Annotated in this window: 48 protein-coding genes and 1 pseudogene (2 of these 49 only partly in view); 31 read left to right on the top strand and 18 right to left on the bottom strand. The window is 42.2% G+C overall.

Translation table 11 applies throughout. The annotated features are described in order from the left end of the window. Positions 1 to 625, bottom strand: the 5' end (the start) of a protein-coding gene (locus C0J08_RS06385) for an O-acetylhomoserine aminocarboxypropyltransferase/cysteine synthase family protein (protein WP_212655269.1). Its footprint begins 653 nt before the window's first position; the window shows 625 of its 1278 coding nt (coding positions 1-625); it begins with the start codon at positions 623 to 625; its stop codon lies off the left edge, out of view. A gap of 106 nt (positions 626 to 731) precedes the next feature. Beyond that, positions 732 to 1145 carry an alternative ribosome rescue aminoacyl-tRNA hydrolase ArfB gene (gene arfB, locus C0J08_RS06380; RefSeq protein WP_212655268.1) on the bottom strand — a complete coding sequence of 138 codons (414 nt, stop codon included), beginning with the start codon at positions 1143 to 1145 and terminating at the stop codon, positions 732 to 734. A 141-nt stretch (positions 1146 to 1286) separates the two neighbouring features. Here arfB and hisA point away from each other — a divergent pair, with 141 nt between their 5' ends. Both hisA and C0J08_RS06370 read left to right on the top strand, forming a co-directional pair. Then, entirely contained in the window at positions 1287 to 2048 is a 762-nt protein-coding gene (gene hisA / locus C0J08_RS06375) for a phosphoribosylformimino-5-aminoimidazole carboxamide ribotide isomerase (RefSeq protein ID WP_212655267.1), read from the top strand. Positions 2049 to 2272: 224 nt separating this feature from the next. After that, positions 2273 to 3058, top strand: a complete 786-nt coding sequence (locus C0J08_RS06370; protein WP_212655266.1) for a hypothetical protein — start codon at positions 2273 to 2275, stop codon at positions 3056 to 3058. A 78-nt stretch (positions 3059 to 3136) separates the two neighbouring features. On the opposite strand, the gene C0J08_RS06365 is transcribed toward C0J08_RS06370, so the two are convergent. After that, positions 3137 to 3604, bottom strand: a complete 468-nt coding sequence (locus C0J08_RS06365; RefSeq protein WP_212655265.1) for a hypothetical protein — start codon at positions 3602 to 3604, stop codon at positions 3137 to 3139. 155 nt (positions 3605 to 3759) lie between these two features. On the opposite strand from C0J08_RS06365, the gene C0J08_RS06360 reads away from it, so the two are divergent. After that, positions 3760 to 5109: a sigma-54 interaction domain-containing protein gene (locus C0J08_RS06360; RefSeq protein WP_212655264.1), complete on the top strand. Its 1350-nt coding sequence runs from the start codon at positions 3760 to 3762 to the stop codon at positions 5107 to 5109. 48 nt (positions 5110 to 5157) lie between these two features. Here C0J08_RS06360 and C0J08_RS06355 read toward each other — a convergent pair whose 3' ends face one another. Further along, positions 5158 to 5430 carry a hypothetical protein gene (locus tag C0J08_RS06355; protein ID WP_212655263.1) on the bottom strand — a complete coding sequence of 91 codons (273 nt, stop codon included), beginning with the start codon at positions 5428 to 5430 and terminating at the stop codon, positions 5158 to 5160. A gap of 823 nt (positions 5431 to 6253) precedes the next feature. Between C0J08_RS06355 and rsgA the strand changes: the two genes are divergently transcribed. From rsgA to C0J08_RS06340, 3 genes are all read left to right on the top strand, one after another. Further along, positions 6254 to 7231, top strand: a complete 978-nt coding sequence (gene rsgA, locus C0J08_RS06350; RefSeq protein ID WP_212655262.1) for a GTPase RsgA — start codon at positions 6254 to 6256, stop codon at positions 7229 to 7231. A gap of 178 nt (positions 7232 to 7409) precedes the next feature. Further along, positions 7410 to 7952, top strand: coding sequence for a menaquinone-dependent protoporphyrinogen IX dehydrogenase (gene hemG, locus C0J08_RS06345; protein WP_212655261.1), 543 nt, complete (start codon positions 7410 to 7412; stop codon positions 7950 to 7952). 55 nt (positions 7953 to 8007) lie between these two features. Further along, positions 8008 to 9876, top strand: a complete 1869-nt coding sequence (locus C0J08_RS06340; protein WP_212655260.1) for a cation:proton antiporter domain-containing protein — start codon at positions 8008 to 8010, stop codon at positions 9874 to 9876. A gap of 37 nt (positions 9877 to 9913) precedes the next feature. Here the strand turns inward: C0J08_RS06340 and C0J08_RS06335 are convergent, their stop codons facing one another. Further along, the gene (locus tag C0J08_RS06335; protein WP_212655259.1) at positions 9914 to 10282 is read right to left on the bottom strand and encodes a Fis family transcriptional regulator; all 369 of its coding nucleotides are present in this window, start codon (positions 10280 to 10282) and stop codon (positions 9914 to 9916) included. Between the two features lie 258 nt (positions 10283 to 10540). On the opposite strand from C0J08_RS06335, the gene argC reads away from it, so the two are divergent. Beyond that, entirely contained in the window at positions 10541 to 11479 is a 939-nt protein-coding gene (gene argC, locus C0J08_RS06330; protein ID WP_212655258.1) for an N-acetyl-gamma-glutamyl-phosphate reductase, read from the top strand. A 536-nt stretch (positions 11480 to 12015) separates the two neighbouring features. Next, entirely contained in the window at positions 12016 to 13452 is a 1437-nt protein-coding gene (locus tag C0J08_RS06325; protein WP_212655257.1) for an SLC13 family permease, read from the top strand. A gap of 1 nt (position 13453) precedes the next feature. On the opposite strand, the pseudogene C0J08_RS06320 reads toward C0J08_RS06325, so the two are convergent. Continuing rightward, positions 13454 to 14269 (bottom strand): annotated as a pseudogene (locus C0J08_RS06320) (TauD/TfdA dioxygenase family protein). 147 nt (positions 14270 to 14416) lie between these two features. Between C0J08_RS06320 and C0J08_RS06315 the strand changes: the two are divergent. Next, positions 14417 to 16030, top strand: coding sequence for an NAD(P)/FAD-dependent oxidoreductase (locus C0J08_RS06315; RefSeq protein ID WP_212655256.1), 1614 nt, complete (start codon positions 14417 to 14419; stop codon positions 16028 to 16030). An 89-nt stretch (positions 16031 to 16119) separates the two neighbouring features. Here C0J08_RS06315 and C0J08_RS06310 read toward each other — a convergent pair whose 3' ends face one another. After that, positions 16120 to 16518 (bottom strand): carboxymuconolactone decarboxylase family protein, encoded by a 399-nt coding sequence (locus C0J08_RS06310; protein ID WP_212655255.1) that lies wholly within the window; start codon positions 16516 to 16518, stop codon positions 16120 to 16122. Positions 16519 to 16653: 135 nt separating this feature from the next. Between C0J08_RS06310 and C0J08_RS06305 the strand changes: the two genes are divergently transcribed. Then, the gene (locus C0J08_RS06305) at positions 16654 to 17535 is read left to right on the top strand and encodes a LysR family transcriptional regulator (RefSeq protein ID WP_212655254.1); all 882 of its coding nucleotides are present in this window, start codon (positions 16654 to 16656) and stop codon (positions 17533 to 17535) included. 10 nt (positions 17536 to 17545) lie between these two features. Here C0J08_RS06305 and C0J08_RS06300 read toward each other — a convergent pair whose 3' ends face one another. Further along, complete coding sequence (locus tag C0J08_RS06300) at positions 17546 to 17893, bottom strand: winged helix-turn-helix transcriptional regulator (protein WP_212655253.1); 348 nt, start codon at positions 17891 to 17893, stop codon at positions 17546 to 17548. Positions 17894 to 17994: 101 nt separating this feature from the next. Here C0J08_RS06300 and C0J08_RS06295 point away from each other — a divergent pair, with 101 nt between their 5' ends. Beyond that, positions 17995 to 18744: an SDR family oxidoreductase gene (locus C0J08_RS06295; protein ID WP_212655252.1), complete on the top strand. Its 750-nt coding sequence runs from the start codon at positions 17995 to 17997 to the stop codon at positions 18742 to 18744. A 32-nt stretch (positions 18745 to 18776) separates the two neighbouring features. On the opposite strand, the gene C0J08_RS06290 is transcribed toward C0J08_RS06295, so the two are convergent. Then, a complete protein-coding gene (locus C0J08_RS06290) occupies positions 18777 to 20165 on the bottom strand; it encodes an MATE family efflux transporter (protein ID WP_212655251.1) in 1389 nt (462 codons plus the stop codon). Positions 20166 to 20444: 279 nt separating this feature from the next. On the opposite strand from C0J08_RS06290, the gene C0J08_RS06285 reads away from it, so the two are divergent. Then, on the top strand, positions 20445 to 21242 hold the full coding sequence (locus tag C0J08_RS06285; protein ID WP_212655250.1) for a transglutaminase domain-containing protein: 798 nt from the start codon (positions 20445 to 20447) through the stop codon (positions 21240 to 21242). Between the two features lie 22 nt (positions 21243 to 21264). On the opposite strand, the gene C0J08_RS06280 is transcribed toward C0J08_RS06285, so the two are convergent. Further along, complete coding sequence (locus C0J08_RS06280) at positions 21265 to 21945, bottom strand: hypothetical protein (RefSeq protein WP_212655249.1); 681 nt, start codon at positions 21943 to 21945, stop codon at positions 21265 to 21267. Between the two features lie 185 nt (positions 21946 to 22130). Here C0J08_RS06280 and C0J08_RS06275 point away from each other — a divergent pair, with 185 nt between their 5' ends. The 7 genes from C0J08_RS06275 to C0J08_RS06245 all read left to right on the top strand — a co-directional run bounded on the left by C0J08_RS06275 (position 22131) and on the right by C0J08_RS06245 (position 29850). Continuing rightward, the gene (locus C0J08_RS06275; protein ID WP_212655248.1) at positions 22131 to 23018 is read left to right on the top strand and encodes a LysR family transcriptional regulator; all 888 of its coding nucleotides are present in this window, start codon (positions 22131 to 22133) and stop codon (positions 23016 to 23018) included. Positions 23019 to 23130: 112 nt separating this feature from the next. Continuing rightward, the gene (locus C0J08_RS06270) at positions 23131 to 24366 is read left to right on the top strand and encodes a CaiB/BaiF CoA transferase family protein (RefSeq protein ID WP_212655247.1); all 1236 of its coding nucleotides are present in this window, start codon (positions 23131 to 23133) and stop codon (positions 24364 to 24366) included. A gap of 9 nt (positions 24367 to 24375) precedes the next feature. Next, positions 24376 to 25353: a hydroxymethylglutaryl-CoA lyase gene (locus C0J08_RS06265; protein WP_212655246.1), complete on the top strand. Its 978-nt coding sequence runs from the start codon at positions 24376 to 24378 to the stop codon at positions 25351 to 25353. A gap of 41 nt (positions 25354 to 25394) precedes the next feature. Continuing rightward, on the top strand, positions 25395 to 26384 hold the full coding sequence (locus C0J08_RS06260) for a TRAP transporter substrate-binding protein (RefSeq protein WP_212655245.1): 990 nt from the start codon (positions 25395 to 25397) through the stop codon (positions 26382 to 26384). 69 nt (positions 26385 to 26453) lie between these two features. Continuing rightward, positions 26454 to 27017: a TRAP transporter small permease gene (locus C0J08_RS06255; protein ID WP_212655244.1), complete on the top strand. Its 564-nt coding sequence runs from the start codon at positions 26454 to 26456 to the stop codon at positions 27015 to 27017. Next, positions 27017 to 28288, top strand: a complete 1272-nt coding sequence (locus C0J08_RS06250; protein ID WP_212655243.1) for a TRAP transporter large permease — start codon at positions 27017 to 27019, stop codon at positions 28286 to 28288. Before C0J08_RS06255 ends, C0J08_RS06250 begins: the two co-directional genes overlap by 1 nt. A 185-nt stretch (positions 28289 to 28473) precedes the next feature. After that, on the top strand, positions 28474 to 29850 hold the full coding sequence (locus C0J08_RS06245; RefSeq protein ID WP_212655242.1) for a YdgA family protein: 1377 nt from the start codon (positions 28474 to 28476) through the stop codon (positions 29848 to 29850). Positions 29851 to 29940: 90 nt separating this feature from the next. On the opposite strand, the gene C0J08_RS06240 is transcribed toward C0J08_RS06245, so the two are convergent. Further along, the gene (locus C0J08_RS06240) at positions 29941 to 30564 is read right to left on the bottom strand and encodes an SPOR domain-containing protein (RefSeq protein WP_212655241.1); all 624 of its coding nucleotides are present in this window, start codon (positions 30562 to 30564) and stop codon (positions 29941 to 29943) included. 56 nt (positions 30565 to 30620) lie between these two features. Further along, positions 30621 to 31055: a YqaA family protein gene (locus C0J08_RS06235; protein WP_212655240.1), complete on the bottom strand. Its 435-nt coding sequence runs from the start codon at positions 31053 to 31055 to the stop codon at positions 30621 to 30623. A 251-nt stretch (positions 31056 to 31306) separates the two neighbouring features. Between C0J08_RS06235 and C0J08_RS06230 the strand changes: the two genes are divergently transcribed. From C0J08_RS06230 to glgX, 4 genes are all read left to right on the top strand, one after another. Continuing rightward, positions 31307 to 32923, top strand: a complete 1617-nt coding sequence (locus C0J08_RS06230; RefSeq protein WP_212655239.1) for a methyl-accepting chemotaxis protein — start codon at positions 31307 to 31309, stop codon at positions 32921 to 32923. Between the two features lie 333 nt (positions 32924 to 33256). Next, entirely contained in the window at positions 33257 to 36385 is a 3129-nt protein-coding gene (locus C0J08_RS06225; protein WP_212655238.1) for a phosphorylase b kinase regulatory subunit alpha/beta, read from the top strand. Positions 36386 to 36409: 24 nt separating this feature from the next. Beyond that, a complete protein-coding gene (glgB, locus tag C0J08_RS06220) occupies positions 36410 to 38605 on the top strand; it encodes a 1,4-alpha-glucan branching protein GlgB (RefSeq protein ID WP_212655237.1) in 2196 nt (731 codons plus the stop codon). Positions 38606 to 38658: 53 nt separating this feature from the next. Then, positions 38659 to 40698, top strand: coding sequence for a glycogen debranching protein GlgX (glgX, locus tag C0J08_RS06215; RefSeq protein WP_212655236.1), 2040 nt, complete (start codon positions 38659 to 38661; stop codon positions 40696 to 40698). Here glgX and C0J08_RS06210 read toward each other — a convergent pair. Together C0J08_RS06210 and C0J08_RS06205 are read right to left on the bottom strand one after the other, a co-directional pair. After that, a complete protein-coding gene (locus tag C0J08_RS06210; protein WP_212655235.1) occupies positions 40695 to 42473 on the bottom strand; it encodes an ABC transporter transmembrane domain-containing protein in 1779 nt (592 codons plus the stop codon). The genes glgX and C0J08_RS06210 overlap by 4 nt on opposite strands. 106 nt (positions 42474 to 42579) lie before the next feature. Then, positions 42580 to 44139, bottom strand: coding sequence for a methyl-accepting chemotaxis protein (locus C0J08_RS06205; protein ID WP_212655234.1), 1560 nt, complete (start codon positions 44137 to 44139; stop codon positions 42580 to 42582). Between the two features lie 621 nt (positions 44140 to 44760). Here C0J08_RS06205 and C0J08_RS06200 point away from each other — a divergent pair. From C0J08_RS06200 to C0J08_RS06180, 5 genes are all read left to right on the top strand, one after another. Further along, positions 44761 to 46014 (top strand): response regulator, encoded by a 1254-nt coding sequence (locus C0J08_RS06200; protein ID WP_212655233.1) that lies wholly within the window; start codon positions 44761 to 44763, stop codon positions 46012 to 46014. A gap of 342 nt (positions 46015 to 46356) precedes the next feature. Beyond that, a complete protein-coding gene (locus C0J08_RS06195) occupies positions 46357 to 47610 on the top strand; it encodes a response regulator (RefSeq protein WP_212655232.1) in 1254 nt (417 codons plus the stop codon). Between the two features lie 320 nt (positions 47611 to 47930). Beyond that, entirely contained in the window at positions 47931 to 49196 is a 1266-nt protein-coding gene (locus tag C0J08_RS06190; protein ID WP_212655231.1) for a response regulator, read from the top strand. A gap of 93 nt (positions 49197 to 49289) precedes the next feature. Then, complete coding sequence (locus C0J08_RS06185; RefSeq protein WP_212655230.1) at positions 49290 to 50297, top strand: serine/threonine protein kinase; 1008 nt, start codon at positions 49290 to 49292, stop codon at positions 50295 to 50297. Next, complete coding sequence (locus C0J08_RS06180; protein ID WP_212655229.1) at positions 50294 to 52261, top strand: RecQ family ATP-dependent DNA helicase; 1968 nt, start codon at positions 50294 to 50296, stop codon at positions 52259 to 52261. The genes C0J08_RS06185 and C0J08_RS06180 overlap by 4 nt, the downstream gene beginning before the upstream one ends. Here C0J08_RS06180 and C0J08_RS06175 read toward each other — a convergent pair. The 4 genes from C0J08_RS06175 to C0J08_RS06160 all read right to left on the bottom strand — a co-directional run bounded on the left by C0J08_RS06175 (position 52236) and on the right by C0J08_RS06160 (position 53930). After that, positions 52236 to 52637 (bottom strand): VOC family protein, encoded by a 402-nt coding sequence (locus C0J08_RS06175; RefSeq protein WP_212655228.1) that lies wholly within the window; start codon positions 52635 to 52637, stop codon positions 52236 to 52238. The genes C0J08_RS06180 and C0J08_RS06175 overlap by 26 nt on opposite strands. 111 nt (positions 52638 to 52748) lie before the next feature. Further along, a complete protein-coding gene (locus tag C0J08_RS06170) occupies positions 52749 to 53051 on the bottom strand; it encodes a GIY-YIG nuclease family protein (protein ID WP_349304784.1) in 303 nt (100 codons plus the stop codon). Positions 53052 to 53073: 22 nt separating this feature from the next. Beyond that, a complete protein-coding gene (locus C0J08_RS06165) occupies positions 53074 to 53727 on the bottom strand; it encodes a LysE family translocator (RefSeq protein WP_249344533.1) in 654 nt (217 codons plus the stop codon). Then, complete coding sequence (locus C0J08_RS06160; protein ID WP_212655227.1) at positions 53724 to 53930, bottom strand: hypothetical protein; 207 nt, start codon at positions 53928 to 53930, stop codon at positions 53724 to 53726. The genes C0J08_RS06165 and C0J08_RS06160 overlap by 4 nt, the downstream gene beginning before the upstream one ends. Before the next feature lie 236 nt (positions 53931 to 54166). On the opposite strand from C0J08_RS06160, the gene C0J08_RS06155 reads away from it, so the two are divergent. The 3 genes from C0J08_RS06155 to C0J08_RS06145 form a co-directional block, all read left to right on the top strand. Beyond that, complete coding sequence (locus tag C0J08_RS06155; RefSeq protein ID WP_212655226.1) at positions 54167 to 55612, top strand: aminotransferase-like domain-containing protein; 1446 nt, start codon at positions 54167 to 54169, stop codon at positions 55610 to 55612. A 152-nt stretch (positions 55613 to 55764) separates the two neighbouring features. Further along, positions 55765 to 57144, top strand: coding sequence for a TolC family protein (locus C0J08_RS06150; protein WP_212655225.1), 1380 nt, complete (start codon positions 55765 to 55767; stop codon positions 57142 to 57144). After that, positions 57141 to 57671, top strand: the 5' portion of a protein-coding gene (locus C0J08_RS06145) for an efflux RND transporter periplasmic adaptor subunit (RefSeq protein WP_212655224.1). It continues 636 nt past the right edge of the window; 531 of the gene's 1167 nt are visible here — the first part of the coding sequence; its start codon is at positions 57141 to 57143; its stop codon lies off the right edge, out of view. Before C0J08_RS06150 ends, C0J08_RS06145 begins: the two co-directional genes overlap by 4 nt.

Below are 57671 nucleotides of genomic sequence, written 5' to 3'. Positions count from 1 at the left end.
GTCCGCCAATGTATTTTGTTAAGGAGTGCACCACAATGTGCGCGCCCAATTCAAAAGGACGGCAAAGGAATGGCGTGGCCACTGTGTTATCTACAATAAGTGGAACGCCGTGCTTATTGGCAATCGCCGCTAGCGCTTCGATGTCTACAATGTTGCCTGCTGGGTTACCAATGGACTCACAAAAAATAGCGCGAGTGTTGTCATCAATGGCCGCTTCAAATCCTGCTAGATCATCGGCAGACACCATGCGTGTTTCGATACCTTGTCTTGGGAAGCTGTGAGCGAATAAGTTGTATGTGCCGCCGTAAAGCTGGCTGGTGCTGACAATGTTTGAACCTACATCACAGATGCATTGCACAGCATAAGTAATGGCTGCCATACCAGATGCCACACCAAGAGCAGCGATCCCGCCTTCCATTGCAGCAACACGTTGTTCTAAAACATCCGTAGTTGGGTTCATGATACGAGTGTAAATATTGCCCTGAACTTTCAGGTCAAATAAGTCAGCACCGTGCTGAGTATCATCAAAGGTATAAGAAGTCGTTTGATAAATCGGTACAGCCGCCGCTTTTGTCGTGGCTTCTGACGTATAACCGTGGTGCAATGCTAGTGATTCTAGTTTCATGTTAAGCAAACCTATTTTTTATTATTCCAAAGAAAGTAACCCCATCATATTACAGGGCTATGGCACTTTAGAAAAACAAGTATTGCTCATTTTATGTAGTATTTTTTTAATCCCAGTTGCTACGACGCAAACTTTTGATTTGGCCTTTTTGCTTTTTCTTATCAACGCGTTTCTTCTGCGATGAACGAGATGGCTTGGTCGGTCTGCGTGCTTTTTGAACACGCACCGCCTCAAGAATAAGCGCTTTTAATCTTGCCAATGCGTCTTCTCGGTTTAGCTCTTGAGTACGATGTTGTTGGGCTTTCAGCACGATATCGCCATCCTTAGTCAGACGAGAATCGCTTAACGCGAGCAAGCGCTCTTTATAAAACTCAGGCAAGGAAGACTCAGCGACGTTAAATCTAAGATGAATGGCTGAAGACACTTTATTCACATTTTGCCCGCCTGCGCCTTGCGCTCGAATAGCGGTCAATTCAATTTCGTGGTCTGGGATCGCCACGGCGAGGGTTATTTGCAGCATGATGGTTGCTTGTTGTTTCGCTCTATTTTTAATGATCAGCGATTATAACAGGCTTAAGAAGTGTTTGCTTAGGTGCATCGTTTCTAGGTAAATTATCAGTTACAATCCCTGTTTTATTTTCAGACTATATAGGAGTTTTTTGTGACCCAATTCCGTCCTTGTATCGACCTACACCAAGGCAAAGTTAAGCAAATTGTTGGTGGAAGTCTAAACGACAAAGGTGCCACAGAGAACTTTATCAGCGAATACAATGCAGAACATTACGCCAATATGTATCGCGAACACGGCCTTATTGGTGGTCATGTCATTGCCTTAGGCAAGGGTAATCAAGAAGAAGCCTTAAGCGCCCTACGCGCTTATCCAAATGGCTTGCAGTTTGGTGGTGGTGTGAACAACAGCAACGCGGAAAGCTACTTAAATGCTGGCGCTTCCCATGTCATTGTGACCTCCTATTTGTTTGAGAATGGTGAGTTTTCTTGGGATCGCTTAGATAAAATTAAGCGTGAGACTGGGACTGACCGCTTGGTATTGGATTTAAGTTGCCGCCGTACAAACGATGGCTGGTATATTGCGACCGATCGTTGGCAAACCATTACCTCCACTCAAGTCAACCAAGAAAACCTTATTGAATTGGCCAACCACTGCGATGAATTTCTTATCCATGCAGCCGATGTTGAAGGCTTGCAAGCGGGCATTGATGAAGACTTAGTTACTTTACTCGGCCAAGGTTGCCCCGTTGCGGTGACCTACGCGGGTGGCGCACGATCTTTAGCTGATTTAAAACGAGTTCATGAGTTGTCTAATGGTATAGTGGATCTAACCATTGGTAGTGCACTGGATATTTTCGGCGGTCAAGGCGTTACCTTAGACGAGTGCATTTTGTGGAACCAATCTCAAAACTAACCCAGTTAAAGAGACAAGTATTTTACTTGTCTCTTATTCTTCGTCATTTATTTCACAGCTTTACACAGTATTTTTCAGCAAACCCCTTTGCAACTTTCTCTTAATAAAATACTCTTTCTCGACATACAATCCGCCATACCTCATACTTGGTAACTTATATTTCATCAAGAGACTCTTTGCACAAAACAGCGAGCATAGAACTCAACTAATCTTAGGATTTTTCAATGCCAACATTACGCACTGGCCTTTTACTTGCAACGCTTTTACTTAGCGCTTGTTCGATGCCATTTTTACCAAAACAAGAGCACAACATCGCTCAAGATACTACAGAACAAAAACTCACTGAAAATACTGACGATACAACGGCTGCAAAAGCAGAACCTGCCGTTAAAGAGAATAGCTCCGTAACAAAAACAGAACTCAACAACGAAAATGATAATAACCGCGCTAAACTTATTGAACAATTTGCAGCACAAAAGCAGCTTGCTAAAGCGAACTATATCGAATTAAAAAATCGTGTGGGAAAAGCTACTGAGCTGCCTCGCTCATTAACAACGGATTCATTAAATTCACAACAAATTAATGACAAAATCCAGCAACTTCGTACTTATATCAGTAAAACAAACACCGAACTGGCAACCCTAAATGCTCGTGTTGAAGACCGTCAAAAAGTTGCCATACATGGGGATTTGATACGTGTGTTCCTATCTGAAACCACAGTAAAAGACAAAGAGAGCAGTTTTAAAGCCCAACCCTTGGTGGGTCAATGGGTTCGAGGTGAAAGTCGGGTTATTCGCTTAAAAGACAATTTTTTATTTGAAAATCCGAAGTCTGCCGACTTAAAAATTAGTTTTTCAGAAAGCTATCAACTTATCGTTAATAACCAAGTTATTGCGACCATCAACCCAAATAGAGAAAAAAACAGCGCCCGCTTTCATGTCGCAACAGAAGATACCAAAGGCAAGATTGACGGCCAATTAGATTATCGAATCATTGGTGATAAAGAGTAATTAAGCAGCTCAGAAACACATTGAAGTATTTCTTGATGCGTTTCTGAGCTTTATTTGCCAACTGTATTTATCAATGTTTCACAAGAGTTTTGCCGTAAGACGCTTTTGCTTAACGCCATCCAACACAACCTGAATGCAAGCCAGATAATCTACTATCATATTGATATATTTTTCATTTTCTAAAAGTCTCACCGATCTGCTCATGCGCTTTACAACTTGCCAGTTGACACTCATTATTCGACTAGGCGCGTATTTATCCGGTGATTTTAGTGCCGCTAAATACGCTGTTGCGATATAACCCGGCTCTGGATTCATAGTTCCAGTATCTTCAGGAATAGAACCAACACTCAGCAATAAACGCTCAGATAAGCGACGATACAAAGATGACAACTTTTTAAAAACATGCTTGTCTAGCGTATTTGCTACTCGACCACTCAATACTGAGTTGGCAAAAAAACCATCAAAACACATAGAAATCATGTCACACAAAATGCGTGTATCCGAGTTTGGGTAGGTTTTTTTTATTGATCTATGGTCTTCAAGCATAATGGTTTCCTTTCAAAAAAGGGTGAGCTTTGTGCAAATAAGGATAATTAAGCCAGTGTTTAATGCAAAGTTACAGCAAAAGGCTAGGTAAGCCTTATCTTCCTATGATTTCATTACAGCTATAAATTTTTACGTTTGAAACAGGGAAAATAATAATGTCTTCACCAAAGCTTTTTATGCATGTTCAAGATCCATTATTAGCTTCAAATCTACTTTCTTTAAACGGCGTTCGACAATTCGAATTAAACATCAGCCATCAAGACGAAAATTGGCTAGATCAATTGTCCGTCAGCCAATGCGATGTTGCTCTTATCGAAGTCAATTCACTACATGATGTTGCCTTAAAAGAGCTGATAAACAGCGACCTTCTGTACCAAACCGAGTTCGTATTTTTCAGCAAAGGAGAACCAGACCCAATACTCGATTCTCTAATGCGTAAAGGTGCGGGGTTTCATTACCGCGAACCTTACAATTTAAAATTGATCGAATCCTCGCTAGAAGAGCTGTTTTGTGAGCTAAATCGCTCTCAAGAAAACAGCCATACTCAAACCAGCTATTTAGACCAATTTGGTTTATTAGTCGGCTCCTCTACCGCCATGCACTCTCTTTACCGCACGATACGCAAAGTTGCAGCCACTAAGGCCAATGCTTTTATCATGGGCGAAAGTGGCACAGGTAAAGAACTTATCGCCAATACTCTGCATGTATTTAGCCAACGCGCCGAAGGTCCTTTTGTGGCAATAAACTGTGGCGCACTCAGCCCAGAACTTATCGACAGCGAATTATTCGGCCATGTAAAAGGCGCATTTACTGGAGCCCATAAAGATCACCAAGGCGTTTTTGAACAAGCCGAAGGTGGTACGCTCTTTTTAGATGAAGTCACCGAGATGCCCTATGAACAGCAAGTAAAACTGCTACGTGTACTTGAAAGCGGTGAATACAAACCGGTTGGCTCTCAACAAGTCAAAATGGCTAATGTGCGCATTGTTGCAGCAACAAACCGCACATTAAGTGATGCCATCCGTGACGAAGTCTTTCGTGAAGACCTCTATTTCCGCTTAGCTCAATTCCCTATCATGGTCCCTACTTTACGTGACCGTGAAGGCGATGCCTGCGGCCTTGCTCAACACTTCCTGGCTTATCGAAATACCCAAGATGGTCTACACAAATATTTTTCCGAGCAGAGTCTAGAAAAAATTAATCACTACAGCTGGCCTGGCAATGTTCGTGAATTAAAGCACGCCGTTGAACGAGCTTATATTTTGGCTGATGCCATCATTCATCCTGAACATCTTGTTACCAATGATCTTAGCGATCAAACCGTAAACGACGAAACCGCAGGGATTCCCATCGGTATGCGTCTAGATGATTTAGAAAAAATTGCTATCTTAAAAACGCTGAAAAACAATCAAGGTAATAAGACAGATACAGCCAATCAACTGGGTATTAGCGTCAAAACCTTATACAACAAACTCGATAAATACGACCATACCGATTTCTCATAAAAAAGAGTTAGAAAAAAGGCCGATCACTCGGCCTTTTTTCTATTCATTTTAGCAATCCGTATCTTTGGCATTCATGCCTTCTTTAGCTTCTTCACAGGTATCTTCAATGGCGTTACCTGTGTCAGTGACAGTATCTTCGATTGACTCACCAGCGCTGTTTAGCGCATCACCCGCGTCATCCATAGTTTGCTCAACAGCATCACCAGCATTGGACATTGCGTCTTCTACTTTGTTGTCATCAGAGCTCTGATCACATGCCGCCAATGTACCAGCTGTTACAAGAACCAAAGCCGTATTTAGTAGAGTACGTTTAATATTCATAATGGTAACCTCCATTTAGTTTATAAAAGTTTGGGAGCCATCATTGTGGTCTATACCAGCAGCCCAAATAATCAATTCAACAACCCTAAGAAGAAAATTAACCTTTCTGTTGTTGATTTCACTTAGTGTATTGCGAAGCACGTGCCAACTTTTAAAAATAATCATAACCAATTGATTTTTAATGGTTTTATAAGAAATAGGTGCGTAAAGAGCACTGCTAAGGCATGAACTAACAAGTAGTTTTTACAAAATTACTCGGTAATAGTTTCCGTCGAGTAATTGTAAAGACGCAAACAATATGACCTAACAAAACACAGGGTGAAGAAACCGAAAAATAACGAATAGCGTATTAATTAATCGCCAACCAGGAGACAGACCCATCTCTTCCCCATCAATTTTCTAATCAAGATTAGTTAGGCCGTTTTGCTGTATAGGGTAAAATACCGATGCGTAGATAAAAACCTATTTATTAAGTAGGAAAAACCTTCATTGTATTACTAAAATAATGCCTAAAAACGAACATTAAAAGCAGTATAACGGCATTCAAATCTAGGCTCTTTGTTATCGTTTAATAACAAATATCTTGTTGCTTTTTCCATATAAAAACACCAAGCATAAACCTTTTTTATAACAGTGATATTTCTGTTTGTAGCTTGCTCACACTGTGCTAATCTCGCAAATTAACACGGCATTTTTTATGCTTAATACAAAGTGTTTGTTAACTTTCTGGCTACAACATAATCATTCTTTTTATGTTTAGTGATACTAATCGAAGCATATAGCTTCTTATTTACGATAGCGTATTTCGCTTGGGGTAATGTTAATGGATTCCACGCTTACTTTATTGGATCTAGGCTGGCAGGCTTACTTTCAACAACAGTTATCATTGGATGATTTAGAATCTAACCGTATTGCTCGTATATGTTCTCATCAAAATAGCCGCTACGAACTTGCGAGCGAGTTTGGTTTGGTTACTTTGGAAGATCATGCTGATATACCAAGCATGGTTGTGGGTGACTGGATTATAACGGATGCAGAAAATAACTTTTTGCGCCTCTTAGAGCCAAGTTCTGTATTTGAAGGTATCGCATCTAATATTGATACGGTGTTTTTAATTTGCGCTATGAACCAAGATTTTAATTTGACGTTAATTAAGCGCTATTTAGAACTAACTCATGAAGCACAAGCCGATGCCGTTGTGATACTTACAAAAGCAGATACTTGTGATGATGCCGCTGAAAAACGCGCTCAAGTTGAGAAACTTGATCCTCTGTTAATCGTAGAAACGGTAAATGCTTTAGACGCTGACAGCCTACGCTGTTTGTCACCCTTTCTTAAAAAAGGCAAAACCATTGCTTTGCTTGGTGCAGTAGGCTCGGGCAAGTCAGCCTTAATCAACACCTTGATGCAGACCACCAGCGATGGCAAAGCACAAAGAAACATTAGTCAGTCAGGCTCTTTAAAAATCATGCCATCCGGCGCCATTTTGCTAGATACTGAAGGTATGCGTGAACTTCAACTTGCTGAGTTTGACAGCACAGCTATTGCCAACTTCGCTGACATTATTGCATTAGAGAAAGAATGTCGTTTTAGTGATTGCCGCCATCAAGGTGAGCCAGGTTGTGCTATTAAAAGCGCAGTGAAAGCAAACCGTTTAGATGAACAACGTGTCGCTGACTTTATGCTGCTTCGCAATGAAGATACTGATGACGACCAAATCACTAAGTCTAAACCGCAAGAGAAGTTTTATCGTAGCGCGCAATCTGATGTCCGTGCGAGAAAGCATAGTTCAGCTGAATAGTCTGACTATCTAATCAATGCAAGCGGCTTGGTTAAACTAAGCCGCTTTATTAAGAAAAAAACGTTCAAAACCTGTAACCATCCCCTCCACCCTTTACAGCAAGCGTCTTAGTGTTTATAACAAGTCCAACACATTTTTTACCTTCCAAACTTAATTGAGGCAGCTTTTCTGAATCACCATGTCTAATATTTTATTGATTTTTTCTACTACAGACGGTCACACAAAAAAGATAAGCCTAAAAATACAAGCCATCATTGAAAGCAAAAGTCATTCCGTCACCCTATTACCGATAGAAGAAGTAACAAGTGAAAGTTTGGCAAGTTACGACAAGGTCATCATTGGAGCCAGCATTCGTTATGGCAAACACCAAAAAACCGTTGCAGACTTTATTGAACAAAACAAAACCTTGCTTGAGAGTAAACCTAGCGCGTTTTTCACTGTCAACCTCGTTGCTCGTAAACCTGAAAAATGCCAACCAGATACCAATCCATATATCATTAAATTCTTAGACCAGCTGAATTGGCAGCCGGATCTACAAGGTGTTTTTGCAGGTAAACTCAATTACCAACAATACAAATTTCTCGACCGTAATATGATTCGTTTCATTATGTGGATGACAAAAGGGCCAACGGATCCAAATACCAACTTAGAATTTACTAATTGGAATAGCGTCGAGCAATTTGCACAAGCAGCGAGCGAAATGCGAAAAAGCGACGATTAGTACTTTGCGATAACAGCCTTAATCTTTATCTATGGTTATTTAAGGAAGTCATAAAATGACCGACGCTCTGCTATTAACTTTTGTTTTTCTCATTGCTGGGGTCATTGCTGTTCCAATCGCTTCTCGTCTTGGGCTTGGCTCTGTCTTAGGCTATCTTCTTGCTGGCATTATCATCAGCCCTATTCTGACGCTACTTCAAGTTGATATCGTATCTATCCAGCATTTTGCCGAACTTGGCGTGGTTATGATGCTTTTTCTAGTTGGGTTGGAACTCAACCCGAAAAAGCTTTGGGCGTTAAAATCTAGGTTAATCGGACTCGGTGGCGGACAAGTCGCGCTAACTGCTGTATTAATTATGGGAGTTGGCATGTTACTAAACCAAGATTGGCGCACTAGCTTAGCCATAGGTTTGATACTAGCATTGTCTTCCACAGCCATCGTAATTCAAACCTTAACGGAAAAGGGCTTGATGAAATCCGATGGCGGACAATCGTCTTTTTCAGTGCTATTGGCTCAAGATATTGTCGTTATTCCAATGCTGGCCTTTATTCCACTGCTTGCCACACCAGAACTCATTGAGTCACTAAGTCATGCGAACGATTTGGCTCAGACAGCTAGCCACTCAGCGTCATTGCTAGACGGATTAGAAGCATGGCAAACCGCTTTAGTCACCATAGGGGCAATTGCTACCGTGGTTTTAGGTGGTAGTTTCTTAGTGACGCCCATTTTTCGATTTATCTCGGTTGCCGAGTTAAGAGAGTTATTTACCGCAACAGCTCTGATGTTTGTCATTGGCACCACGTTATTGATGTCTTTAGTCGGGTTGTCACCGGCTTTGGGCGCTTTCTTAGCAGGTGTCGTACTTGCCAATTCACCTTACCGACATGAATTAGAAAGCGATATCGCGCCCTTTAAAGGACTGTTATTAGGACTTTTTTTTATGACTGTTGGGGCCGGCATTAATTTCGCCCTACTCTTTGATCACTTCTTATCTATCCTTGGCTTAACCATTGGGTTAATCCTTATAAAAGCCACAGCACTCTTCATTTTAGGTAGAATTTTTAACATTCGTGGCTCGAACAAATGGCTGTTTGCTTTAGGACTGGCTCAAGCGGGTGAGTTTGGCTTTGTGTTGTTATCCTTCACAGTTAATAATGCGGTGATTTCCAAAGAAGTTGCCGACATTTTGCTCTTGGTCGTTGCATTGTCCATGTTGTTAACACCAATGCTATTCATCATTTATGACCGGATAATTGCACCTCATTATGCGGCCGACCAAACCGCAGGAGCGCACGACAATTTCCCCGATGATAATAAAATCCTCATTGCCGGCTCTGGACGAATGGGCAGCACAATAGACAATCTTTTACGCCTTGCGGGGTTCCATTCAACAGTCATAGACTTCAGTGTCAAACGCCTTAGAGCACTGGAACGTTTTGGCGTGAAAAATTACTTTGGTGACGCCACTCGCCCTGACTTGCTAAAAGCGGCAGGCATAGATGAAGCTTCGTTGCTCATTATTGCCATTGATAATCCGGAACACACCACCAAACTCGTCAAATATGTCAAAGAGCATTACCCTGATTTACATATTATCGCGAGAGCTTTTGACAATAACCACGTATACGATTTATGGGCATCAGGCTGCCGAGATATCATCCGAGAAAACTATGACAGCAGCCTTCGTATGGGACGCTCTGCCTTCGAGGCGCTAGGTATTTCTCATCATAAAGCCGAACAAATGATAGACGTGTTTAACCAACACGATAAAGTATCTATGGTAGAAGTAGCAGATGCTCATCAAATCGGCGTGCCTTTCCATGAAAACAGCGTCTTCATCGATCGGCTGAAACAGTACCTTGAAGAGAAAAACCCGCAACTTCAAAAAGCCATGAAAGACATTCAACAACAAGCCGAAGAGTGAAGAATTCGCCTCTAAGGCTCAGTGATTTGAAATGGACTTAATGGAGCGTCATATTATTTTTTAACTTGGTAAGCCGATCGTTCCACTTACCACCGTGAGCGTGCTCGCACGCTTCTTCTGTATCAAAGCTCACCTGCTGGCGAAGTTTGTTTACTTTAATATTGGCGTTATTTAACTCACCACTTATCAGCGTATAAAAATCATCATCTTGTTTAGCGGTAATGGCTTTGGACAAAGACTCATCCGTATCGAAAACACAAATAATCCGCAGGGATTGAGGGAACGCATTATAGTTCACTAAATGGGTCAGCCAGACAAAGCCATCCACCGAACCCAATGCCGCTTCACACACATTGGTTAAGGCTTCACGCAAGGCATTATCAATTTTCTTATCGGACTTTTTCATATAAACACATAGCTGATTTAAGAGCGGGAAGTGTAACCTGTTGTCGAATCACAACCAATATGAAGAGCCCTTCTACCATGGGTAATAAAATGCTTTTTTACCCATTACGCGTTTCTATCAACTGTTCAGCCGCTGCTCGATGCATTACACTATTTGCCAACACATAAAACATAATTCAAAGATTTGATAAAAAGCAACGACCATTCAAAAGGGCTGCTTTTACTTTGATTTAGAACATCCAATAAGGAATTCCACGCTGTGAAAAAAGTATTTATTGATGGCGAAACAGGCACCACTGGCCTTCAAGTAAAAGATCGTCTGATCAACCACCCAGGTATTGAAATCATCAGCATCGACCAAGATAAAAAACGCGATGTAGAAGAAAAGCGTCGCCTAATGAAAGAAGCTGATGTTACCGTGCTTTGTCTACCTGATGATGCCGCTAAAGACAGTGTTGTTTTGGCGAAAGAAGAAGGCTGCCGAATTTTGGACGCCAGCTCTGTTCACCGAGTAGCAGAAGGCTGGGTGTATGGTTTGCCTGAATTAGATGCCACACAACGCGACAAAATCAAACAAGCACAGTTTGTTTCAAACCCTGGCTGTTACCCTACTGGCGCGATTTTACTATTAAAACCTTTGATCGAGGCTGGGCTACTCAGCGCGTCTTATGATTACTCGATCAATGCGGTTTCTGGCTACAGTGGCGGTGGTAACGCGCTGATTGATCGTTATGAGAACACCGACAATGCCCCCATCTTTGGTGCTTACGGTTTGTCTTTCAATCACAAACATTTGCCCGAAATGAAAAAATGGTCAGGTTTGGATAACGCACCTATTTTCGTACCTAGTGTCGGTAACTTCCGCCAAGGTATGTTGACCTTCTTGCCGGTTCAGCTAAAAGACGATGTTACGATGGAGCAGCTGCAAGCTAAATTAGCCGAAGTGTACGCTAATGATACATTTGTCACTGTAAATGGTTTTAATGTGGTAGCAGATAACGCAGCACCATTTTTAACACCGCACGGTTTAGAAGACACCAACCAAATCGAATTGTCGGTACTTAGTGAGCCTGGTAACCAGTCAGGCATTTTGGTTGCTAAACTGGATAACCTTGGTAAAGGGGCTTCTGGTGCAGCCGTGCAAAACCTAAACATCATGTTAGGTTTTGACGAAGCAACCGCTGTTAACCTTCGCTAAAACAAGGTTGCCTTAGTTGATAAATCAACTAAGGCAACTGTAATTCTGCTGACTTTCTTTATGTCCCTTATATTTATAAAACTTACTATAGACTCTCTTTTCTTCGAATAAGCTCCACATTTCTTTTTTTCTCAGCATCAATATGTCAATAGAGCCCCTCACTTCCCGTAGCATAAGAACCTAATGCGACAATCGAAATAAAAGCAGCGAGAAGCGTCAATTACATACATAAAATATTCCTTGACCTCAAGTCGACTTGAAGTATTAGTATGTCGTTAACCTTGAGCCGAACAAACAAAGAACAAACTATTCATTCAATATTATTCAAAGAGTCCTTTTCTATTTTGATTATTTTGGTTCACTCAATGGTGCCCCTGCGTTAGATGAATACCTGAAATCCATTAGAAATCAAATTTCCAATGAACACATGCGCATTTCTAATGAATACAATTAAAGCACAGCGAATACAATAAAGAGCTTTACCTAACCACTGCCACGCTAAATTTGCAGTGATCAAACTATCTACTGGAACTTTTATGAAAAATCAAAATAACCCTGCTAATACTGCAAGTGTGGATGAGAAGGTCAACCAGCAAAGACCAAGAAAACCCAGTTGGCCACTCTATTTGATTTTAACCATAACATTTATTATTACGGTAGTTTCCAATCAGTTTCTAACACTTTCCCAATCTCTAACTGCTGGACTTTTGTTCATCTGTATCGCATTTTGGGCAACCTCTCTGGTACCGGCTTATTGGCCCGCTTTGGGATTGTTTGCGTTTGCAACGGCCACCCAAATCGCCCCCAACCAAGTTATATTTGCTGGCTTTGAGTCATCAACATTTTGGCTATTATTTAGTGGTATGGTATTTGGGGCAGCCATTAATCACACAGGAATAAACTCTCGTGCCACTCGGTTGTTAATGCTAGTGCTTGGTAATAGCTACCAAGGCACTATCATCAAAATCGCTTTGTTCGCCATGGGATTAGCTTTTTTGATTCCATCTGGAGTGAGCCGTATCGTCCTCATCATTCCTATCATTGCCTCCCTTGCCGATCACTTTGGCTATGAACAAGATTCTAATGGCCGAAAAGGTATGTTGTTAGCGGCGGCCTTCGGTACCTTTTTGCCAGCCTTTTACATTTTGCCAGCAAACGCACCGAACATGCTGTTATCAGGCATGATCGAAGCCTTATATAAGACCCCCATTTCCTACGGCGAATATTTACTACTGCATTTCCCCATTCTAGGGTTTGGAAAGCTACTGATGACCATAGGTGTGATTTTATGGCTGTTCCCTGATAAAGCCCCAAGCCAAGCTATACAAGCCACTATCGAAAAATCGGCTATGTCGACAATAGAAAAGCGCTTGTTAATGGTGCTTTGTGTGTGTTTTGCCTTCTGGTTCACCGACTCATTGCATCATATTTCTGCCGGTTGGGTTGGACTGATTGCTGCGTTAGTTTGCTTATGGCCGAATCTTGGCTTAGTGGCCAAAAACAGCATAGATAAAGACATCCAATATGGCACGCTATTATTCGCTGCGGGAATTATTGGCTTGAGTGCCATCATTGCTTACTCTGGATTGGGTAATATTTTGGTGAACTATTTAACCGAGGTAATTCCCTTCACCCAAAATGCCCCTTTACTGAATCTGAGTTTGTTAACCTTTATTTCGACTTGCATAGCCGTGGTGACCAACTTAACCGGCGTTCCAGCCATCATGACACCAATGGCTGGCCATCTTGCCGATATCACGGGCTTATCAAACCAAGCTGTCTTAATGACTCAGGTGTTGGCTTTTTCCAATGTTTTATTACCCTATCAAGCTCCACCACTTATCACTGCGATTGCATTGGGTAATTTGTCCATCAGTGCGGTCACTAAGGTGTGTTTAGCTACCTTTGCGTTAACAAGTTTAGTATTGCTGCCAATCAACTTTCTATGGTGGCATATTCTAGGAATGTTTTAAGCTAACCCTGCACCGTTACTCTATGCAGTTTTCTCGGTTCATCACCATAATCCGTCACTGCAAAATGTTGTGTGGCTCGGTTGTCCCAAATGGCTACTGAGCCTGGTTGCCATTGAAAACGCACATGAAATTGATCTTGTCGCGCTATAGCGAAAAGTTGATCTAATAAAGCACGACTCGCCATATCGTCCAAACCTACCACGGCACGAGTAAATTGCTCATTGATAAACAAAACTTCTTCATGGGTTTCAGGATGACGAGTCACCATGGAGCGAACAATAGGAGGATATTCTTGAGACTTTTGCGCAATGCGGCTATTGCCCGAATCGTCTTTTTCATCATAACGGCTGCCTTCAAAGGCATGCAGCCCATGCCGTGTTGCCATTTTACGATACTTAGCTTGATCACGTTGCGATAAGCTCGAAAACACAGCCGCCATGTTACACTAAATAGTATCTCCACCTTTTTCTGGTAGATATTGAGCATGCAAAATCGAACACTTCGGCGGTACTTTCTGCCAAGTCATATCAGTATGCCAAAAGCTCTCTCCCGGCGGATTGCCACGCGACGTCTCGATGATAACGACTTGATCACTCTCCTCTAAATGAGGAAAAAATGGATGGGCTGGTTCCAGTTCACCAAAGCGTTTGCCTAGCGCAAGGTGTTGTTCAGGAGACAGGTTTTGATCCCGAAAAAATAAAACTTTATACCGTAAAAAGGCACGATAAATTTCTTCAAAATCTTGTGTCGTCAATGCAGATAGATCTATTCCATCTACTTGAGCGCCTAGCGCTTGCGCCAAAGGGCGAATAACCATATTAAAACGCCTTTTCTACAGGACTCATTTGCAAACTCACCATCCGAATTAGCAAAACATCCGGCAAGTTTTTCCAGCTTTTTTAACTAAAATATCGTACTATGCCCGTTAAATCACTCTTGAACTGCAATCTGACTACAGACTCCTATGATACGACTTTCAAATATCCAACTTCCTCTTGACCACAAAGCTGATGCGATCGAAAACGCCATTTTATCGACTCTAGAAATTTCAGCCGAACAACTTGTTCGTTTTAATGTCTTTCGCCGCGGCTATGATGCTCGCAAAAAAACCAACATCATGTTGATTTATACCTTGGATATTGAGACCACATGCAACGACGCTTTATTAAGCAAGTTTGCAGATCATCAACAAGTCAAAGTCACACCGGACCTCGAATATCATCCCGTTGCACAAGCTCCAGAAAACTTAACCGAGCGCCCTATCATCATTGGTTTTGGGCCTTGTGGGTTACTGACGGCGTTGGTTTTGGCTCAGATGGGCTACAAGCCAATCGTACTTGAACGTGGTAAAGAAGTGCGTGAACGCACCAAAGATACCTTTGGCTTTTGGCGTAAAAAGATTCTTAACACAGAATCCAACGTGCAATTTGGTGAAGGTGGCGCAGGTACTTTCTCTGACGGCAAGCTATATAGCCAAGTAAAAGATCCAAAACAATACAGCCGAAAAGTACTGAATGAATTTGTCGCCGCGGGCGCACCGGATGAAATTCTTTACGTGAGCAAACCACACATTGGTACCTTCAAGTTGGTTGCTATGGTGGAGAAAATGCGCGCGCAGATTATTGAATTAGGCGGTGAAATTCGCTTTAGCTGTCGTGTCGATGACTTGCATATTGAAGACGGTCAAATCACGGGGGTGACTCTTGCGGATGGAGAAAAACTCTATTCGAAACACATCGCAATAGCCATTGGCCACAGTGCCCGCGATACATTTGAAATGCTGCACAACAAAGGCGTTTATATTGAAGCGAAACCTTTCTCTGTTGGCTTTCGTATTGAGCACGAACAATCTGCTATCGACAAAGCGCGTTTTGGCCCTAATGCCGGTAATGAAATTCTTGGTGCTGCGGATTATAAGCTGGTTCACCATTGCAAAAATGGTCGCTCCGTTTACAGCTTCTGCATGTGCCCTGGTGGAACCGTGGTAGCGGCCACATCAGAAGAGAACCGCGTGGTAACCAACGGCATGAGTCAATATTCACGTAACGAGCGAAACGCCAATAGTGCTATCGTGGTGGGTATTGATCCTTCCGATTACCCTGGTGGACCACTCGCTGGCATTGAATTCCAACGCAAACTTGAAAGCCTTGCCTATGAACTAGGTGGTAGTAACTACGATGCGCCAGCGCAAACCGTCGGTGCCTTTTTACGTAATGAAACACCTGAAAAACTGGGCACCGTTGAGCCATCTTTCAAACCGGGCATTAAACTCACTAACCTAGCTGAGGCCTTGCCAGATTTTTGTATCGAAGCGATTCGCGAAGCCATTCCGGCCTTTAATAAGAAAATTCGAGGCTTTGCCTTTGATGATGCTTTACTAACGGGAGTGGAAACTCGAACGTCCGCACCGATCAACATCAAGCGCGATAATGACAGCCTACAAAGCATCAACACCAAAGGCTTGTACCCAGCGGGTGAAGGCGCAGGATACGCTGGCGGCATCATGTCCGCGGCTATCGACGGTATAAAAATCGCCGAAGCCATGGCATTGAGTATGAACGCCAAAGCAGATCAATAACTGCTGGAAGTTTCGTCTAAACATCTGATTCAAAAAATAGCGAAAAGGGCTTTCTAATAAATAGACAGCCCTTTTTTGCTAACAATCTATTAATCAGATCCTTCTGTCATGTCAATACCTCGCTCGGCAAACACTTCTTTGGCCGCAAATAGCCCATTTAATGCCGCTGGAAAGCCAGCATAAAGCGCAATTTGCATTAACACTTCGACGATTTCTTTTGGGGAACAGCCAACATTAAGTGCTGCATGGAGGTGAACTTTAAGTTGCGGTGCAGCATTGCCTAATGCGGTTAACGCCGCCACCGTAGCGATTTCACGTGATTTTAAATCCAAGCCAGATCGACTATAGATATCACCAAAACCAAACTCGATCATCAAGGTAGCAAATTCTGGCGCGATAGGTTGTAGTGCATCGACGACTTTCTGGCCTTGATCACCGTCTATTTCAGCGAGCTTTTTCAAACCTAATTGATAGCGATCTTCACTCATTTATCTCTCCTAAACATTTCATTAAACGACTCTATTGCATTGCTTGTTACTATGTCATTTTTTACAATCGAAATATTTAGTTAATTTAGATAAGCTATTTTTCAATATTGAAAAATGACTTTAATGGAATAATATATGAAAGAGATGATTTGGGATGATACAAAAGCCTTCTTGGCACTGGCACGCTGTGGCACATTAACCCTAGCCGCAAAATCTCTAGAGATAGGAATTGCTACGCTATCACGGAAAATAGAACGTCTTGAGCACAGCCTAGAAACACCGCTCTTTTTGCGCTTTCAGACTGGTTACCTACTAACGGATGAAGGTAAAAGTCTCCTAAGTAAAGCAGAGGCAATGGAAACTGCAGCTTTGGCGTTTAGCAAGAGCGCGAAAAAAGAATCTCAACTGATCGGAAGGGTCAAAGTCGCCACAGCCGAAAACCTCGCCACTCACCTCATTCTTCCAGCGCTAGACCATTTTCAGCAAGCCTACCCTAAATTGCACATCGACATTGTCACCGACATCCATACAGCCAATTTAAATCGTCGAGATGCAGATCTCGCCTTGCGTATGGTACGCCCAACCAATGGCAATGTCAGTTTCCAGCGAGTTGGAACACTAGGATACGGACTTTACTGCAGTACTCATTACCAAAAGAAACGCAGTGATGCAAATCATGACTTTCTTCAATGGGGAGAACATTACGAGCATTTGCCCGCAGCACAATGGATCTCAGATCAATTAGCCGGAAAAGAACCGATTCTCACGACCACATCGGTGGCAACCCAAGTCAGTGCTTGCCTTGCAGGCATCGGTGTAGCGTTATTGCCGCACTTAGTTACCCAGCATACTGACCTTATTTGCCTTACTGACAGCCCAGAAATCAATCAAGATATTTATTTAGTTATTCAAACCGATTTAACCCAATCAAAACGCATTCGCGCTGTAGCAGATTTTCTTTCAGAGCTGGTAAAAACACATCAAGAACAACTTAGGATAGGCTTGTGCATAAATTAGTCAAATCGGTTTAACTCGCTTCCATTAATTGCTCTCTATGCTCGCGCATCCAACTGGCTAACGAATCTAACGTGGGCTTTAAAGTTTTACCTAACTCCGTAATTTCATATTCCACTCGTGGTGGCATCTCGGGATAAACCGTGCGATTCACTAAACCTAAAGACTCAAAGGCTCGCAATTGCTTAGTTAATTCTTTTTGTGTAATCGGTGCAATCGCTCTTTGTAAGGCTCCAAAACGAATAACCCCATCCGTCATAATCAAGCGGTAGAGGATGGGTATTGCCCACTTACCCGAAACAAGGTTAACAAAGTCCACCATAGGACATTTATCATCTAAATGTGTAAATACTGTGGTCATTTTAAATCCACCCTTTAGTACCCTATTGGTACCTACTATTTAAAACCTACTAATGGAAAGATAATGCCTCGACACTCACCAAACATCAATGAGGTATAGCAATGAAAAGACTCGAAGAAAAACATGCACTTATTACTGGAGGTACTGCCGGTATAGGCCTAGAAACCGCTAAGCAATTTCTACTTGAAGGTGCTCAAGTAGCCGTTACAGGACGAAATGAAGATAGCTTAAAAGCCGTTTCCGAAGAGCTTGGGAGCGCAGTTCAAACCATCAAAAGCAATGCAGGCAATATAGCCGACCAAACCAAGCTAGCAACACAACTTTCTAACACCTTCCCTAAACTAGATGTTGTTTACATTAATGCTGGCGACGTAACACACAAACCTCTAGAAGACTGGGATGAAAATAACTTCGATCAAGTAATAAATACGAATCTAAAAGGACCGTTTTTTCTGATTCAAGCACTTTTACCCATGCTGTCTGATTCAGCATCCATTATTCTTTGTGGCAGTGTTTCAGCGAGAATTGGCTTACCGCAAAGTAGCGTCTACGCCGCCAGTAAAGCGGGCCTTATTTCGTTAGCTCGCACCTTGTCAGGTGAATTAAAAGACAGAGGCATAAGAGTCAATATATTAAGCCCAGGGCCCACTCAAACCGATGCGCTAGAGAAGTTTGGTTTAGCGAAAGAAGAGGAAAACGCTCTGCGTGAGGAGATTAAAAACCTCGTTCCACTTAAACGAATGGGAACCACAATAGAGCTAGCAAAAGCTGCTGTTTTCATGGCGTCTGATGAATCCTCTTATATGCTTGGAGCGGAATTACTCATAGACGGTGGCGTTGGCAATCTATAATAATCACCAACACAATGAGCCTAATGACAGTCTCATTGTGTATCTCTAAAAAACAATCCCAATCGGGTATTTTGACTGCGATTACGCAGACTTAGGACACAAACAGTCAGCAACAAAGCTAAAAACTCAGTACAAGGTGCGGCATACCAAATCCCCCACTCGGCAAAGAAATAAGGCAATATAAATATCAACGGCAAAGAAAACGCATAGGTTTTCATGATTCCCAAAATTCCAGCTCTTTTCGCATCACCAATGGCTTGAAAGAACATGCTAATCATCATTTGTGGGCCGACTAAAAAGAGCGCTAAGGTGGAGAATGGTAAAATCCGCACAACTTCGTTAATAACATCCTGATTACTAACAAACAGCATCCCCAACTCACGTTTGAAAATAAACGCGGTTGCTTGTAACAGCAGGCAATAAACTAAGGCAACCGTTAACGCAATGCCAATACTAATGTTTACTCGGTTTAATGCATTGGCTCCGAAGTTATTACCCACAATGGCTTGAAATGCCATACTAAGTCCAAGCAAAGGCAAGAAAATAAAGGTCATTAAGCGAGTGATAATGCCATAAGCGCCAACCGTCGTTGCATAATCATCCGCTCCCCATATTTGCAAATTATACAAAATAGCGCCCGACGTTAACGCCAAGCCAATGTAATTTAAACTAGAAGGCGCACCCAAGGATAAAAATGTGAGCCAATGCTGACGAGACTTTGAAAACAAAATCACTTGAAGGTTAAGGTCGTTTTTCTGATATTTGCGATAAAAGAAAACGATAGACAAAGAAATCGCTTGCGCTAATACCGTGCCGTAAGCCGATCCTTCGACCCCCCAATTTAAGCCAACTATCAAAAAATAGTTAAAAACGCCATTTAATAAAACAGAGAAAAGAGAAACCACCGCCATAAAAGACACTCTTCCTTCACAACGTAAGCTATCGCCATTAATCGCTAAAACAAACACTAAAGGAGAGCAAAATACCAAGATAGAAATGTAACGATAACTCATATCTGCGATTAAATTTGAGCCATTACTCACAGCGTCAGTCAATGCATGACCACCTAATAAAAACAGCCCAATTAACACTGCGCAAACGACTAAAGACAGACTAATTGCTTCGGAGAAAACTTCCACAGCACTGGCACTTTTTCCGGCGCCAAGTTGCCTCGCCATCAAACTAGCAAAACCGTTCGATACCAGCGTCGATAAAGCCACAATCATAATAAAAGCAGGAAACATAGACGTTACTGCCGTCAGAGCATCGGCACCAACAAACACGCCCAGAAAGTAAGCATCCACCAGCGCAAACGAACCGTTAACCATCATAATCAAAATAATAGGAGCGGCTGTTTTTAGAAATACAAATGGCAAAGGGGCGTTAAGAAAACTGTTATTTTTATGCATTTCTGTTGTCATTGAAATTTATTCCATCATATCAAGTATTTACAGTGTCATGTCCAACACAGAGCCCCAAAATAGTATTCTAAGCGGCAGACAGACAGGAAGAAATAATCTAAAAAAGTCAGTAAAACAGCAACTTCTGTCAGACTTCATTAGTCAAATCAACGTTTTTATTAACATAGAGCACAGCAAATTTTTCCTACGAGGAAAGTAAATCTTACGGCTACTTCTATAGCTGATAGCACTTATAACTGCTACTGTGGAAACTCCCATTGCCAATTCAGGAGTTATTTAATGTGGTTAGAAGCATCCAGCACTCTTGAATTCAACATTGAAACACCCTCACCTTTTTTGCTTATGTTGCGCCCACGCAGTGGTATGCAGCAATGGATTGCACGAGAAGAGTATGTATTGTCACCAAGTGTTCCGGCAGTGGAGTTTACTGACTCCTTTGGCAATCTATGTCAAAGATTAGTCGCTCCGGTAGGACATTTTTCAATTCGAATCTCTGTGGTGATAGAAACAGCTGATGCTTCCGACACGGCATTCGGTGCACCTTTCGTTGATATTCAGCAACTCCCTGACGAAACCTTACCTTTTTTACACCCCAGCCGTTATTGTGATTCTGATCATTTTACCGATATGGCGTCATCCATCGTCACAGGCTTAACTCCTGGCTATGATCAATGCAGTGCCATCGTCGATTATATTCGTCAACATATTCAATACACACCTGGCGAGGGCGAACAAAACCTAAGTGCTTCTGAGCTAAACGAATTAGGACGAGGGGTTTGTCGAGATATGGCTCATTTAGGCATTGCTTGCTGTCGAGCTCTGGCCATTCCTGCGCGCATGGTGGTTGGTTATCTTGAAGGCTTGGAACCGATGGATTTACACGCGTGGTTCGAAGCCTACGTTGGCAATCGTTGGTACACATTCGATCCAACGCAGGCTGACTTAGAAGGTGGTCGTGTCGCTATTGCCTTTGGGCGAGACGCTGCTGATGTTGCCATCTACACCCAGTTTGGCCCACCAGTAGAGCTGCTCAATCTCGATGTTAAAGTCAAAGAAACCCAAGGACCTACACAATGATTTTCCACTATTTGATGTGCGCTTAGGCAATATCAAATTGGATCATTACGTGACTTTGGTTTGTAACACGATTGATACCTAAAGACTCAACCGCAGGCACAAGCCCATTTAAGGTTCCGGTAATAAAAAAATAATTCTTATTACCATAACCACGTTGAATACATTGTTGTATTCCCTGCTTCACAATGTCTTTCTTTGAATCTACAAGCGGATCCAATTCGACTGTAAAGCAATAACCTTGTTTACCGCCCTCAAAAGTTAACTCACCTGAGATTGCCTTTTGAGAAACAAACACTCCGTAGTTAAAGTAAAAATCACAGGCTGAGTGGTTGGTAGGGTGTATTTCAGGACGAATCAATTCCACAGCGGCAAGCGGATCTAATTGAGCAAGGATTGAGTCCACTTCATCGAGCTTACTTGGCACCATTAGCTGAAAGCAAACCTCCAATTCTGTACCAAGGAGAGACTGGTGAGGGATGACTTCGGAGGTGTTGTCGAATACTTGAAAGTCAAAAATAGGAGATAGAATAACAACACCATCTTTATTGACTATTTTCCAGCCAGCAATAGCCGCGCCCTTCTCAAGTAGCTTATCAATTAAAGCATCTTGCGCTGCACAAACCGCATCAAAGTCCTCGGTTAATGATAATGACCCACTATATTGAAACTCTTTTACTATCTGATAATACTCTTCGAAAACCATATCCTAATAACCCTTTGCAAAACATAAAAGAAGGACTAAACAACATCCCTCTACGACTGAAAATGAGTAAAAAAGACCGCTATAGTATGAGAAAAAAACGAGATGGGATATGATCTTTGCGCTTTTAATCGCGCGCCTATTAGAAAGACATGAGTAAAAACAATAAAATCTGGATGATACTCTAAATGCGAATTGACCCAACTTCCCTACGATTATTTGTCTGCGTTATAGAACAAGGTTCTATTGCACGTGCTGCAGAATTGAATTTTATTGCCGCATCAGCGATATCTAAACGCATCAAAGAACTGGAGCAATTACTTCATACTCCATTAATGATGCGAACAAACCGCGGAGTGGTAGCCACACCAGCTGGCAAAGCGTTACTACAAATGTCTCGGGGCGTACTGCATCAACTAGATGATATTTACAATCAAATGAATGAGTTTTCTCATGGGGTTCGAGGACAAGTGCGCATGGTGGCAAACATATCTGCTATTAGCCAATTTCTACCTAAGCAACTTCGTTCTTTTTTGAATCAAAACCCTTTGGTTCAAATTCATTTGGAAGAAAAAATTAGTAGCGAAATTATTCGAGCCGTTGCGGAAAACGCCGCGGATATTGGCATAGTTACCATCGCCTCAAAAGAGTACCCAGACCTTTCTATTTACCCTTATAAAACGGATCGTCTCGTTGTGATTACACCTGTAGGCCACCCTCTTGGGCAGCATAAAGAGGTCAACTTTGTTGACACCTTAGGGCATGACTATGTCGGCTTGCACACAGGAAGTGCTATTAACAATCAAATGATCAGCGCGTCTAATGCCGCTAATTTACCTCTTAACATGCTGATTCAGGTCACCAGTTATGAAGCGCTTTGCAGTATGGTGGAATCAGGACTTGGCATAGGCCTAATGCCCATTGATATTGCTAGACCTTATATTAAAGCCTCTAGAATTGAGGCGTTACCACTGCTAGATAATTGGGCACATCGTGAGCTTAAAATCTGTGTTCGCAGTTCAGATCAACTATTAGACGCGGCCCATCATTTATTGACCCACTTACGTACAACCTAATATGCCCCAGACATATCCTAAGGAGATGGCAGCCTAACATTTAGGCGCTTTTCTCTTGTTCTGGTTTGAAAGATGATATTCCCAACAATTAAAATAATTAAGGGAAACGAGAATGAGCCAACGCGACTCGTCATCTAATACTGATTCCAAGAGCGAAACAGAATTGCCACTAAAAGGCGTCCGTGTTTTAGAACTTGGATCTCTCATCGCTGGTCCTTATGCTGGCAGCATCTTCGCGCAATTCGGTGCGGAAGTCATCAAAGTTGAACCGCCTGGAAGTGGTGATCCATTGCGTAAATGGCGCAAGATGTACAAAGACACATCTCTGTGGTGGTACTCTCAAAGCCGCAACAAAAAATCTATTACACTAGATCTAAAATCGGCTGATGCTCAGGCGATCATTCATGACCTTGTAAAAGACGTCGATATTGTTATCGAAAACTTCCGACCTGGTACCTTAGAAAAATGGAACTTAGGTTGGGAACAGCTATCAGCCATCAAACCCGAACTGATCATGTTACGCGTTTCAGGTTATGGTCAGGATGGCCCTTACTCTTCTCGCCCAGGCTTTGCCGCCATTGCAGAATCTATTGGCGGACTCCGTCACCTTGTGGGTTATCCAGATAGACCACCAGTCCGAGTGGGTGTCAGCATTGGCGATACATTAGCGTCACTTTACGGTGTCATTGGCGCCATGATGGCAATGCATCATTTAAAAGTGAACAAAGGAACTGGACAGTTCATTGATGTGGCCTTATACGAATCAGTATTTGGGGTAATGGAGAGCCTAATTCCTGAATACGGTATGTTCGGCTTTATCCGTGAACGAACAGGGGCAAGTATGCCAGGCATCGCACCATCTGGTTCTTATATGAGCAAAGATCAGCGCTACATAGTGATTGCCGCCAATAGTGACAGTATTTTCAAGCGTTTAATGAATGCAATGGAACGACCAGATTTAGCGAACGATCCAGAACTGGCTCAAAATGATGGCCGCGCTAAGCGCTCAGACGAGCTGGATGAAGCCATTCAAGCCTGGACAATACAACACTCATTGAAGGATGCCCTTGCCATTTTAGAAAAAGCCGCTGTGCCGTCTAGTGGCATTAATAATGCTGAAGATATTTTCAATGACCCACATTTTCATGCCCGAGAAATGATTGTGGAGCACCCATTATCAGGTGACGATAAGATTTCACTGCCAGGCATAGTGCCAAAATTAAGCCAAACGCCCGGAAAAACCCGATGGCTGGGGCCAAAGTTGGGTGAACATACTGATGAAATTTTAAGTTCCGTTGGTATTAATGAAGACAAACTTGCCGAACTACGTGCCAAGGGTGTGATTTAGGAGCCAATCATGTTCATGCAAAACTTACCGACAAAAGTGCGAATTAATGAAGTGGCTACTCGTGATGGTTTTCAGAGCGAGGCACTCTTCATTCCTACGGATAAAAAAATTGAGATAATCGATCGTTTATCGTTACTTGGCTTAAATAAAATCGAAGTGACCTCCTTTGTATCGCCCAAGGCGATTCCCAATTTGCGCGATGCCGAAGACGTCATGAACAGCATCACCCGTAACCCAGCAGTAACTTATGTCACCTTGGTTCCCAATGAAAAAGGTGCCGAACGCGCTTTGGCTACTAAGGCAGATGAAGTAAATCTTGTGATGTCGGTCAGTGAATCTCACAACCTTTCGAACATGCGTATGACATGCGAGCAGTCTTTAGCGCAATTTCAACGTATTTGTGAATTAATGGAAGGTAGTAATACAAAAATTAATGCGTCATTAGCAACGTCATTTGGCTGCCCCTTTGAAGGCATTATCGCCCCAGAACGCGTCATAGAAGTCATTCATCAATACCTTGATATTGGCATCCATAGTATTTCGATTGCTGACACAACGGGTATGGCTTCTCCCCGACAAGTCTATGAACTCTGCTCACAAGTACAAGATATCTTCCCATCTCTCGATGTAACTTTGCATTTGCACAACACACGCGGTATGGGCTTAGCAAATGCTTTGGCAGGTTTGTCAGCCGGGATTACTCAACTTGATGCTTCACTGGGTGGTATCGGTGGCTGCCCTTACGCTCCTGGCGCGACAGGTAATATCTGTACAGAAGATCTTGTTCACATGTTGGAATCCATTGGCTTAGAAACAGGAGTGAATTTAACTACATTATTAGAGATGGCCCGCGAGCTACCAGAAATACTAGAACACGATATATCAGGACAAGTTGCCAAGGCAGGTTTACGAACTGAAACTAGGCCATTATCACAGAGTGTTATTGACCTTAAAGCTCGTATAGAAAGCACAAAAAAAACAAACTAGCAGTGTAAAAAAACGATTAATAATAAAAATAGGACATTATCATGAATTACAAAACTCTTCTAAAAACAGGTTTATTGGCCTCTACTTTGATGGCTTCTTTACCAACGTTGGCAGAAACCACTTTAGGCATATCTCTACAGCTCCCACTTAAGCATCACCTTGGACAAAACCTTCTCGACTTTAAAAAAGAAGTAGAAGAAAAAAGCCATGGCGATATAAAGATCAAAATATACCCATCTGCTCAACTGTTTAAAGACAGTGAAGTTCATCAAGCGGTTAGTTCTGGCGCTATTGAAATGGGCGTCATGAGCCTTTCTCAACTGGCTGGTACCATTCCAGCTGTAGATGTTTTTTATGTGCCCTTCATGTTCCCTTCTCAAGATAAAGTCGAAGCGGCAACACGTCCTGATAGTCCAGTTCGTAAGTTACTCGATGAAGCCATTCTAAAAACAGGCACTCGCCCACTTTGGTGGCAAGCTTACGGCGGTGTAGCCTTACTATCTAAGAAAAAACCAATTGAGTTACCCGAAGACATGAAAGGCATGAAAGTTCGTGTATTTGGTAAAACTTTAGGACAATTTGTTGAAGCGGTAGGTGGTGCGCCAACCTCTATGTCAGGTTCAGAGCAATTCCTAGCTTACCAACGCGGCACAGTAGATGCTGGCATGACAGGCGTTTCGGCAGTTGGTCCTCGTAAGCTCTATCAAGTAATGGATTATCTTACTTTAACGAACCATGCTGATATTGAATTCTTGACGGTTATCAATGAAAAAGTATGGGAGTCTTTATCAGCTGATAACCAAAAAACTCTGTCTGACGCGGCACGTAAAGTTGAAGTGCAGCTAAGAAATAAAATCAAAAAGATCGAAAGTGATGCTATCGTCAACGCAGAAAAACATATGAAAGTTATTCATCTAACTGATGACGACATCATTGCTTGGCGTAAAGCGACGACTTCTGTAAAAGAGTCTTTCCTAGATAACTCTGGGCCACTAGGTTTTAAAGTCATCCAAGCTGCCGAAAACCTTTAAGCTTAAAAAATATATCGCGGGTACGTCTTTGTTATCCGCGATATTTCGTTGTCTTTTGGAGTATTGACTATGTCCAATCATGAAGAAAAAAAGCAGGACTTGTCAGCTTGGCGAGCAGAGCACCCTGCTCTTTGGGTTCGTATAAACTATCGTGTTATTCGATTGTGCGGACAATTATCAGCGGCACTTTTTGTTCTCATCGCTGCAATCATCACTTATGAAGTCATTGCTCGTTATGTATTTACTGCACCTACCATCTGGTCTGAAGACATGTCATTGCTTTGCCAGATTTGGGCAACCTGTTTAGGTGCCAGTTGGGTATTACAAAACAAAGCTTTGATTCGTATCGATTTCCTAACCAATATGCTGGGTGAAAAAGCAAAAAAACTATCAGACTTTGTCGCACTGTTATCGATCATCTTCTTCGCAGGTTTTATTACCTACTATGGCTATCAACTGTTAAAAGAATCAATTGAAATGGGCTCCGCATCAGCCAGCATGCTCGGATTACCACTTTGGACAACCAAGTCGGCCATCCCGATTGGGTTTGGATTACTAACAATACAAGCCGTCATGGAAATATTTTTGATGTTCGCAAGTGATTATCAAGAACACGAAGAGGTTTCATTATAATGACGATTATCCTATTACTAACGATTATGGTCTTGGCGCTATTGATTGGTGTGCCTGTTGCTTTTGCTCTTGGTGGATTAGGTTTAGGTATGTTGTTATTGGCTGGTTTTTCACCAATGATGGCACCACTGGCACTTTATTCTTCCTTCGACAGTTTTATTCTATTATCGGTTCCGCTGTTTCTATTAATGTCAAATATCCTGCTACAAGGTGGCATAGGCAAAGACTTATTTAGAGCAGTTCAATCTTGGGTCGGTCATTGGCCTGGCGGCCTTGGTATTGCGACAATCGCTTCTTGCACCATCTTTTCAGCCATTTCTGGGTCCTCTGTTGCTACAGCAGCCACCATAGGAAATGTGGCCATTAAAGAAATGACAGATCGTGGTTACAACCGTCCTTTTGTTTACGGCTTAATCGCCGCTGGCGGCACTTTGGGCATACTGATTCCTCCCTCTATTCCGATGATTGTGTATGGTGTCATCACTGAAGAATCCATTGTTGATTTATTTTTAGCGGGCATCGTTCCTGGATTATTAATGGCAGGCAGCTTTATTGTTTACTGCTTTTTTTACGCACGCTTCAGCAAAAACTATACACCAAGCGAAAAAGCCACTTTTGCCGAGCGCAAAACGGCCAGTTTACGAGCGATACCAACACTGATACTTGCTAGCATCATCATTGGTGGTATTTATACTGGCGTATTTACGCCAACAGAATCGGCTGGTGTTGGTGTAGCGGCTTCTCTAATCATCGTCATTATGATGGGAACTTTCAGCCTTGAAAAATTCAAGGCGGCTGCGATGAGCACAATGAAAAATACGGTGACTATTTTTCTGATCATTGCCGGTGCGAAAGTTTTTGGCAAAGCCATTACCCTGTACCAGATCCCTCAGGATATTTCGATGCTGGTCAGTGAAAACATCTCTGAAGTAGGATTGTTCATTGCTGCAGTATGTTTTGTCTTGTTAATTATGGGCTTCTTTCTTGAATCAGTGTCTATGCTCTTAATCATGATGCCTGTGTTATATCCTTCATTAGGCATGTTGGGTATTGATCCGATCTGGTTCGCAATCATCTTCGTGATTATGATCGAATGTGCCTTAATTACACCGCCTGTTGGCTTGAATTTATTCGTCATTCAATCCGTTTCTGGAGGCAAGTCCTCGGAAGTTATTCAAGGCGTTTGGCCTTTTATACTTATTATGCTGGGTTGCTTGTTTGCTGTTTATTTCTTTCCAGCTTTAGCTCTTTATATTCCATTTCAACTTTAAAGCCCAATCATCATCCCGCTTCATGATTAGCGGGATGATGATCCTTTGTTTAACAATAAACATTCTTTATAACTCGCCAAAATCCTTAACGATTTCACATTAGACGCATTCATCTCCGTTTTAATTCAATGCCATTGTCTGTATGATCCCCCGACTTTACATTATCCTAAGAAAAGGAACTTTCAGTGAAAAAAATACTTGCTGTGCTGGCTTTCATGCTTGTTGCTGCTTGCCTTGTTGCTCCAAAGATTATTGCGCCAAAGCATCAAGAAAAACTTGCCGAGATCGTCGCCAGTATAAATAAGGCAACAGGCTATAGCGCTCATATTATTTCGACTCATTCAGCATGGTTTGGCTCTGAAAATAAAGTTCTAGTGTCTTATGATATTTCGCCATTAGACACATCAGGTCAAAGTCAAAAGCTTGAAACAGAATTGCTAATCATTACTCACTACGGCCCTTTACTCTTTTCAAAGCAAGGAATTGTTGGACTCTATTCAACTGATATTCATATTAGTGGCGAAAAAGAACGCCCTATCCTCAATTGGAATAAAGATCTGCCTTTGTATCAACTTTCGATACTTGGTGACTTCAACGGAAATATCAAAGTAGCCGATTCAATTCCAAAGTTTAGTAATCCCGACAACGGCATTCAGTTCGGTGGTTATTCAGGCCAAGGGGAATTTAAAGCACAGAAATTTTCCTATCAAGGCACATTACAACAAGTCGATATGACAGGCCGTTTGCCTCCCATAAAAGTAGAAAAATTTACCGTTTCAATTGATCTCGATAGCGATCTAGACACCTTAATGAGCGGCGGGTTTTATAAAAGTAAAACGAATTTTAGCTTAGATAGATTAAGTGTTGGCACGGACACCGAACTTTCAGGAATAAAGATTAAAGTTGGCTCCGACCTAGATAAAGAAACGCAGCTAGGTAAGGTAACACTAGATTATTATATTAATCATATGACATATGGTGAAATAGAAGTAAATGATCTCGCGATGCTTACTGAACTTACTAACCTCAGCAATAGATTTTTCACCGACTTCAAAACTTTTTCAAACAAAGTCCCTGTTCATGTCGACTCACAAGAGAGTAACTACGAAAAACTGCTAACCTTTATGCAAGAAAATATTGCTGAATTATTAGCTCAAAAACCACAGTTCAATATTACAGAATTTAAAAGCTCTTTTCCTGAAGGCAACTTCACGGGGAACTTATCAAGTCATTTTGCAAATATACAGACACCAACACTTAATGAATTGATATCACCTGATTTCTGGCTTTATAACACAGTAATTAAAGCAAATATTAAAGTCGATGAACCATTATTAAGAGATCTAGCTGAGCAGTTTATCGCCAATAAAATGCGCGCACCTAAAAATGCACCTCAAGTGAAACTACAAGTACAAAGGTTGTTACAGAGCTTAGTCGATGGTGGAATTTTAAAAGGCCCTGAAAAAACTGTTATCCAATCAGATCGGTATTTTTACTCCAGTGAACTGTTAATAAAAAGCGGTCAAGCAAGGATTAATGACACCCCATTCCCCTTGATGTAATCACTTTTCTTTCAAACTAAAAAGGCGCGTCTTGGATTCTATTGAATAGAATCCAAGACGCGCCTTTTTAACATCAAAATAGATAGAAGTTTAGTTACTCGCGAAAGTTTCGCCATTATATAGAGTAACTAGGCAATCTTTACCTTTATCTTTCAACATCTTACAGAAGTCTTGGCTAAATGCTTTATTTACAAATGGACCCACTTTCAGTTGATACATAGTACGACCATTAACGTCTTTCTGATTAATCAGAGGAGACAAGCCGTCGAATGAAGTAGGGAACGACTTTTGCAGTACGCGCCATCCACGCACGGCTTCATCACGATTCGCATAGGAAGCAACCTGAACACCATATACTTTTTCATCAGCCATAACTGGGGCTTTGACAACAGGAGACGTTGTGTTAACCGCTTGCTCTTCGACTGGAGCAGCCATAACAGCAGGAGCAACATTAACAGCTGCCATACTCTCATCACTCACCATAGTTTCAGTTTCTTCTTTAGCGGCTTTCTCTTCTTTTAAAGCAGCCACTTCCGCTTCAAGCTCATCAATTCGATCTAATTTTGGCTTCACCGTCTGCCATTGTTCATCGTGCGAGATGACTTTTTTTTGTAGTTCTTCATAGCTCAGAGTCGTGCTTTTTTCACCAAAAAGTGAACAAGCACTTAATGACAACCCAGTGATGGCAACGATTAACCCTTTGGACATTCCCATTATCTAATTCTCCATATACATAATTAAAAACGTTTGTCGCACCCTTTAAGCATATTTTATATAACAAATAGCAAGTGCTGTCCCCATAAAATTAAGGCATAACGTGCAGCTTTACCCAACAGAACTAAAGGTAAAAAATACCAAATAGGGGTTCTTAATACACCTGATACTAAAGCAATCCCATCACCAACAACAGGAAGCCAAGTAAATAATAAGCTCCAAATACCATATCGGTTAAAAAAACGCTCTGCTTTATGGCGCGTCTTCGGTTTTATCGGAAACCATTTTTCACCTTCGTATTTAAGCAAATACAAGCCTAAAAACCAGTTTGTTAAGCCCCCAAAAGTATTTCCCAAACTCGCCCACCCCCAAAGACTTAACACAGATAAGGCCGGATCATTTGCAAAATACAGCAACAGACCTTCAGACCCCAACGGCAAAATAGTGGCAGATAGAAAAGACACGACAAAGATAGAAAGGTAATCTAACAAAACAATTTACATCCGCTTAGTTATAAAAGTATAAAAGCACTAAAAAACAATGACGCAACTCATAGCTATGTACTAGGCATTGTGTAAAAAAACATTTACTCTAGAAAACTTGACCTGTTTTCTAGAGTAAAAAACGGCCCAGCATTACTTGCTATAAAAAATGTTTATTAAAAAACATATTGGTAAGCAAAAAAATTAACTTCGACTCTACTTTACGACAAGTAACTTCACATAGAACTAATGGAGATGACATGCTCAACCGCATTAATGACATTAAAATTCGTTACAAGTTATGGGCTATTATTGGTCTGATGTCGATGGGTACCGCGGCTCTTATTCTCGTCTCCTTAACCTCATTATTTAACAGCCATGTGGATGCACGAAAAGATAGAACACAAGATATTTTAGACATAGTCAACACCACCCTTGCCCCTATTTATAAACAACAAGAGTCCGGTAAACTGAGCCCGGAACAGGCCAAACAACAAGGTATTGCACTATTATCAGAATTCAAATATGGCGATCAGCAGAGCCTCTGGATTGTAAACAAAAACAGTCACACTTTACTCAATTCACCAACAAATTATAAGAAGAATACGCCTCCTTCACCATTAGTGGCCGCACTCAGTGATAGTCAAACTGAAAATACGAAAAAAACCTATCAGACAATTGAGTTTAATTATCAAAGCGATGATGGCAGCAGCCATCGAATGATCGCCAGCGCATCAACATTCAACCCTTGGAATATCACCATTATCGCCACCGCCTCTATGGATGAGGTAATCAGCTTCTTTCTAAACGCTCTTGTGGATTATGCTATTGTCGTTGGGCTACTAACTGTCTTAGTTGGAGGCTCAGCACTTTATATTATCCACTTGGTAACCAGTCGGGTTACATCATTGTGTAAAACCATGACTTCAGTTCAACACTCTGGCGACTTAACTCAACGTGTGGAATTCAATGGACTAGACGAAATGGGAGACATGGCCCGTGCTTTTAATAGCATGATGAATGACTTCCAATCTATCGTACGCAATGTTAGCCATTCTAGTGAAACCTTAGACAGCATCGTAGAGCAAACGAACAACTCAACCACAAAAACAGCCCAAGGCGTTGCCAGACAGCTATCCAACACAAGTAAAGCAACGGAGCTCATGCAAGGTGTAATGGCCTCGGTTGAAGATACGCTTGCCATTGCCGAACAAGCTAATAACACCACACAAGAATTAGGCCAACACTCCAAACAAGGCCTTGGAGTAATGGATAAAGCTAACCAAGATATTCAGCGACTGTCAGTGGAAGTTGGCGAAGCCGCTAAACAAATTCAGCAATTACGTGAAGATGTTACGCATATTAGCGATAGACTGGGTATTATCACTGAGGTAGCAGATCAAACGAATCTGCTTGCACTAAATGCCGCCATTGAAGCCGCCCGAGCTGGAGAGCAAGGTAGAGGCTTTGCCGTCGTCGCGGATGAAGTACGCCAGTTGGCACAACGTTCACAACTAGCGGCGACAGAAATTGGTGGCCTGATCGATCAACTCACCCAACAAACTCTCGATACAGTCGAAGTAATGGAGTCTGCGCGAAATACGGCAAATCAAGGAGCGGAACAAACCTCTCAAGCAGGACAAACATTCACGCAAATTGCCGATGGTGTTGTGTCTATATCTAAACTCAATAGCAATATTAGTGGTGCAGCCGATCGCCAATTTGAATCTTCACAAACCGTTAATGAGACATTAGAAAATATCGCTAGCATCTGTGAAGAAACCAACCATAACTCTACAGATATTCAAACGTCAGTAAACAACTTAGAAGAGTGTGCGAGCCAATTACGTCAGCTAGTTCATCAATTCAGCACCTAGCCTTTCTCTACAACAAACTCTCATAAAGAAATTCTGTAGAAAACAGAGTTTCTTTAGTTCTTTTTGATCACTTTTCAGTTCGTCATCAAATGCTCAAAAAAGCAGCTTATACTTCACTTAAGCGATATTTTTTGCTCATATTTTGTGCATAAAATGCTGATTTGATAGAAATACTCACATTTAAAAAAATTAAGTGAAAAAGAAGTTTCTTTACCACTTTATCTTCTTGGTGAGTCACATTATGTTTGGGTATAGTGGTTTCAAACTTAATAAGTATTAGGTTTGAATTAAGATATAGGTCTTTAAACAGCAGCGTTTTATAAAGGATCGAACATGGCGTCTGATACGCAAGATAAGCTAGATTCTCTTTATCAACATATCCAAGCGGTTATTTTATCCCGCCAACATCCAGTAACCGGGCTATTCCCTGCTAGCACCAGCATTAACAACCACGGCAACTACACTGACGCGTGGGTTCGAGACAATGTGTACAGTATTCAAGCAGTTTGGGCTTTGCATCTCGCCTATAAGCGTGCTTCTAACCCACAAAAACGTGCCAATGAACTGGAGTTCTCCTGTATCAAAATGATGCGCGGCTTGTTGTTCGCCATGATGCGTCAATCTCACAAGGTTGAAGCTTTTAAACACAGTCTAGATCCCAAAGACGCCCTTCACGCGAAATATGACACAAAAACAGGTTTAGAAGCCGTTGCTGACGATGCGTGGGGACATCTACAAATCGATGCCACCAGTTTTTATTTATTGATGTTGGCGCAAATGACCAAAGCGGGCAGTAAACTGATCTTTTCTCGTGATGAATTCAACTTCATACAAAACCTGATTTATTATATTTCTCGCACCTATCGCACACCTGACTACGGAATTTGGGAGCGAGGAAACAAGGTAAATAACGGTAAAGCGGAAATAAATGCCAGTTCTGTCGGTATGGCAAAAGCCGCCATGGAAGCCATGGATGGATTGAATTTATTTGGTGAGGACGGTCCCGAATGGGCTGTTGTTCATTCTTTTGCTGATGCTGTAGCTCGTGCAGGCTCGGTCCTGCAATCCTTATTGCCAAAAGAATCACGTTCAAAAGAAGTCGACAGTGCCATCCTTAGTATCATTGGTTTTCCAGCTTTTGCTGTGAATGACGAAAAACTAACTCGTCGCACGCGTAAAGAAATCATCAATAAACTTGGTGGCGAATACGGCTGTAAGCGTTTTTTATTGGATGGACACCAATCTGAACTTGAGGATCAAAGTCGGATTTATTACGAATACGACGAGTTAATTAACTTTGAACACATCGAGTCAGAATGGCCTTTGTTTTTCACTTACCTTTATATAGATCGCTTATTTGCCAGAGACTGGGAAAGCGCTAACTTTTATCGCCATAAATTAGAATCATTGATGGTCGAAAAAGATGGTCAAATGTTACTACCAGAACTTTATTACGTACCACAAGAAAATATTTTGGCCGAAAAAGAAAACCCTGGTTCCCAAAAGCGAGTTCCTAATGACAACCTGCCATTGGTATGGGCGCAAAGTTTGTTTTTGGTTGGGAAAATGATTGATGAGGAACTGATTACAACTGATGATCTGGATCCATTAGGTTTGCATCGCATCCAACACAAACCCAACAAAGCCACCACATCCATGGTCATCTTGGCACAGAATGACAAGGTCAAACAAAAGTTATCAAATGCAGGCTGCCTCTGCCAAACTCTTGAAGACATTGCACCAATAAAAGCCATCAGCGCAGATCAATTAGTCGATATCTATCGACATTTGGGAGAATCTGAAGCACTGGGGCTAACGGGTCGACCAAATCGAGCATTAAATAGTTTAGCTACCTCGCAAGCATTTAGTATTAATGACGAAAGTTATTTGTGTTTATCTTGGATTCAAAATGAAGACAAGGATTACCGAAAAATTGATCCTGTTCTATTCCAAGCGCACATTCGTAACGAGCTTAAAACTATCGCAGATTACTGGTATTACCAAGCCAATGCGGTGTTCAGCATTTTTATTGATGAAGCTATGAGCGATATGAAAGGCAGCGATGAGCTATTTGAGTTCATACGCTTACTGCAAAAACGTGAACATGAAGAGTTCCGTGTTATTCCTCAGTCAGCAAAAAATGCGTTCAAGTCAGGCAACCGACGCGCCATTATCATTAACTCTCTTGATTACAAACAGCTGGAAATTAAACTCCCTGCGCATGAGAAAAACTGGCCTTTAACAGACAAGCCAAACGCTTACAACGAAGCCGACATTAAATCCTTAGACACGGATACTCTGTTAATTCGTCTCGCAGAGAACCCCAGTCTCAATCAAGCCGTGGCTTATTTAATGGAGCTTGGTGCACGTCGAGCCTTAATGAATACTATTCCTAATTCTTCTCCTGCTATTACCGCTTATAAAGTCTTAAATAGTGTATACCTTCAAGCCTTACTGTCTGAAAACTGGCGCCCTGCTCGACTGTTGTATTCATTGATTTTAAAGCCCTCAACAGATCTTGCGACTTATATTGCTGACATTACCGTCCGCCAGCGTTTATTAGTGATTGGAGAAACGCCCGAAACGGAAGTCGACATTCGTTCGCCGCTACATCAAGATGTGATATTAGACATGTTGCGAGAGGCGTCCTCATCCCCCATTGGCTTAGTCATTTGTCATGAATTAATTGCTATTGCTGGGACTCTCATAAAAGTACACCCTGAGTTTTTCTCTGGGGTTCGTACCATTCGTATTCATAATTTGGCGATGCTATGTGCTCGCCAATTCGCCCTTGAAGACGATGCGCCTGTTTTTGATACCCTTTCTAAGGTTTCCCCTAGTGAACTATACGAAGCACTCACTCAGGTGTTACAACAAAAGCATGAAGAATACGCACATGTTGCGAATAATATGCGCTATCACCACAGTAGCGATGCGCAACAAAGTAAGATGAAAGATGTCGACTGGTTTGACTGGCGTTCTGAGCAGGGTATGATCACTAAGCTTCCTGAATCTATGTTACTGCAGCTGTGGGGAAGTTTAAGTCATGCTAACACTATAGTATTTGGTGATTTACAAAGTAATACTGCGCTTGATTGTAGGCGTGCGCTTAGCTCCATGACACCAGGTGAAGACACCTTTGCTTTGCTGATTGAAACCTTAACATCAGATATTCATCCAAGCTGGTATAAAAGTCTTATTTTTGAAGGTTTGTATGCTTTTATACAATTCTGTCAGCAGCACAAAAACTGTAAATTTGAACAGGAAATCAACTTACCCGTGTTAGTTTCCCAAGCTGCCTTAGATCATGCAAAACAACATCTTGCAGAACACCCAGAGGGCAGCTGGGCGGAAGCGGCATTAGACGAGTTTGCCCAAATTACACCGAACAAAGTCAATCAATATTTGCGTTGGGCCGTGAGTAAATTTCATAGCCATCAGCACCAACATTCAACAAGTTAACACTTACCTTTGCTGGAGAAGTGAATGGATCTTATAAAAAACGCCCTAATTAATGATGTGCTGAATGCCCATTGTTCAGACCCATTTGGCTGTTTAGGACTTCAAACATCCCCTTCTAAGAAAGGTTTGTCATTACTTGTATGGCAACCTGAAGCAATCTCTGTTCGAGTCTTAGCCATAGACTCTGACAAAGAGCTTGCCGTAATGAACGAAACCAATGACAAGGGGTTGTTTTACGCAGAATGGCCAAAGAAAGACACACGCTTTCATTATCGTCTTGAAATTACATATAAAGATAAGAGCACTTATACTCAGGTCGATCCCTATCAGTTTCCGACTACCACGTTTGTCGACCCAGAACATCACCAAGCTAGCCTATATAAAAGCCAAGGCGCGATTCGTGCTGGTGCTAAGGTAAATGATCAACTGACTATTCAAGGCACTCGATTTGCGGTTTATGCTCCTGCAGCAAGATCCGTATCTGTCGTTGGTGACTTTAATGCTTGGGATGGTCGTATTCACCCTATGTCGAGCAACGGTGATGGTATTTGGCGACTGTTTATTCCTGATGTGAACCACGGCGCACGTTATAAATTTGAAATTCGGGCAAGTTCGGGAGAAATCCTACCTCATCGTAGCGATCCATATGCCCAACGTATTGAACAATATCCATCCTTTGCCAGTGTGACCTGCTTTGATAATAAACATAGTTGGCAAGATAAGGCGTGGGTAAACCGCCCCATTGAAGACATCTACGAAAAGCCCATGAGCATTTATGAGTTGCACATTGGCTCATGGCGACGCAAAGACGACAACCAACCGCTGACCTACCTTGAATTGAAAGATCAATTGGTGCCTTATGTTCAAGAAATGGGTTACACACACGTTGAATTATTACCTATTACCGAATATCCATTTGATGGTTCTTGGGGCTATCAGCCAGTTGGCTTGTATGCAGTAACGTCTCGATTTGGCACACCTGAAGATTTCAAAGCCCTTGTCGATGCACTTCATCAAGCTAATATTGGGGTGATTATGGATTGGGTTCCCGCCCACTTCCCTGCTGACAGTCATGGTTTGGCGAACTTTGATGGTTCTAAGCAATACGAATACCCAGACCCTAAAAAAGGCTGGCACCCAGAATGGAACTCGCTAATCTATGATTTTGGCAAAGATCATGTTGTTAATTACCTGATCAGTAATGCCGTATATTGGCTAGAAGAATTCCACATCGATGGTTTGCGTGTGGATGCCGTGGCCTCGATGTTGTATTTGGATTATTCCCGTGAAGACGGTGAATGGATTCCTAACAAAGATGGTGGCAATCATAACTACGAAGCCATTGATTTCTTGCGCCGTTTGAATGAAACCGTCTATTTAAATCATCCTCGCTGCTTTACCGTAGCCGAAGAGTCTACCGCCTTCCCCGGTGTTTCAAAACCAACCTACATGAATGGTTTGGGCTTTGGTTTCAAATGGAATATGGGGTGGATGAATGACTCCCTCGCCTACATAAAAAAAGATCCAATCTATCGTCAGCATCATCAAGGTGAGCTTAGCTTTAGTATGGTGTACGCCTTTGACGAACAATTTGTTTTGCCCATCTCTCATGATGAAGTAGTACATGGTAAAGGTTCAATGATCACCAAAATGCCCGGTGATGCTTGGCAAAAATTCGCCAATCTACGTGCATTTTCAGCCTATATGTATTTTCATCCTGGCAAAAAACTCAACTTCATGGGCAATGAATTCGCTCAAGGGCAAGAATGGAGCCATGAACGTTCCCTCGATTGGCATTTGCTAGATATCGATTTCCACAAAGCACAACAAAACCTGTCAAAAGATTTGAACAACCTCTACCAAAATGAAGTGAGCCTTCATTTTGACCATTCTCACCTTGGTTTTGAATGGATAAGCTATGATGATAGTGCAAACAGCATTCTTGCCTTTGTTCGTAAGGCTAAGGAAAGTTCGGATCATACGGTGGCGGTTATCAATTTCACCCCAACACCTCATGGCAACTATCGTATTGGTGTTCCTAAAACCGGTCGCTATCAAGTCATCATGAACACAGATGAAGCGAACTATTCAGGCAGCGATTATGCTCAAATCAAAGAATATGATACTCAAGCGGTTATAAGCCATGGGCGAGAGCAAAGTATAGAGCTGCAAGTACCACCGCTTGCAGGCGTATTATTAAAATGGTTGGGTGAACCTTAAGGTTCTCAGATAAATACAAAACAAAGCACTGACAATAGCAACTAGAGGTAAAAATGAACCAAGCGCAACAAATCTCCAATGGCTCTCCTTTTCCTCTAGGCGCTAGCGTGACCGAAAATGGTGTCAATTTCGCAGTCGTTGCTGAAAATGCCAGTCAGCTGTATTTATGCCTTTTTGACCAAGAAGGAAACGAGCAAGAACCTTTGCCCTTTATTAATAAAAGTAAGGGCATTTGGTACATGGAAGTACTTGGTCTAAAAGAGGGTCAACATTATGGCCTTAGAGCCAAGGGCAAGTTTGAGCCCAAAAAACAGCGGCTCTATAACGAGCAAAAACTGCTCATTGATCCTTATGCCAAAGAGTTAAGCTGCAAACTGGTTTGGCATGAAGACCAAGCCGCAATCACCAAAGAAGGCCAGCCTCACCCAGCGGATTCGGCCTACTGCGTGCCTAAATCGATCGTCCGAACTGTCACAGCAAGATCTGATCGTCCAGCTAGAGCGAAGGTCGCCCCTTCAAGCCGTGCTCTGTATGAATTGCATGTCAAAGGTTTCAGTAAAAACCTGCCTATTGAAGACGTACTGCAAGGCACCTATCTTGGTGTTATTTCTGCGCCAGGTATCGAGCATTTAAAAAGCCTAAACATCACAACCATTCAGCTAATGCCTTGTTTTAGCTTTATGACAGAGAGACATCTACAACAATTAGAATTAAGCAATTATTGGGGCTACAACCCCATTAGCTTTTTTGCCGTTGAGCCTTCTTACGCCATAAAAGACGCCGTTTCAGAATTTCAACAGATGATAGACGGGCTTCGCCAAGCTGGCTTTGAGGTCATTCTAGACGTTGTTTATAACCACACAGCAGAAAGCGAGATAGATCAATCCAGCGTGTGTTACCGCGGCTTAGACAATGCACGCTACTATCGCCATCAAGATGGCCAGTATTTAAACTACACGGGCTGTGGTAACTGTGTGGACACCTATAACCCCACGAGCATTCGTCTTATTTGCGACAGTATGCGCTATTGGGTGGAAGTCATGGGCGTGGATGGTTTTCGTTTTGATCTTGGCGTCGACCTTGGTCGCACCGATCACGATTTCACCGCCAAAGCCCCCTTACTGCAAGCCATCTTGCAAGACCCTGTGCTAAGCGAAACATGCCTCGTTATGGAGCCTTGGGACATAGGTCCAAACGGCTATCAAGTGGGGCAATTCCCAAGAGGGTTTCTAGAGTGCAACGACAAATACCGAGACACCGTTCGCCGTTTTTGGCGTGGCGATAAAGGCCTAGTGCCAGAATTTGCTACTCGTTTAATGGGATCTAGAGACTGCTTTCACAAAGGTCATAAAAGCGCGCTCAATTCGGTGAACTACATCACCTACCATGATGGTTATACAATGAGAGATCTGGTGTCTTATCACCATCGCCACAATCTGGCTAACATGGAAGAAAACCGTGATGGCCATGGCGACAATATCAGCCAAAACTTTGGTGCTGAAGGCGAAACCGACGACCAAGCAATACAGCAGCAACGCTTAAATCAGCAACTGTGTTTTATGGCAACCTTATTATTAAGCCAAGGCACGCCACATATTTTAGGGGGCGATGAGCTGTCTCATAGCCAACAAGGCAATAACAATGCTTACTGCCAAGATAACGAAATTACATGGCAAACATGGCAAGCGCTGGATTCAACAACCCGCCATGCTAGAGATGCATTACAGGACGCCATAGCCACACTCATGTCGCTGCGCAAAACGTATCCGATTCTGGGTGAAATTCGCCTAGAAGACGATCCTCTTTACCAACACACCTCATCAGATAAAATTCATTGGCTCAATGAACAAAGTGAACCAATGACAAGCGAAGATTGGGCCGAGGACAACAGACATTTCATTGCTTTAACCTTAGCGTCAGCCGATCTATCCAATCGTTTCTGGTTGGTCTTTTATAGTGATGACGCTCAACTTGATGTTCCCTTCCCGGAAGACATCGACAAGCTTGAGACGCTTTATCAAACCCCAGGCCTGTCTATCAAAGAAAACCTGCTGCATTGCGCCTATCGCGGTGTGTTTATTGCTAAGTATTAAAAAGCCAAAACATCGTCGCCTTGATTGAACTGCAAGTCGGCTAATCGTTTATACAAGGCGCACGATTCGAGCAATTCACTGTGTGTGCCTTGAGCGATAATTTCCCCTTGATCCATAACGATAATCCGATCCGCATTCAGAACCGTAGCCAAGCGATGGGCAATCACCAAGGTGGTTCTGCCTTTCATCAAAGGTTCCAGCGCGGCTTGAACCTTATTTTCGCTTTCTGCATCGAGCGCACTGGTGGCTTCATCTAATAATAAAATGGGGGCGTCTTTTAATATCGCCCGAGCAATGGCAACACGCTGCCTTTGCCCACCTGAGAGTCGAACACCATCTTCACCCAAGCGCGTTTCGTACCCTTGGTCTAAACGCATAATAAATTCATGAGCATTGGCTTGTTCCGCCGCGTACTGAATGGATTCTTTGCTGGCATTACGGTTGGCATAACCCAAATTGTCGTAAACGGTTTGATCAAAGAGAACGGTTTCTTGTGGCACCAGAGCAAAGTGCTGACGCAGATCGTCTAAGGAGTACGCTTTAATATTTTCTCCCGCCAGATAAATACCACCTTGTTGAGGGTCATAAAAACGCAGCAACAATTCAAACAAAGTCGATTTACCGGCTCCCGATGGCCCAACCAAAGCCAGCATCTCTCCCTGTTTGATCGAAAAAGAAAGATTCTTTAATGCGGCATGATCTGGCCTTGTCGGATAACGGAACTCTAGATGATCAAACTTTATGATGTCTTCCTCTTGAGGTATTTCAGATAAACCCATAGAAGGAAACGCCTTAGAGCCACTCACCACCGCACTTTTGGCGCTCAATAACTCCATAATACGTTCTGCCGCACCCGCAGCGCGCTGCAACTCGCCCATCACTTCGGAAATCGCTCCCACTGCACCAGCAACGATAACCGAATAAAATAAGAAGCTTGCTAAATCTCCAGCGCTAATAGCACCAGAGATAACATCTTTACCACCAAACCACAGCATCACACCTATGCCGCTCATAGACAGTAAAATCACCATCAGAGTTAACCAAGAGCGCTGCTGAATGCGTTTTACGCTGACCTCAAAAGCACGATCAACCGTGGCTGAAAAACGCTGCGTATCATGTTGTTCATGGGTGAAAGCTTGCACTACTTTGATATGACGTAACGCTTGAGACAAATACCGTCCTACATTAGCCACTTCATCTTGGCTAGTACGAGATAACCGCCGAACTCGCCGACCAAAATACACCACGGGTACAATCACAAAAGGCACGCAGGTCAGCAAAATAAGAGTGAGTTTAAAATGCATGACCAAGAGGAATAAAATGCCACCAATAAGCATTAAGCTACTGCGCAAGGCGATCGATAAAGAAGACCCAATGACACTTTGTAAAAGAGTGGTGTCGGAGGTGATACGAGATTGAATTTCACTTGGCGAGTTGTCTTCAAAAAAGGAAGGAGACAAGGTTAGTAAATGGGCGAAGACTGCTTGGCGAATGTCGGCCACCACGCGCTCCCCTATCCATGACACCAGATAAAAACGACAAAAACTGCCAACTCCCAATAAAAAAACCAAGCCTATAAATATCATTAAAGCCTGTGTTAGCCCGGCTTCTGAACCAGAGGCCAAACCTTGGTCGATAAGCAGTTGCACTCCCTTACCCAAGCTCAACATAGTCCCTGCGGTTATCACCAAGGCGATTAAGGCAAACACCATATGACGACGATATGGACGCAAAAAAGGCATTAGTGTTTTTAGAGTACTTCCCGAATTGTTCATCTGCTACGACACCACACAATAATAATCTCAGTCACTATACCGCATAGTGTTAATCGTAAGTGGGTAAATACCAAGTAGAGATTACGGTCGTGTGGTTGAATGATCATTAAGCGTCTGATTTGAACCCCATCCGGAAGCCTCCCCAATGCTTACCATTAACAAAAATAGGCACAGAAAGGTCATGAAGAATTTCCCCTGTATCTCGTTTATAGGTCTGCAACAAGAAACTCTCCGTATGGGCACCACATCGACTACCAGTGGGATCATTAAAGATTCGCTTGCTTCGATTATTCACTAGATCTGTTTCATAGTCTCCAGTTAATGGCTGACTGAATTTTTTATTATGTGTCGGAAAATAGCCATTTACATCAACAGCACCCGCAAACATAACCTGCTCATATTTTTCCAGAACCGCCTCTTGAACAATCGGGAAAACACGATCACTAAAGGAATCATAGGAAGTACTGTATTTTTGTGGATTGGTATTATTGATTGCTTGATAGTCTCTAGAGAATACAGCTTGTTCAGTCAACTCACCTTTGATAATTGCGTCTTCAAAGAGTTGCCCAATGGCCTTTGCCGACTCTTTTGCTTCATCAAGTAGCTCAGAAAAGAAAAGCGAAGTATCCACTTTATCTAATTCTCTGAAAACAACTTCAGCACCATTACTTAAACCCGCGGCTTCTTTTGACAGATGATCACTGCGTAAAGAAATATCTTGCAAAGAATCACTGATTCGTGAAATAGAGCCATTAATCTGTGTGCTGGCCGCCCCTAATTCTTCTCCAGCACTTTCAACCTCTGATAAAACGGATGAGGCATTTTGTACTTCTTCGGTTAAAGAAATAAAGCGTTGCGTTTCTCCCAATAATGTACTTGAAAGAGACTCGGTTAAGTCCCTCAAAAATGACATCTCACGATTAGTTAACTCACTATTAAGGCGTACCTGAGTTAATAGGCTTGAAATTTGTTCTGAAGCATCAGCACTTTTCGCAGCCAATGCCCTCACCTCATCAGCAACAACAGCAAAACCGCGACCTTGCTCTCCAGCACGAGCAGCCTCAATGGCAGCATTTAAAGCTAATAAATTAGTTTGCTCAGAAACCCCTTTTATAACCTCGGTTATCGTATCGATTTCATCAGCACTTTTGGTTAACAGAGCCAATTGTTCACTTGCAGTCTGTACTTTATCAGTCAATTGATGAATTTGATCGGTGCTTTTTGAAAGCGCGGCTTGAGAAGTAAGGCTAGCCTGTGCCGTTTCACTCATAGTGCGAGTCAACTGGCCTAAATGAGTCGACAAAGTTAACCCTGTACTAGATAGCGTTTTAACTGATTGCGTAATTTGCTCACTGTCATCATGAGTATGGTGAATGTCTTTATTTAAGGTATCTACAAAGTAAGATACTTCAGCGGCCCCCATTGCCATTTTTGACGTGGCACGTGTCACTGTCTTACTCACGTCAGAAAAAGTCTGCTTCCCCTCCTTAATATCGACATTTTTTACAGTATTCGTGGGTTTTTTTCGAACAAATTGTAGCACTAGTAAAAAAACACATAGTAAAATACCCATTACAGCGTAAGCCTTAGGGACTGCACCTTGTATGTAGCCAACACTGAAAAGCAAAATAAGCCCAAGAGAACCACTTAACTGGAAATACATCATTGCTCTTTCCTACCCTTTAATTATTATTTTTTTCAGTGTTTAACTATGCAAGCTTAAGGTCAATACAAAATAGAAAGTGTAAGACTAAAGTCGCATAGCAGGGCTGACGAAGTTTGCAATAAGTTAAATGTTCTAAGGAATTCTAGTAACTAGACCCGCTACACAAAATAAAAATTAAAAGCCGTAGACACAATCAGCCAACGCTCGATATAAAAATAGACACCATGATTTCCCACCCCTTTAGCTTTGCAATTCTCCTTATTATGGTTGAGCCAGAACGCCGCAAGCACTGATTAAAAAATAAAGCGCCAAAGCATTCTAAAGACAATGCCTTAAGCAACTATAAGTAGATCGAGAAAATTTTTTTGCATTTAGTTTGCTTACTAATCATTGAATGAGCTAACAACACGGACTGTGGGTAGTCAAAAAACTAAGATATAAAAAATAAATATAATAGATATGAGTAATTATATATAATATCTTATTTATTACATCCTGATAACAAAATCAGTCAAAAGTACTAGAAGATAAGCTTCTAGTCGTGATATAAAACGCCAAATGTAATTTTTTGTAATTTTGTGTGTTTTTTATGGGAACACGCGCACTAAGGAAAGTCGACGAATGACAGACACATATACGACCAAGGGGAATGATCAGGTATCAACGGAGGATTTAAAGAAAAAATCTGTACTAATCATTGATGATATGAATGAAATGCGCTTAATGCTCAGGTCAATGATGCATTCTCTAGGCTACTCCAATATAGAAGTAGAGGGCTCAGGTCAAAGTGCATTAAAACGTATAGCGGCAAAACGATTTGACCTTATTCTTTCAGATTACAACCTTGGTGGTCGTATTAATGGTCAACAAATTTTAGAGACATCAAGAAGAAATAACTTTCTAGATCACTCAACTATTTTTATTATGATTACCGCCGACACTGGCTTTGACAGCGTAGTGAGTGCAATAGAACATCGACCAGATAGCTATTTAGTTAAACCTTTTACCCCCGCCACTCTTAGTCGTCGACTTAGTCGTATTAAACGACAAAAAAGCATTTTCTCTGAAGTAGATGAACATCGCGCCAAAATGAATTTTGAGATAATGGAAAGTAAAGCCAGAGAAGTTATGGCTGAACACCCTCAATACAGCAGCTTATGTTTAAAAGCAATTGGCGAAGCGTTAATATCTCGAAAGGAATTTAAAGCGGCTAAAATACATTATCTTCGAGTACTAAAAAATAACCCTGACATATCTTGGGCCCATTTCGGCATCGCTGAATGTGACATAAACTTAAAACAACCTTTAGAGGCTGTTAAAAGCTTAGAAAAAACCATCAGTCTCACTCGACATTTTTTGCCAGCGTATGACACCTTGGCTAACACACAAGAAAAATTAAAAGATTTCAAAGGTGCTCAAAAGACCATAATGGCAAGCTTAGACGTAACACCTAGATCTTTAGGAAGAGCAAAGAGACTAGGAAAACTGAGCGTTCAGTTGAAGGATTGGAAAGTAGCAGAGCAAGCTTATTTAAGAGTCATTCGTTTAACCAAAGATACTCAACATGAAAAAATAGAATATTATTACGAACATTTAAAGTGTCTGATTGCCCTTCAAGAAAGCACCGAAAATGCTCCTCAAGTAACTGAAAAACTAGAACGCTCTCTAACAAGGTTACGCATGCTAGGAAGGGATGACCCTGTCGTCATCACCAACTCTTTTCGGATTGAAGTTCAATACCACCTTAATCGAGAAAGAGTGAAAGATGCCATCAAATCTTGGAAGGAATGGAAAAAACTAATCGATTCTGGTAAAGCCTCACCTTTAACCTTAGAGCAAGAACATACAATTAAGAAAAAACTGGCACTTTTTTAATTCTAGCTACCTTCATATCTAGGGATAGGTTCGGCTGCAAGTCTAATCTATCCCTTAAATCTATCTAAGATTCGTTGTTATCCATTCCAATATAGCCCTTGTATCTTCCCCCTTATTAAAAACTTTTTCTTGTACCCGTAACAATATAATGGCATTAGTGCACCAACCCCCATCTCAGCTATGTAAGAACGCCTAAATTAGACGCTGTCCGCCTTATTCTTAGTGTTTTAAAAAGGTAACTCAAAGGTACTTTTAAGTATTTTTATGTTGCGAATAACAAACTTATGTGTAATATTTTGTTAAATTGTGTAAACAAAAAGAAAGTGCACAGAGGCAAAAGCCATGACTGATGTATTTACAACAAAGGAAAACACTAAAAAAACAGTTTCAACACTTGCCCGTAAACGCGTACTCATCGTTGAAGATATGAGCGAAATGCGTCAAATGCTTAGGTCAATGATGATCGCACTAGGCTATACAAATATTGAAGTAGAGCCTTCTGGCCAAAACGCTCTTAGACAAGTATTAGACAGGCATTACGATATCATCCTCTCGGATTTCAATCTTGGTGGTTCTGTTGATGGACAACAAATTCTAGAAGCTTCACGGAAAAGTAACACATCAGATCACTCTACTATTTTTATCATGATCACTGCTGATACAGCTTATGAAAGTGTCGTAAGCGTTTTGGAATATCAACCTGATAGCTACCTAGTAAAACCTTTTACCCCAGCAGCCTTTCAACGTCGTTTTAATCGTGTAAAACTGCAAAAAAAGGTATTTTCCGACATCAATAAAAATCGTAAAGACTCCAATTATGAGGCCATGGAAACCCAAGCACAGGCGATTGAAAAACAATACCCACAATACAGTAGCTTATGCTTAAAGGTGATTGGTGAGTCATTATTTTTACGAGGAGCTTATAAGTCAGCGAAAAAACATTATCTCAAAGTAATAAAAAATCACCACAATTTAGCTTGGGCCTACTTTGGTCTTGCACAATGCGAATTAAAACTTGATCACCCACTCGCCGCTGTCGATAATCTAGAAAAAACCATCTCTTTAAGTAGACATTTCTTATCCGCATACGATGCTCTTGCCGATGCCCATGAAGAGCTAGATAATCCAGAAGGCGCACAAGCAGCCATGAAAGACGCTTTGGAAGTGTCTCCTCGGTCTATTGAAAGATCCAAAAGATTGGGACAAATAAGCGAGAAAATAAAAGACTGGAAAACAGCTGAACAAGCCTACTCTCGTATCATCCGTTTAACTAAAGAGACGAATCAAGAAAAAGTCGAATTCTATTACGATCATCTCAAATGCTTAACATCCATGATACAACACCAAGAACACGACATAAAAAATACTGAAAAAATAAAGCGCTCATTATTTCGGTTACGTATTTTAGGCAAAGACAAGCCTATTGTCGTGACCAATTCATTCCGTGTCGAAGTACAACAACATTTATATAGAGATCGACTTGGGGACGCCATAAAATCGTGGAAACAATGGAAACATCTCATTGAGTCTGGAAGAGCATCCCCTATCTCAAATGCTCAAGAAATAACTATTAAGAAAAAATTAGGTCTTCTTTAGTTTTCACTTAATAAAACGCGAAGGAAGATGTGGATCAGTCGACTAAACCTCAATCTTTCAGAGAAATCGTCAAATAAGGCGAGACTCTGAAAGCCTCGCAGGCCTACTCTAAAAGCCTGTGTTCTTTGTTGAGCACCTCAAAAAATAGAACCACCATTCACATTCGCCACTCACCTCTAATAACAGGCTTTTATCCACATACTGAGGCAAAAGAACTTGTTCACATCTTCCTTAACCATAAATAACGATTCCTTTCACTTTTTAAAATATTTCCATGTTATAAATGCACAATCATTAGCCGTATTTGAGATGGTCTTACTTTGACAGATGCAATCACTCTTGGTGTTGAAGCTACAAACGATACTCAACAAGAGTTTAGTAACTTAAGTAAAAAACGTGTTTTGATCATCGAAGATCTCGGTGAAATGCGTTCGATGCTAAAATCTTTAGTTACCTCCATGGGCTATACCAATGTCGATGTAGAATCTTCTGGTCAATCGGCTCTTAAGAGGATTTTAGAAACACAGTATGATGTCGTGCTATCTGATTACAATCTTGGTGGCAGTGTTGATGGTCAGCAAATACTCGAAGCCTCACGCAAAACCTACTCGCAAGACTACTCAAATATTTTTATTATGATTACCGCCGATACATCCTATGAAAGGGTAGTCAGCGCCTTAGAATTTCAACCAGATAGTTACCTCGTTAAGCCTTTCCCTCCTAACGCTTTTTTTCGACGTTTTGAGCGCGTCAAAAAACAAAAAAAAGTCTTTGAAGAAATAAACAATGCTCGAAAAGAAAACGATTATGAAAAAATGGAAGTGCTCTCTAAAGCCGTCATGAAGCAATATCCGCACTTTGCAAACTTATGTTTAAAAACAATCGGTGAATCTTTATACGCTCGTGGTAAATACAAAGACGCAAAAGCTCACTATGCACGCATAATACAAAAAAACGAAAAACTCGCATGGGCACACTTTGGTATTGCATTGTGTGAGTTAAAACTTGGGACAGTCGTGGCTGCCATAAAGAAACTGGAGCACACTATTGATTTAAGCCGTCACTTTTTATCGGCCTATGATTTACTTGCCGACGCTTATGAAGACTTGGGGAACCTTGAAGAGGCTCAAGCAACAATACTAGATGTTCTAAAAGCATCTCCACGCTCTTCTGATCGCGTACTTAAATTGGCACAGTTAAGTATGCACATGAAAGACTGGACAACAGCAGAGCATGCTTACGCTCGACTGATTCGATTAACTCGAGAAACCAGCCATGAAAAAGTTGATTACTATTACGACTACTTAAAGTGCTTAACAAACTTGCTAATAATTGAACCAGACAACATAAAAATTAACGACAAATTTAAACGTATTCTTTATCGCCTTCGCTCTTTTGGGAAAACCAACCCCATAGCAATGTCGAACTCTTATCGAGTTGAAATACAGCATTACTTAGCCAATAAAAATAAATCTGAGGCCATTAGATCTTGGATGCAATGGCAACAACTAATGAAATCTGGAGAAGCAACCCAATTAACTGAAGCTCAAACTTATACACTGAAAAAACGCCTCGGCTTGCTATAATCCCTTCACATCGTTATGGTCACCCACATATTTATCTTGGTGTGACGAACTCACACCCTACCCTTTTTATTATTGACAATCAGAGCATCCATTATGTCGGCTACTCACTCTTTTTCATCTCTTCTTCCTGATGTCATTTTAGATGCTGTGGAGTCCACGGGTTTATGGAGTGACTCTCGCATATACCCATTGAACAGTTACGAAAACCGGGTTTATCAAATTGGTATTGAAGACGGAACGCCCGTTATCGCCAAGTTTTACCGCCCTGAACGCTGGAACGAAGCGCAAATTCGTGAAGAACACCAAACTCTAGCAAAGCTTGAAGAAGCTGGTGTTCCCGTTGTTGCCCCATTAACCTTCAATGGTGAAACCTTGTTTCGACATAACGAGATGTTTTTTTGCTTGTCACCAAGATTAGTAGGACAGCACCCAGAAGCGGACAACCTCGACCAGCTGTATCAAATTGGCGAACTCATTGGCCAGCTTCACCAAAACCTATCTACCACACCATTTGAAAAACGCATTAACGTCAGCCCTTTGTCACAAATGGACGAAGCCGCCAATCTCATTTTGTCTGGACATACATTATTTGGACAAACTGAGCTGGCAAACGACTTGCAACTGCCCGAAAAACTCAAAGCCACCTACAAGAAACAAATCCAAATACTGAGAGATAAATGTGAGGCCAGTATCAAGCGCTATTGGCCCTCACAACTGCGCCCTATTCATGGGGACAGCCATCGCAGTAACTTGATGCTACACAATGGGCAATTTCACTTGCTGGATTTTGATGATTGCCAGAATGGTGTAGCAGTACAAGATTTGTGGCTGCATATTACCCAGACAGAAAACCCTAGACAGCAACTAAGCGAAATCATCGAAGGCTACGAAGCTTACTTGCCTTTTGAAAACCGTGAGTTGGATTTGGTTGATGTCTTCAAGTGTGTACGCGTTATTAATTATGCCGCATGGCTACAAAGCCGTTGGCATGACCCAGCATTTACCAAAGCCTTTGCTTGGTTTGGCAGTGAAGATTATTGGCTTAACCACTTAAACGAGTTGAAGAACTGCGAATTGGAATGGGGACAAATTTCACGATGACATCGATAGAGACATCATCATTAGAGCACTCGCTTCATTCCCTATTTGGTTTCAGTGAATTTCGTGAAGGTCAAAAACAAACCATTGAACAGCTGTTATCCGGCCAGTCCTCACTGGCAGTTTTCCCAACAGGCTCGGGTAAATCGTTATGTTACCAATTCACTGCGACTCAGTTACCAAATTTAACCCTCGTCATATCGCCATTAATTGCGTTGATGCACGATCAGTTGGCATTTCTAACCGCAAAAGGCATTCCCGCGGCGTGTTTAGATTCCAGCCAGAGTAAAGATGAAAGCCAAGCCGTCATGTCTGGCGTACAAAATGGTGATATTAAGATCTTAATGATCTCGGTTGAGCGCTTTAAAAATGAACGCTTTCGACGCTTTATCAAACGCGTCCCAATCTCTATGTTAGTGGTCGACGAAGCTCATTGTATTTCCGAATGGGGTCATAATTTTAGGCCCGACTATTTGAAACTGCCCTTTTACCAGCAAGAACTGGCTATTCCATTAGTATTGCTGTTAACCGCCACAGCCACCCGTCGAGTACAACGCGACATGGCACAAAAATTTGCCATTTACCCTGAACATATCGTGCAAACGGGGTTTTATCGAGCCAACCTAGATATTGATTTGATCCCTGTTCAGCGTCATGAAAAGCTCAGTGCGTTGAACAAGATATTGGGCGAAACCCAAGGTGCCAGTATCGTTTATGTGACTCAGCAGAAAACAGCCGAGGAAATTGCCCAAGCATTGCAAGCAAGTGGCCACTCTGCTGTTGCCTATCATGCAGGGTTAAACAGTGATGTCCGAAGTGCCATCCAAGCCGATTTCATGGCTAGCAAAACTCGCATTATCGTCGCAACAATAGCCTTTGGTATGGGAATCGATAAGTCTGATATTCGTTTAGTCGTACACTTTGATCTACCCAAATCCATAGAAAACTACAGCCAAGAAATTGGCCGCGCTGGACGAGATAATCAACCAAGCCGCTGCGTTTTACTCGCTAACCTTGAAGGCCTAAGTACTCTAGAAAACTTTGTTTATGGGGACACGCCAGAGCCACAGGACATAGAGTGTTTGCTTCGCACTATCACAGAAGAAACCCTTGGCAACGAATGGGAAACGCAACTTTACGGGCTTTCCAACCTCACCAACATTCGCACTTTGCCATTAAAAACGCTATTGGTACAGCTGGAGTTATTAGACGCTATCACTCCCAAATACAGTTATTACGCGGATGTTAAAATCAAATGGGAAGGCGATAGAAACGCTTTTGCGAGCCAAGTGCCGAGCGAATGGCAAGCCGCATACCACGCGATTCTTAAAGGCATTCAATATAAGAAAATCTGGGGCACACCTGACTTTGACAAGCTGTTCAACGAAGCGGGGTTATCACGCGGAGACGTGTTACAAGTCTTAGAGTTCGCGGCTGATCACAATGTACTAACACTAGAAAGCAAAGGCTTAACTGAAGTCTATCAAGTCCACCCAGAGCACTTTCATCACCAAGTATTAGCTGAGCAACTGCATCAATATGTAGAAGAAAAACAAACAGCCGAAGTAGAACGAATCGCCACCATGATTCGCTTCTTCCAGTTAGATCGCTGTTTAAATCATAACTTAGCGCGCTATTTTGGGGATCAACAATCACCAGAGAACTGCGGTCATTGCTCAGTATGTCGTGGTAACGTACTGACGTTTACTCAAACAGTAAATGAGGATAGCAGTCAGGAAAATTGGCAAGGTTTAGCAGAATATGTTCAAGAATTCGCACAGCATCTTAGTAGCAAGAGCCCAACCACACCACTCTCAGCTGTCTTGGTAACACGCTATTTAACGGGTTTAACGCAACCTATTTTGACCAAAATAAAAGCCAGGCAACTAAATGGGTTTGGGGTTTACGAAGAACGGCGTTATTTATCCGTTTTAGAAGCGGTTAGTCAGCTTCTAACTCACTGTTAGAGGCATTTTCTTCGTAGACGCTTACTTCAATGAGGTTATTATCAGGGTCATTGAAATACACGGATTGGATTGGCCCCAGTGCTCCAGACTTGGTCACAGGGCCTTCGAGAATATTCACCTTACAACTTTTAAGGTGCTCAATGACGTCCTCCATGGTCCAAGTGGTAATTAGGCATAAATCGCCAGAACCTTCCATTGCATGATTACGCAGTTCTTGTCCTAATAATTGAAGGTTAATCTTTTGCTGACCAAAGCGAAGAGCTTTACGACCATTAGCAAACGTAATGGGTTCCATTTTTAGCACGGTTTCATAAAAAGACACGGCTTTGTCGATATTTGCCACCGTCAAAACAATGTGGTCAAAATGACTGATCATAGCTTCTTGCCCCCTAGTGATAATCATCACGGAATATACGACATGCTACGAATGATCGACGGGAAAGACAAGCTTATATTGCGACTTATAACATCGCTTTTTACGCCATCATCACTGACTTAATAATGCTAAATCTAATGCTCCGGTTATAAGACTGAGTTTTTGCTGGCGGCTCAACTTTTTTACCTTATATTCCAGAACTAATGCATCGCTCTTTGAGCCTACGGTCTGGTGCCAAACTAATTCAAGAGGCCCTTTCCCCTTCAAATAACGAGCCCCTCGCTTACTTCCACCAGAGTGCTCTTTAAAACGGCGCTCAACATCGGTGCTGATACCAGTATAAAGCGTATTCAAGCGAGTTTTTATCATATAAATACTCCACTCACTTTTGCTCTTATCTAGTTCATCTGTCACAGCAATTTTCCTTTATTAGCATTTAATGACCAATAATCAATAATAAGGTCGATGCCGTAGCCAACCCCATACAAAGATTAAAGAGTCGTTGACGCTTCTGATCTGTTAACCAATGACGAATACTCACACCAGCCCATGCCCAAATTGAAATAGCAGGAAATCCCATCACAGCAAATAATACCATGATCCAAAAACCAGACTGAGTGTACAAATCACCAGCCATAGCAAAGGTACTGACACAGCCTACGGCCATCATCCATGCTTTCGGATTCACATATTGAAACAGCAAGGCTTGCCACCAACGCATCGGCGACAAAGGTGCTTTTTGAGTGTCTAAATTGCCTACTGGTGCACTGCCGATCTTCCATGCTAACCACAACAAATAAGCACAGCCCACCCACTCCAAGACTTGGTATAACGGCGGATAAAGAGTAAATAATGCACCAAGACCCAGTAAGGTAGACAGCAAAAGGCTAGATATCCCAAACACAATACCAAACATATGGGGTAAGGTTTTACGGTAGCCAAACTGTGCACCCGATGCCAATAACATAATATTATTAGGCCCTGGTGTCACTGAGGTCACTGAGGTCACTGAGGTCACTGAGGTCACTGAGGTCACTGAGGTCACAAAGGCAAACATAGCTAGCGCTAAGAAAAAAGAGGCATCCATCATAACGACCTACCGCTGTTTCTCATAAGTAACATCAAATCACGTGCCCACCCAAACAGATTAGCTTGCGACAATTCCTCGCGTCTGCGCTCTTCTGTCATACCAATATCCAACATTTGTTGCGGTGTTAATTTTGCCAACGCTCTACGTGTTGCAAAGCGTGTAACACTTTGCTGAAGACCAACGAGCAAGCTGATGATTAACATAATATTCTCCTTTTAAAGCGTGCCAATTAAGTGATAAAAAATGCTTTGTGTATGAATAAACACTTTAAAAGAAGACAGAAATACAATACAGATTCAGAAAGTGACGAAATAAATCATACAGAATACCCTTTTTCTCGACTGTATGGCTAAGTTATGCCAAATCTGTATGGTCACTTCTGATAGTTTTCCATCCTATAATCAATACAGACAGAGAAATGGACAGTAAGGGGAAACGAATGACACTTTATCAAAAACTAGCCAATCGCCTGCGTGAGCACATACAACATGACTTTTATAAGCCGGGAGAAAAACTGCCCTCTGTCCGTCAACTAGCCCAAGAACATGGTGTGAGTATTTCCACGGTCCAAGAAGCTTACCGACAGCTGGAGCAAGAGGGCCTTGTTGAAGCCAAACCAAAATCTGGTTATTTCGCTTGTTCTCGGAAAAAAGACAACCTACCCAGCATTTCAAGACCACCACAGCGTCCTTTAGAAGTCTCTCAATGGGAGGAAGTACTGAACATGCTGATGAATCGCAGTGGTAATAAGGGGGTTCAGTTACAACACGCCATGCCTGATATGCAAGCCACAACACTAAAACCCTTATTAAAAACCTTGTCTGAACTTTCCAAGCAAAAACCTGAACTCGGGCTGGGTTACGCTGACATTCGAGGTTCAGAAGAGCTGCGAACACAGCTTTGCCGGCTCGCTGTGGCATCAGGCTGTCAATTACACCCTGATGATTTAGTGGTAACTTCTGGCTGCCAAGAAGCGCTTTCTGTTTGTTTACGCGCAGTAACCCAACCAGGCGATATTATTGCGATTGAATCCCCAAGCTTTTACGGTTCTATGCAGGCGATCAAAGCCGCCAACCTTAAAGCGATGGAGATCCCCACCCACCCTGAAACAGGTATCAGTCTTGAAGCCTTAGAATTGGCTCTTGATCAATGGCCCATAAAAGCTATTTTTGTCACCCCCACCTGTAACAACCCAATGGGTTACACCATGCCGGAAGACAAAAAAGAGCAGTTGTATCGACTTGCCCAAAGTTATGATATTGCCATCATAGAAGACGATATCTACGGTGATATTTCTTACCAATTCCCTCGCCCCAAAAGCATAAAATCGTTTGATACTGACGGCCGAGTTCTACTCTGCTCATCATTTTCCAAAACCATCGCACCGGGAATGCGTGTGGGCTGGATCGCTCCTGGACGCTATCGTGATAAAGTCACCCACATCAAATACGTCAGCAGCTCCATGTGTCCGGTATTTCCTCAGCTTGCTATCGCTAAATTCATCCGTCTAGGTGGCTATTCGAAACACATTCGTCTAATGAGGCAAAACTATGAGCAACAGAGAGATCACCTTCTAAGTATCATCAAGACTTATTTTCCAAGTGACACTCGTGTTAGTTATCCAGCTGGCAGTTTCATTTTGTGGGTCGAACTCAACCCCAGTATCGATAGCATGAAGCTAGTGGAGAAATGTCGTGAGGAAGGGGTTGGATTTGCGCCGGGTCCTTTGTTTTCCGCAACAGGAAAATACCGCAATTGCTTTCGTCTGAATTTTAGCGAGCAAAGCATGGAGAAACGTGAGTGGGCAATCAAAACCCTCGCTAACATTCTTAAAAAATTCAGGGAACAAAACACACAAAACATGAGTCACTTAAAGGCAAGCTAATAAATAAGCCCGTTATGTAAATAAACGAAAAGAAAGTTAAAAACACTAACGAGTGACATAATAATCAGGTCACAATAACGCCTACATTTATTGATCAACAATGGAAAAGAGACCTAACCCGTCTTAACAAACATTTTACTAGGACTTCATGAATGCAGTACCGGCCTTTTCGCTATTTAGGGCTCCTTTTTATTGGGCTTAGTCTCGCTGCGTGCAGTAGCAACCATCAACGAGAAAATTTTGCCGAGCTTGCGCAACAAGAGTTAAAGACGGCTAGCCACAATAAGGCTTCGCAATGGAGCTCTCTTGATGACGTCGCCCCGGCTAGCTATTTAACCGACCTCATTCACGCTCCCGAGCTAGATCAGTTCATTCAGCAAGCACTCGAATCCAACCCAAGCTTGCAAAGTACCTTACTGACCTTGCAGTCCAGTCTATGGGAACTGAAAGGCGCTCATGCCGACCAACTGCCTTCCATCAATGGCAACCTTTCAGCCAGCAAGCCCAAAGATTCTGACACCCGCTACAGCGCCGATATTAGCGTTAGCTGGCAGCTCGATGTCTGGGGCAAATTGGCAAAAACAGAAGCGTCCGCTAGTAAGACGTTAGCAAGCGATGAAGCGCTCTACCAAGCCAGTCGAGACACCTTGGTTGCCAATGTTATGAAAACTTGGTTAGAACTAACGGCCAAACAACATGCCATTGAAATCGAAAAGCAGCGTCTTCAACTGCTTGAGACCAATGAAGAACGCATCATCAAACGCTTTAAAAACGGGCTCGATAACCTTGAAAAAATGGATGAGGCTCGTACCTCAACATCGCAATCAAGAGCGAATCTAGTTGAACTACAAGAAAACTTAGAAATTACCAAGCGAGAATTACAAAAGTTGATTGGCAGTACCCAGCCATTGGACATTGCCCCCAATAGCGATTACCCAAAAGTCAGCTTGACCTTAAGTGAGCTGCCTAGCCAAAGCTTACAAAGACGGCCAGACTTAAAATCGGCGTACCTTGCCATTGAAGCAGCCGATCTTAAAACCAGCGTTGCCTATAAAAACATGCTGCCATCAATCAGTTTGAGTGCGGCTCTTAGTCAATCTGCCGACTCACCTCGGGTGGCGCTCTTCACCTCTCCGGTTTGGTCATTAATGGCACAACTTACTCAACCTCTGTATCAAGGTGGCAAACTGAAAGCAGAAAGAGAAATAGCAAAACTGAATACCGCCAAAGCGTATCAAGCCTACCGAGATACCTTATTAACAGCCGTCAATGAAGTAGAAAATGCCCTTGGCCAAGAAAAAGTACTGCAACAGCAAGTCAGGCACATAAGAGAAGCGCTTTCCAGCTCACGCAGCAATCTCGCCCAGTACGAGAAGAAATACCGCAGCGGGCTTGTTGAGTTAAGTGACCTCATTGCCGCGCAAAAAACCACCTTTGATCTACAAGCGCAGCTTGATGAACTTATTTTTAAGCACTTATCGAATCGAATCACCTTAGGCATGGCATTAGGCCTTGGAGTTAAATCATTATGAAACCCTCTTCCCAATGGATACTGCTTATTTTTTCACTGCTGATCGCCGTCGCGGTGTATTTTTATATCGATAATGCCCTAAACCAAAAAGCGTTTCATTTGGGTAAACCATTGCCAGAGAAGAAAGAAGAAGCATTAGAAGTCAGTGTAGTTACCGTCACCGCGGCCAGCCATCAAGCCACCATTCAGGCATCAGGTATTGCAAAACCAAGATATCAACTGACCCTAAACAGCAAAGTCAGTGGCGAAGTCGTCAAGGTATCAGATGAGCTCGAAGCTGGTCAGCGCGTCAAAAAAGGGGATGTCTTGGTTCGCTTAACAAACAAAGAACTGAACAGTGCGGTCGCCAATGCGAAAAAGGCGCTAGCAAGTGCAGAGTTAGCGCTTAAAGAAGAAAAACGCCAAGGGGATCAAGCACGCTCTGAATGGAAAGCGGCGGGATTCAAAGGGGATCCAGACTCAGACTTAGTATTGCGCGTTCCACAACTGGCCAGCGCTCAGGCTGAAGTCGACTCTGCAAAAGCCGCT

The organism is Marinomonas sp. CT5 (assembly GCF_018336975.1).
Classification (GTDB): domain Bacteria; phylum Pseudomonadota; class Gammaproteobacteria; order Pseudomonadales; family Marinomonadaceae; genus Marinomonas.
This window is presented reverse-complemented; position numbering and strand designations above follow the sequence as displayed.

Bases quoted from the DNA above. Each gene is read 5' to 3' on its own strand.
- C0J08_RS06155 (WP_212655226.1), top strand. From the start codon at position 54,167: ATGACACTTTATCAAAAACTAGCCAATCGCCTGCGTGAGCACATACAA.
- C0J08_RS06260 (WP_212655245.1), top strand. From the start codon at position 25,395: ATGAATTACAAAACTCTTCTAAAAACAGGTTTATTGGCCTCTACTTTG.
- C0J08_RS06255 (WP_212655244.1), top strand. From the start codon at position 26,454: ATGTCCAATCATGAAGAAAAAAAGCAGGACTTGTCAGCTTGGCGAGCA.
- C0J08_RS06310 (WP_212655255.1), bottom strand. From the start codon at position 16,518: ATGAGTGAAGATCGCTATCAATTAGGTTTGAAAAAGCTCGCTGAAATA.
- hemG (WP_212655261.1), top strand. From the start codon at position 7,410: ATGTCTAATATTTTATTGATTTTTTCTACTACAGACGGTCACACAAAA.
- C0J08_RS06370 (WP_212655266.1), top strand. From the start codon at position 2,273: ATGCCAACATTACGCACTGGCCTTTTACTTGCAACGCTTTTACTTAGC.
- C0J08_RS06335 (WP_212655259.1), bottom strand. From the start codon at position 10,282: ATGAAAAAGTCCGATAAGAAAATTGATAATGCCTTGCGTGAAGCCTTA.
- C0J08_RS06175 (WP_212655228.1), bottom strand. From the start codon at position 52,637: ATGATCAGTCATTTTGACCACATTGTTTTGACGGTGGCAAATATCGAC.
- C0J08_RS06285 (WP_212655250.1), top strand. From the start codon at position 20,445: ATGTGGTTAGAAGCATCCAGCACTCTTGAATTCAACATTGAAACACCC.
- C0J08_RS06240 (WP_212655241.1), bottom strand. From the start codon at position 30,564: ATGGGAATGTCCAAAGGGTTAATCGTTGCCATCACTGGGTTGTCATTA.
- C0J08_RS06250 (WP_212655243.1), top strand. From the start codon at position 27,017: ATGACGATTATCCTATTACTAACGATTATGGTCTTGGCGCTATTGATT.
- C0J08_RS06290 (WP_212655251.1), bottom strand. From the start codon at position 20,165: ATGACAACAGAAATGCATAAAAATAACAGTTTTCTTAACGCCCCTTTG.
- C0J08_RS06225 (WP_212655238.1), top strand. From the start codon at position 33,257: ATGGCGTCTGATACGCAAGATAAGCTAGATTCTCTTTATCAACATATC.
- C0J08_RS06165 (WP_249344533.1), bottom strand. From the start codon at position 53,727: ATGATGGATGCCTCTTTTTTCTTAGCGCTAGCTATGTTTGCCTTTGTG.
- C0J08_RS06180 (WP_212655229.1), top strand. From the start codon at position 50,294: ATGACATCGATAGAGACATCATCATTAGAGCACTCGCTTCATTCCCTA.
- C0J08_RS06230 (WP_212655239.1), top strand. From the start codon at position 31,307: ATGCTCAACCGCATTAATGACATTAAAATTCGTTACAAGTTATGGGCT.
- C0J08_RS06295 (WP_212655252.1), top strand. From the start codon at position 17,995: ATGAAAAGACTCGAAGAAAAACATGCACTTATTACTGGAGGTACTGCC.
- C0J08_RS06300 (WP_212655253.1), bottom strand. From the start codon at position 17,893: ATGACCACAGTATTTACACATTTAGATGATAAATGTCCTATGGTGGAC.
- rsgA (WP_212655262.1), top strand. From the start codon at position 6,254: ATGGATTCCACGCTTACTTTATTGGATCTAGGCTGGCAGGCTTACTTT.
- C0J08_RS06355 (WP_212655263.1), bottom strand. From the start codon at position 5,430: ATGAATATTAAACGTACTCTACTAAATACGGCTTTGGTTCTTGTAACA.
- C0J08_RS06200 (WP_212655233.1), top strand. From the start codon at position 44,761: ATGACAGACACATATACGACCAAGGGGAATGATCAGGTATCAACGGAG.
- C0J08_RS06270 (WP_212655247.1), top strand. From the start codon at position 23,131: ATGAGCCAACGCGACTCGTCATCTAATACTGATTCCAAGAGCGAAACA.
- glgX (WP_212655236.1), top strand. From the start codon at position 38,659: ATGAACCAAGCGCAACAAATCTCCAATGGCTCTCCTTTTCCTCTAGGC.
- C0J08_RS06280 (WP_212655249.1), bottom strand. From the start codon at position 21,945: ATGGTTTTCGAAGAGTATTATCAGATAGTAAAAGAGTTTCAATATAGT.
- C0J08_RS06275 (WP_212655248.1), top strand. From the start codon at position 22,131: ATGCGAATTGACCCAACTTCCCTACGATTATTTGTCTGCGTTATAGAA.
- arfB (WP_212655268.1), bottom strand. From the start codon at position 1,145: ATGCTGCAAATAACCCTCGCCGTGGCGATCCCAGACCACGAAATTGAA.
- C0J08_RS06360 (WP_212655264.1), top strand. From the start codon at position 3,760: ATGTCTTCACCAAAGCTTTTTATGCATGTTCAAGATCCATTATTAGCT.
- C0J08_RS06325 (WP_212655257.1), top strand. From the start codon at position 12,016: ATGAAAAATCAAAATAACCCTGCTAATACTGCAAGTGTGGATGAGAAG.
- C0J08_RS06265 (WP_212655246.1), top strand. From the start codon at position 24,376: ATGTTCATGCAAAACTTACCGACAAAAGTGCGAATTAATGAAGTGGCT.
- C0J08_RS06160 (WP_212655227.1), bottom strand. From the start codon at position 53,930: ATGTTAATCATCAGCTTGCTCGTTGGTCTTCAGCAAAGTGTTACACGC.
- C0J08_RS06210 (WP_212655235.1), bottom strand. From the start codon at position 42,473: ATGAACAATTCGGGAAGTACTCTAAAAACACTAATGCCTTTTTTGCGT.
- C0J08_RS06340 (WP_212655260.1), top strand. From the start codon at position 8,008: ATGACCGACGCTCTGCTATTAACTTTTGTTTTTCTCATTGCTGGGGTC.
- C0J08_RS06365 (WP_212655265.1), bottom strand. From the start codon at position 3,604: ATGCTTGAAGACCATAGATCAATAAAAAAAACCTACCCAAACTCGGAT.
- C0J08_RS06150 (WP_212655225.1), top strand. From the start codon at position 55,765: ATGCAGTACCGGCCTTTTCGCTATTTAGGGCTCCTTTTTATTGGGCTT.
- C0J08_RS06195 (WP_212655232.1), top strand. From the start codon at position 46,357: ATGACTGATGTATTTACAACAAAGGAAAACACTAAAAAAACAGTTTCA.
- C0J08_RS06315 (WP_212655256.1), top strand. From the start codon at position 14,417: ATGATACGACTTTCAAATATCCAACTTCCTCTTGACCACAAAGCTGAT.
- C0J08_RS06205 (WP_212655234.1), bottom strand. From the start codon at position 44,139: ATGATGTATTTCCAGTTAAGTGGTTCTCTTGGGCTTATTTTGCTTTTC.
- C0J08_RS06305 (WP_212655254.1), top strand. From the start codon at position 16,654: ATGAAAGAGATGATTTGGGATGATACAAAAGCCTTCTTGGCACTGGCA.
- glgB (WP_212655237.1), top strand. From the start codon at position 36,410: ATGGATCTTATAAAAAACGCCCTAATTAATGATGTGCTGAATGCCCAT.
- C0J08_RS06185 (WP_212655230.1), top strand. From the start codon at position 49,290: ATGTCGGCTACTCACTCTTTTTCATCTCTTCTTCCTGATGTCATTTTA.